The following is a 57,320-nucleotide window of genomic DNA, read 5'->3' on the forward strand; positions in this document are numbered from 1 at the left end:
TTTTAGATCCTAAAAGGTTAGGGTTGACATATCCTATATATTCATCTTTTAAAGGAGAACGCTTATAAAGGTTTGGTACATATTCATAGTCGCCTTCATAGTCGCCTTGTTCCGCTTTTCCTCCCTCAGCCGCGATCCCACTCCCTGTTTGTGTCTGCCGCTTTGCTCGCTGTTTTATCTTCTCGTGGATTGCTGGATAATTCATTAGCTTGCTGATGAGCTTTGTGATGGACGATGCTAATATTCCATACAATCTATTCAGTGTTGCCACATCTTGTTCTAAGTCTTCTAGGGTTGTACGTTGCTTGTCGCTGGCCTTGAATTCGATAATTTTTTGCTCAATCTCAGAATTGTGTGCCAATGTCCCGGTTTCATCAAACAACGCTTCTTTAAGATTTCTAACCTCTGTTACCATATTCAGGAGATATCGATAGCTCTTCCAGAACGTATAAATGTCTTCATATAGCGTTTGGGTCTGCGCGATCAGCGCCTCTTTGATAGATTTTTTATCTTTGCTCACGATCACTTTGCGAGATGTAATAGGTGGGTTCCAAAGAGCGGAGTTGTGAATTCCTATCCCTTTCGTCACGAATTTGTCAATGTCTTCCCTTAGCTCTGATATACTGAATAGGTCTCTTTGGAGACAGTTTATCTCCAAACACATCATCTTCAGATATTTGACAAGGTAATTCGTCTCGTCTGTTAACTGTTTCAATCTTTCGAGATCAGTCTTGCTGCCTTTACACTGTATAGTTCGCCCCTTAGCGGTATGAGATGTGGGTTGACCTCTTTGCCCTAGATGAAGAAACCAAGTACTTGCTGCACCGACCACCTGCACTTGTTCTCCTTGCAATGCTTTTGCTCCCATCATGTCAGCTTCATGTTCCAAACCTTTATCATCATTAATTTGTATTCCCTTCATCTGTATCGTTGGTTTTACCCTTCCCTGCTTCTGCTGCACAATGTGCCATGCTTCATGGGGTAAATGCGTTTCCTGCCCCGGCGCTACATGAATATCTGTCCCTTGAGTGTATGCTAATGCTTGTAACTGGGAGGGTTTAGAGGAATTGTAGTGAACCCTCACATCATCCATCGCTAGCCCAGAAAAGTTTTCTATTCCAGCTTTGAGTCGATCTGGTAGTCCAGTTTTATTTTCTGGTTGTACTTCAGACACGCTGGTACTATCAGCTTGCTTTGCTGGTTTAGCTTGTAGTGGACTAGGCGATTCTCTTTCAGAGACGCTTCGCGATCGCAATTCACTAGACAAACCCCGAAACATCGGTTTAGTTTGTACAGTCGGTTGATTTGTCAGCAGTTGGTTTACTGCGCGATTGCCGATCGCACTTTGCAATTCTTCAATCGGGTGAGTAGAATTTCGAGCGATACCTTCTCTTCGAGACGCTACGCGAACGGTAAGCTGCGCTAACGCACTTTCTCTATTACTCGAAGCGATAACATTTTTAGTTTGCCTCAGATTTTGTTGTTTCATAATATTGACCTTTTGTCAAGATCCAAAAATGGATTCTTAGCGCGATCGCATTTTGGGTTTCGCTCCATCAGCGATCACTTTACAGGGTTGTAAATTGCGAGCGCGTTTTTGGTTTGGTGAGGGTCAGCGATCGCTCTACCTGGGTTGAAATTGCGAGCGCGTTTTTGGGTTTTGCGAGGGTCAGCGATCGCTCTACAGGGTTGTAAATTGCGAGCGCGTTTTTAGTTTTGCGAGGGCAGCAGTGTTTAGATTTAGCGAGCGCTGTACAGGGTGGGAAATAGTTATAAGCTTGTATTTCCTGCTGTTGTGACAACTTCCGCGCTGACATTTTCGGGCGGATGGCTATTATTACCGTTAGTTTCTGAGGCTTCGTTTAATACCTCTTCGAGTACCTGAATTGCGCCACTAATCCGGAGTAATGTATCTCGCAGATTGCTTTGTTTTGCTTCTAAATCCGCTAGCATTTTTTTACCTGCTTCAAATTCAGATTTGAGGGATTGGAGGCGGTATCTTATTTTTTCATTCATGATTTCTTTAAAGCAAAATTTAGTAGGCTGAACTCTTTCGCTATGATCTGTCGCGCATTCAAGTTACATTTTTTGAGGGAGTCAGGAGCGTTCTGTATTCTGACTTCTGGCTTTTGGCTCCCCAAGCCCCCCCAGCAATGCAATGAAGGATACACATTAGCTCATACGCTTTTAAATTAAGTTCCAAAAATTAAGACACGAAGAACACGATTTTGCCAGTCGTCTATCTGAGTATTGCTTGTCAGAGAACTCGCATCGGTTCTAATCTCAACCGTAATTGAATGTTTTCCTGACGATAATTCACCAAACCATAAATCAGTGTTTTTTGTGTAGGTTGTGTTTGTGCAAATTGTTCGAGTGACGATTTTATCGTTTATCTTCAATCGGGTGACGATATAAGTTCCATATCTTCCGCTAGGAATGCTTATGTTATAAAACACAAGAATTGTAGCTGTTGCTGAAAGTGTAATTTCTTGCTTGAGATCGGGAAAAGGTTGCCAAACTGATGTATTAGAATCTTCCCCTTGTTTTGTTGGTTTCCAGCCTTGAGGCTGTTTATAAATGTCTTTTGTTTGCAAGTTTCTTAAAGCATCTTCATCTTTTCCTCCAGCTATCTGTGTTGTTACCTGATACGCTTTAGCTTTAATGATTCCTGTAACTTCCAGTTTTTCCGTCGGAGTTGCTGTACCGATACCGACATTGCCTCGATCAAATGCCAGGACATTTGAATGAGTAGTCGTAAGATTCTTTTGATCGAAAACCCAACGAACAACGCCATCCGTCACATTCGTGTTCAAGTTTAAATAGTAGAGAGAGGGTTGTTGCTTGGCTTCAAACCTGATTGTATTTCCACTGTACAAATCTGGTGTCTGTATTGTTAGCCTGGCACTTGGACTTGTAGTGCCGATACCAACCTTGCCAGTTAATGTGGCATCAGTAGCAGAGATATTGCCATTAACCTTTAAATTACCACCACTAATTTCTAGCTTTTCTGTCGGACTTGTTGTACCGACACCGACTTTGCCAGTAACACTTAAACTACCTCGAACACTTAAATCACCACTGAGAACAGCCAAATTACTAGCATTGTCGCCCCCAGAACGTAGCGTTGGCGCGTTAGTTTGGTTGGTACTAGGCAAGCGCAAACCAGAATACTGACGGATATTTTTATCTGCATTATCAATTGTGACTGTCTTGCCATCAATTGATAGTTTTGCCAAGGCTATGAAGTCTTCAGGCAGTGGTTGTCCATCAGGTACTAATTTAAAGTTGGGCAACTCATACCACCGCGTGTATCCGTCTGTGGTTCCCTCCTGTAATGAATTGCTGAGTTCCTTTTCAAAGTACTCTATTAACAAGATGTATTTGCCGTTGGCGATCGCATTGTTATTGTTAACATCCTGCAATTTCACAGGCTCATTTTCCATATCAGCAGACCAGACGATCATCTGTCCGTTCTTGTCTATAGCAGTGCCAGCCGATATTTTAACTGTCAAATCGCCTTCAGGTTTCACGTTCAGTCCATCAGCGATGCCGGAAACATGAAGCAAACGGTTATGGCGACGTTGGCGATCGATATGATAACTCTGTTCTAGTTCAAAGTCGTCTTCTAGCAGATATTGACCTGCAAAATAATTGGGTCGCTTGTCACAATCTTTCTGTGCCATTGTCAATTCCCTTTCTAATAAAAGTTTCTATGTTGGCAATTCTGGTGTTGGTTCAGGCTTTCTAGTTTCTGTTCCCAGTACCGTATTTCCATTGGGAGGTTTTCCTATCTTTAACCCTGACTCTAGAGTAAATTTCTCATCCTTATACGGTTGCTCCGAAGAATTAGCGGCATAGGTGAAGGTAACGGTAAATTTTCCTGTAACCTGATTTGAACTCAAGTTAGCAATCGCTAAATGCCACTTTTCACCCAGCTTGAATTGCTCCGGTGTTACCGTGTAACTCACAGTCAGTGGGGAATTTTTACCTGCTTGCTTTGCGTAGGGTTCTGCCTGTCCTGATCCCTTGATATTGAGTATTAGATTGTTACCCGGATTGTCTACATTCACAGTAACAGCGATCGTACCAGGTTGCTTGAGCGCGATCGGGTAATAATTACCCGTGAGCCGCATTGTTGGCACCAGGATTTTTAAAGCATAAAACGTGTGAACTGGCTTTTCTTGGTCAATAATTGCCAAGGCAATTTTGGCTGTACGCCAATACAGATCCAGATTTTGATTGGGTAGGGTCAGTTGAACTTGAAAGTAATGGGGCAGATTGTCGAACTCAAAAATCTCCACCTTCTCAGGAAAACCATAGCTTCTTAGATAAAGCTTCAGGATGTTCTCCAGACCAGTTTTAGTGCCACGCAGACGATACAATGGCACAATTTCTCTGATAAACTGACGCTTGGTTTCCTCCGCCCAGTCATCCCGCAAGCTCAAAGCTACCCAACCCGCCAGCCAAGGCAAAAATTCAGCCGGAGTTTTAGTGTTATCGGATTTTTCTGAACCTGGGTTGAAGTAAGTAGAAATGCGCTCAATGTATTCTTCTAGTGCAGGAGATGGCTGATCGGGAGGGTCAGAACTGCTCAAAATTCGCTCAAAAGCTAGCAAGAAACGTCCCAAAAACGGATCGGCTTGCAAGCTACTGGGAAGATATTGCAAATAGCTACTGGACTGGCTAGACTGATTGCCATTCATTGCCCCTGCGCTCCATAATTGTGAAACTTGTTTGGTCTACTTCCACAGCCACCAGTTGAGAATTTTCGAGAGGAATATCAGTCAGATTTTCGTTATCGTTTAGTCTGACGTTCTCGACATAATCCACCCCAGGAATTTGAGCCAGCAATTGGTATAGTTCCGAACGGTAGACGTTTCGACCAAAAGGCCAACCCTTACCATCCCAGTAGCGTTCCGAATACAGGGGGTGAAAGAACGCTAGCACCTCCTGCGTCGCGCTTTTTCTGACATTCTGGGAATCAGCACCATCTTCTAGGTATAATTGCGCTCGGATTTTCAGCGACACATATTCTGGTTCAACGATGTGAAGGCGGGTTGTCAGAAGTCGCCTTTTATCCAGATATTCCCACAAGGCTTGTTTTAGAGCTTCAGTGGGTTGAGGTTTTGGCGCTGAGCTTTCTGGCAGCACAACTAAGCTAATATGTCCAGGAGCCTCATTTTTTCTGCTAGTGGAGTCTGTTAGCGTGAGATTCCGATTGGGGATGCAACGCGATCGCTTTACCACACCCAATTCACCCAATTTTTTAGCTTCTGGTGTTTCTTTCCAATCTTCAAAATCTTTAAATACTAGCTGTTCAAAATCCTCAACAGTAACGGCTCGGTAACGCTTCCGCAGGTCTAAAACTGTTTCCTGAATTGCTTGTTTAAGAAATATATTCTGTTGATCTGAAGATAAATTATCTGGGAACTGCCACTTTTCACCCTTCAGCAGACTTAAGAAAGTAGCAAAATTTTTATCCGGCACTTGATTGACTCGGTATAACACCATCTCGGTCAGCCAAGCCAGCAATTCAATTAAAATAATTCCCGTATCGCTGGGGTTATGGTCAGTCCATTCCGGATATTCAATCGGAATTAAAGCACGCGCCTCTTCCACTAAATCAGCATAGGTACGGTCATCTAGATTAGGTAAGGGTAATGACATGTTTAAACTCACTCCTCTAGCAAAGTAATAGTGTGGCTACTGGAATAAACTAACTGCTTGGGGGATAATGGCTCTACCTTGAGTTCCGTAAGCTCGTGAATGTGGTCTACCCCTGGAACCCCTTCGATAACCGCATATAAATCTGACATTTGTGGCTGGCGACCGAAAGCCCAGCCCTGTCCCTGTTTCCCCCCAGTTAAGGGATGTAGAAATTCTTCCAAGCGCTTAATTACCGCTTCTGTTACCGCATCCGCCACGTCTGGAGATACAGGCACCACCACAGCCGTGACCGAAACCTGCTGCCAATCTGGTGCAGTCACTATGAGGTTAATGGTGGGGTGACAACGCGCCCGGATGTAAGTTTCCACGCGCTCAATTAGCGCCAAACTGGGTACAGGTTGCCGCGCCGAACTTTTGGGTACAATCAACAATGTGACTTGACCTGGGTTGATGTCAGGTTTTAGATGGATTTCGGAAGAATTTTTTGTTAGATATCTGTTAGTTTCCAACCAACTATCATCGGCGAGAGGATCAAAAATAGGCGCGATCACTTTTGCCCTAGCTACATCAGGTGATGCTTCGTAAGCCAAGTCCTCAAAGTCTTGGGCAGTCACAGCACGATTGCGATGGCGAATAAATTTTGGACCCCGTTCTTTAACCCGTTCGATTGGTTCTCGATCAGCACCACTGCCAGCAGGTTCCAAGTTAGTGACGCTATTGATAAAAGGAATCGATGTTTTTAACTGGGTAATGGTTTGAGCAGGCTTGTTACCCTTCACGCCGCCATCGGTTTTATACCGCGTCATGCGAATGTTGTTGCGACCTAGGGGCGGTATCATTCCTTGCTGTCCGTCGCCAAACTTAATTTCTCCGGTTAAACGGTTGATAGTGTAGTGGCGATCGCGCATTCCCGACTGATAAAAATCCGAAACTTCATGCCATCGCACCCACACAGTTTCTACATCTCCTTTCTCATCTCTAATAATACTAATTGCACCTTTTCCTTCTAATTTTTTAATGGCAATTTGTTCTTCTGAAGATGGAATTTTTTGTTCTTGGAACTCCAATTGCTGACCGGGTAAAATTGGCGATTTTAGAGTACGAAATATTTGATTGGGGTTGCCATCGCTGAAACCTAAAATTTCATTTTGCAGTGTTGTGGTTTGGCTTGCCCAAATCGTATTTGTCAGGATGCGACGCAAGCGTGGTTGCACTCGGAAGTGGCCTTTTTCCCAACAAACTCGCAACCAATAAAGGGTTTGATTAAACTCCTGAGTTGCGGTCAAGTCAGATGGCCCGATAAATTTAATTAATCCGCGCTCCCTCAAAGCAGCCGTTTCATCAATAACGCTCAATTTTGTCCAAATCTTGCCGTTAAAATATTCCCAAACTAAGCTGGGTTTTTCAGCATTGGTAGTTGCTGTCGCTAATTCTTGTGCGGTTGGAGATTCGACTTGGAAATAAAGCGCGATCGCTCGATTGGGAAATGGGCGATCAAAACCTAAATATAAGTATCGTTTAGTATCAGTTAAACTAGTAAAAGGTGAGAATCCAATATTATTTTGAATAACCTGTTTCACATACTTAAAATTATTGTAAGTTACGAAAGTGAAATTAGAAATGTTATTGCTTATTTCATATGTATAGTCGAGTTTGAGAGAGAGAACTGATGGTGGTGCAAAACTAGCAGTTGAGTTCAATATCACTGTTGTTCCTATTTCTAAGCTTTGGTCAATATTTTTTGTCAAAATGAGCTTTTTTTCAGCTAAATTAATATCTTTAATTGAACCTATTTGGGAGATGTTATCAGTTATGATTGAAACAGTATCGCCCAGCATAAAACCTCTCACATTTTTAACATTTAGCGTGTCTGTGTCTTTTGCTTTTTCACTTAAGTAAGTCAAAGTAACAAGTTGACCTAACGCAGTTCCACTCCCATAATTTCCTTTGACAATCCGAATACGAAGCCAGTAATTAGTCTCGCCATTCACTGAAATTTGAGATTGGGTTTCAGAGAGTTTAAATTCTACCTTGCCACTTGCTGTAAATTTGATTGGTGAAAGCTTTAAATCTGTAATTTGTTGTTCATCAAAGTTTTTAGCAGTGAGTTGCAATGGTTCCCAACTGGTTCCATTCCAAGCCTCCCAAACTACCTCCACATCACCGCCATTCGGATTAATAGGTAAATTTTTACTCAACGTCACTGTTACCGTTACTGTGGCATTTTTTAGGGACATGGCTTGGCTGGCAATATAGAAAGTGTCATTAAAACGGGGTTGTTCGCCAAAGGGATAAAAATCTTTACTCAAATCAATAGGAATAGTGTTGAAAAAGCATCGTTCGGGAGCTAAATTATTTCGTTCGATGTTAACGGTAGCAGTAATACTATTAATTTGGGGTGATGCGTTGAATGATGAAGGCAATTTAGCGCGCAACCAAGGAGCATTTAAACCGTCAATTGTATAGTGAGTAATAGCGGGAAATTTGGAAATTATGTCCGGATTTCTTGAAGTCGGACTTAATAATTGCCAATCATTTCCATCCCAATAAGACCAATCGAGAGATAAGTTATTCCCATCTTGTGCATTCGAGGATTGAACAGTTAGCGTGACTGTTTTCGGGGCGGGTAATGTGAATAGTTCGCTAGCTAAGTAAAAACTATGTTCGATCGCGGTATCTGCTTCAAAAGCAAAGAAAGCATCATTACCACCTGTTGCTTGTAAGGTGCGATCGCTATATTTATCTGTCTCTAAATTGCGAACAAATACTGCTTGCAATTGCACCGATGTTATCAGCACATCGCTTTCTGTCTCAAAGACAACTTCTTCCTCTTCTCCCTCAGTAGGTGGTGCGGAGATTTGCGTGTAAGCGGGAACCAAAGCTGTTGTATTTTCAGGTAGGCCAGATGCCAGAGAAAAAGTTAAGGGAACTCGCGCAGGCTGGGGTGGTAAAATTTGCGTACCGAGCAAATCTAGAAAAACGAGAAAGTTTTTCTCTGGCACTCGATTGAGGCGATCGCTTACTGTTGCTGCCATGCGCCCAAAAATGCGAATTAGCGCCAAACCTGCGTCAGGCTTGTCAGGTTTCCACCAGCCTTTGAGCTTAACATTAATTTTTTCTAATCCCTTGACTTTGGCGATCGCATCTGCTATGGTTACGTCGATTAACGTACCTGATTTGATGATATTGCCTTCAGTATTTGTGATATCCTCAGCGAGAATGCGATCGCGCAAAAATTCGGCTTTATTATCGACTAATTCGCTACTTTCCTGAGCAGTATAATATTGTACTAACTTTACTGTTTGTTCGACTATCTCTTCATAGGTACGTTGGTCAATTTTTGGCGGGTGAATCGACATAAAAATTAGCTCAAATAGAATGGATAAACCAAATTAAAGCGATTATTGGTCGTGCGAACTTGATAATTAATCTGAATCAGCAATCTGTTTAGTTGGTTGGGAGCGGGACTTGCATCTACATCCAACACATCGATGCGTGGTTCCCATTGAATTAACGCTTGACGCACTTCATCAATTGCCGTGCCAATCGTGCCAGCACTATTGTTAGCAAACACCAAATCGTGAATTCCACAACCAAAATCTGGACGCATTAACCGTTCTCCTCTGGCGGTACTTAATATCATCCAAATTGATTGGCGAACGCACTCTTCGTACTGCGCCATGACAATTTGATTGTTTTTTAAAATGACTGGGGATGTCCAACCGACACCAAGAAAATTGGTATTCATAGTTCAACAGTTGACAGTTCCTTTAAATTCCTTTGATGCGCGTTTGAGTTACCGCAACAATTAATGGTGTCTGTGTAGGCAGACAAATTGCTTTACTATCCTGCAATAAAACGGGTTGTCCCATAACTTTGACTCTGGTAGCGGGGTTAGTCCACTGGGCTTAGGTGCAAGAGACTAAATTGTTAGGGGGTTGGGAATTTGTACCAGGGTGAACGCATAAGTAGAAGCTTGAGTCACTACAGGATTACCCATTACTTTCACCCTTGGATCTACAGAAGTTGGCTGCGCTTGTCCTTGATGAGCGCAATTTACCGTTGCACCGATGTGCAATAAAGTTCCTGGCATTATGTCACCTCCAACGCACCGTCATTGATTTTTACTACACCTTTCAAACATTTAATTCCTATTCCAGCGCTAGCCTCAAGATTGCAGTTAGCGTCGGCTTTAATTTCGCAATTTTGTTTTGCTTGAATATTGAGGTTGTTGCACTCAATAGCTAGATCGCCACCGCTCGTTTTTAGACTAATTTTTCCTTTGGCTTCAATCGTTAAGTCTTTTTCTACTTTGAGCATCATGGCATTGTTTTTAGAATCGATAACTATCTCGTTTTTACCAGTCGCATCCTGAATGATAATTTTTTCGGCATCTTTCGTATCGTCCAAAATAATTTGGTGACCACTGCGAGATTTAATCAATCTCTGGTTATTTTTGCCATCCTCATTCTTTGCTGGTGGTTTATCTTTACCATTCCATAAACTACCTAAAATGTACGGGAAATTAATATCCCCTTGGTCAAAAGCTACCAGCACTTCATCATCAGATTCTGGCAAAAAATAGATGCCTGCTGCTTTTCCTGTCATGGGAGTCAATATTCTCGCCCAATAACTCTCATCCGTATCGGATATCCGAGGCAATTGCACTTTAACTCGCCCCAGTCCTTCTTCATCTTGATTATTGGTAACTATACCGATCGTCACGCCATAAAAGCGATCGCTATCTTCTGATTGACCAATTAAATCGAGTATTTTACCAGTCATTTATGACTTCCTATATATGTGATAGAAACAGGAAAATAGAACATCAACTCGCATTCCTTTTTACTGAAAATTGAGTGAGATAACCTTGTGTTTTTCTGTAGGAATGAGTGACAGAGTTAACATAATAAGACCCACTAAAGCGCTTACTAATGCCAGTGATTTCTATCGTTGTACCGGGGTGTAAATCTGTACGACCCAAACAACTGGCATCACCAGTGATATAGTTCAATGCCATGTCGTTGAACAGTTTTAAGGCAATTTGATTTGCTTCTGCTTGACTAGAAACCATGACATTGGAGATCGTATAACTCGTCTTACCAAATTCTTGGTTAGCGACCTTCGGCCCGCTAATAGAACCTTTCATTTTAGTAGTTTCATTACCAATACCTGCCTTGCTAATAAACAACTCTTTTTTTTCTGGGTCCCAACCCCGAACTTCTACTTGTCCGACCTGAGTCATGGTACTGAGCCGAGCGGAGAAGTCTAGCAAATCGTCGGCGCAATTTAGTTTTAGCACCTGACTGCTGGCATTTTGTGGCGGACGAAAATATAGTGTTTTGTTTTTAACTAACACCTCATACCCAATCCGTTTCGCCCGATCTTGCAAAAAGCCCCAATCCGTTTTATTAGATTGCAAAACGTGATTTAATTTTTCTTTACTATCCTCAACTTTGGCATCTAATCCCCGTTCACTAGCAATTTGACTTGCAATTTCGCTGTCTTTCATTGCCAAAAAACTGCGCCTTTGGGTTCCCCGCATTAAACGATGGCTGAGATCGTGACCTCTTACAGTCAATGTAGGTGCAGAATCTTGGGAAAAGCTAGGTTCTAATCCCGTAATATCCCCAATAATTAGCGTTTCTAATTTTGCATAACCCATTTGAATTTCTACAGTATTGCCGCAGTCAAATAAGTTGTTATCTACCCATGTCAGTTCGCCTTTTACCAAATCCCAAGTCTTTAATTGCAGGGTAAACATCCCCGCGCCTTCTAGGTCTTCCACGACGGTTACGCTTGACAAATCGGCGATCGCTTGAGGTGGGAGTGGTTTACCCGCGATCATAATTTTGACCTGAGGGGTGAGGATTTCAGTACCTTTAGGTTGAGACATTTCTATTTTGAACAATCAAAGTGGTGGTACAGTGAGGCGCTGACCAGGAGCAATTTGGCGCGGATTATCGAGGCGATTAGCAACAGCAATGACTCTCCAAAGTGCAGGATCGTTGTATTCTTCTGCTGCAATACTGGTCAATGTTTCTCCACGCCGCACAATCCGAATTGGGTCATCGATTGGGTTTTGCTCTTTTTGTTTGATTTCTGGCGATATCCATTCTTCAAACGTGCAATTTAGCTTTGCCCGAACTGGGGTTCCATTTGCCAGAAAACGAGTAAATGTTTTAGTTAACTGCTTGAGAACTCCTTGAAATAAAACTGTATTGTGTCCCCATTTAAGTTTGCAAATAGGAGGTCTGGGTATCGCACCTAAACCGCTCTTTTTTTCAGTCAGATAATAAATTTTTTTAGTGTAGTCTCGAACATCTTTTAGTCGGCTGCTACCTGACAGATTCAGTCCAATAACACTACCGATATCGATCATACTTTGTTTGGCATTTAACAGGCTAGTATCAAAAAACAACTCGACCGTTAAAGTTGCTGACTCCTCCGATGGCTGGAGGCTATTCCCTTGCCCCTGCCATCCTGTCTTAGAAATTGAAATTTGCTGAGGATTAAAAAGAGCGATAATCGGTTGAGCCTCATCGAAAGTTGGAAATTTCTTTTCAACTAAAATTTTGAGTTTTTCTAACTCCATGTTGTCCTTCCTCGGCGTTCGCTTTCTATAATCAATCGCTGCATGAGGTTGCGTTCTACTTTATCTGTTAATGCCTCTAAATCGATTGGTGTTGGGATGTTAGAGCTATCTTGTCTATTGGGTTGTTGTATATTGGATTCTTGATGGGACTGTAGATTTAAAGAAACCTCTCTCGATAATCCCGGAGTTTGGGTTACGGCTTGAGTTCGCGATATTCCTGTAATACCTGGGTTTGGTAATCCCAATTCTGCCTGCACTGATTCTGGATTAACACCGGGATAAGATAATACAAGAGGAATTTCTAATCCCGACCAAACGATAGGATTTGGGATTCGAGATATGGGAGCCGCTACGTTGCGGATCTGCTGTGTTACTCTGCTTTCCTCCGTTTTAACGACTGGTTTCGAGTTAAGAAGATTGTAGGAAGTGGGGTAATTTTGGCTTGTTTCTCTAGATAAATTTGGCAGTACGGTGATGGCATCGAATGCGATCGCTTTCCCTTTCAACTCCTGAACACTAGGCAAGTTTTCTCCAAGAGAAATCCTGCGATCGCTAGTGGGTAATGGTTGCAATCGCGCCTGCACAATGGGTATTGGATTTTGGCTTGTTTCTCTAGATAAATCCTCTACTTGCCGATTAATATCTATTGTCTGTGTTTCCAACAATAAATTTGAGGAATTAAGACTTAAACTTTGCTCGTGCGGCGGTTTCGCAATTGGTAACGTTGCACTGATAGGAGTTGGTTTGGGCGGCAAAAAACTGCTATCTGTTACACTCACAAATTTCGCTTGTACTACCGTTGGCTGACTGCTAGGAAAGTTTTCTCCCCTGGGGTTTGGTGCCAAAAACTCTTGTGAGTTAGGTGTCTGGTCTGCCTTTGGGTTAGTTGTTTGCACAAGTTTATGAGCGCGATCGCTTCCTGTGACAAATTTCGCCTGCACCACTGTTCGCTGACTGCTAGGAGACTGACCTAATTCTGCTGAAATAGAGCTGCTTGTAGGAGCATCTTGGGGTTGTGCTTGAGCATAAACAATGGGGATTTTCTCTCCCTGAAAACCTATTTTGGGATTCCATCTTTGGCTGAGATCAAAAACCAAAGGTAAGCGATTAGTAAATTGTTGCGAGCGCGCCACAATATCCCATCCCATTCTGCTACCAATCACACCTGGGGTTTCGATGGGACGCAGCAATTGCCGGAGTAATTTTGGATCGGTAGCTGCAACTAAATCTTGTGACATTTCTGTATATCTTTTTTATTTGTCTTTTGATAGCGATTAATCTTTTCCATGAGTAAATTTGGAAGATGAAACCTATTTAGAGAGCGGTAAAAATTCAAAATTGCCGACTTCAAAAACTAGGAATGGGAAATTTATAATCCAGCAATTTGAGCGCCAGCACGAGCAGCTGCAAATCCACGAGCGATCGCAGATTTAGAAATCCCTTGATGCACCAATTCAACTCGTTCGATCGCCACTTGAGAATCATTGGCTGCATTAAACTGAGGCCCAGACCACTTCACGGGATAGGCATTTTTAAAATTCCACCACATCACGGGAAGCCGCTTGCGGTCTAACAACATAATTGTGCCATTTTTGAACTTAATCTTCCCATCTACTCCACTTTGATACCAATTCCATAATGTATCGATATCTGTTACTCCATGATTCAAAATCAAAGGAGGATAAACAACCCGCGTGGGGAATTTATAGGTATATTCATTCACACCGCCTTCTTGGTATTCTTCGGTTTGAATCTCACTTTCTAAACCTGTTACTTCTGAAAAATTCCCAGTCAGTAAGCCATCAATTTCGATGACAAAGTTGTAAGCCATGTAAGGGTCATATCTCAACCCCGATAAATTAGCCCCCGCCGCAAATGCAGCATTCAACCCTAATTTTTTAACCATTCTGCTCACTCGTGTTCTATTACTCACTCGTGTTCTATTACTTACTACCCATTACCCCTTACTTAGTTCCTGATTAATTTGAGAAATTTGTGCTACCCACTGTTGGCGATCGCGGTGTTCCATCTCCATAATTTTCTCAGGAGACCAGTGAAAATGATAAGCAATATATGCTATCTCTGCCATCAGCCTCTCTGAGGGGTAGCAAACTACTCCCCCATAGGAGAAGTCTCCACTTCAAACTCACCTTGACAGTGAGGACAGGTAACTAAAAGACGGGTGTGATTGTTTTGGTTGATGCGTTGATATAAATCTTGCAGATAAACTAGATCCCCGGAAAAAAGACCTTCAATCAACTTGGGATTAATTTGCTGAAGCGTTCCCAAATGGGTAATCACTCTCGACAATAAAATAATCACCAAATATCCAGGATTCGCCTGTACTCGCGGGTCACGCAACGGCATAATTTCGTCATAGGCTGTAGACAATCGCATGGTTCCTTCACGGTGGATGTTCCCTTCTGGATCTACATAACCTTGAGGCAATACAAAAGGAAATTCTGTCTGTAGCATCATTAAGAATTGTGGATTTTGGAGCGAGATTTTGCTGGTGGCAAAGTTAATCAATTTTAGATTTTGGATTTTAGATTCACATTGGAAAAACAGATATTTTAAAAAACCCACTCTGACTGTTCTGCCCCCGGCTGTGCTTGTACGAAAAACAATCTAAAATCCGTCTTGAAAAGTTTAGAATCTCCTGCGGAGATGCTGCGCGAACGGAGGAAACATCCGCTCTAACTTTTCGCAAAATTTAAAATCTAAAATTCTGAGGATTAAATAGCCCTACCTAAAAAAGCTATGCGTTACCCACATCTTTCTTTACAATCTTAAAACCCTTGTTCTATAACCATTTTAGAGACTAAGAGCTTAGGGTAATTTGACAAATTTGCGTTGATTATTCTCACTAAAACTGTGTTCTTATTGAGAATGAACAACAACCGAATCATGGTTCTAGAGACGTGAGTTAATGCTCTCGAAATGTTAAGAAAGATGTTTATAATGAATAGCCTAAAAAAGGGGGAGCTTAAGCTTTAAGTCCACTTATCTACTTTTATGCCTTCATGAGCTAATTCCAAAGTTTCTATTGCCAGTTCATCAGAGGTGGCATTGAAGTCGGCTCCCGACCAAGTGGTAGGCCAACAATTTGTCAGATTCCAGCGGATTTTTTCTGCTCCTGTATGGTCGAGAATGACAATGGAAATTTCTCGGCGATCAACATTCCCGATCATCAAGTTTTGCCTCCATTTCCAAAGTTCGTCATTATTAGTGATCCCCCGTTTCAGGGTGATATTACCATAGTTATTTAATCCAGGGATTTTGCGTTTAGTCTGGGGATCGGTTCCCTCACGATATTCTGTTGCAGTTTGAGAAGAATTTAGTCCCATACATTCTCTAAAGCCAGCGTGAATGATGCCATTCCATTCGACGTAAAAGTTATAGCTGGCATAGGGATCTGGTTTATGAGGAGGTTTGATGTCAGGCATGAAGGTATCTCCGGAATAAAAGCAATAGACAAGATTTAGCTGTAAGGTGGGTAACGCCTTTGATCGGCTTGTTTGTTAGTGTTTGGTGTTTGGGTCAGCGTTGCCCGTTCCTGATGAGAATCAGGTTTTGTACTCTGTTGTTAGCTGGTTAAACTAACTCCAGTGGTGCCATGAATTAAACGCACGATAATAAACTCGTTGGGAATGGTGGGTGCTAGACCTATTTCTGTCACGACCATGCCAGTGTCCTGGACTTCTGGTGGGTTTGTGTTGGCATCGCACTTGACATAAAATGCTTCTTGTGAAGTTTCTCCCTTGAGCGCTCCTTGTTGTAACAAAGACTCGCAGTAAGCGGTTAATTCGCGTTCGATGCCAACCCACAATTTGAAGTCATTCGGTTCAAAAGCGACATTGGCTAGGTTGCGATCGCACCAACGACAAACGGTTAAGAATAACCGCCGCACGTTGATGTAACACCAGGAGGGGTCTTGGCTCAATGTGCGAGTTCCCCAGATACGAATGCCACGACCTGGTAAAGCACGCAAGCAATTGACACTTGCAACTGCGTCTTGCGGATAGAGACGGGCAATATCACCCTCGGTCAGGTCGGTGTTGAGATCCAGCACCCCTTCTAAGACGTAGTTGGCAGGAGATTGAGGAATGCCAGCAGCGCGATCGCTACGAGCATAAACTCCAGCAATATGACCGCAAGGAGGAACATCTAATAAATCTGTGCCCTCAAAAGGCGGAACTTTGAGCCAGGGGGCATACAAAGCACCGTTGATACTGGATAGATGCTGCTGTTGCTGCTGGATTTCTCCTACCGCAGAGGCTTTTTGCCCATCGAGAATAGCAAAGCGATCACCCAAAAGTTCGCAATGGTCTAAAACCGCTCTCTGCATGACTTGGATATCTGCATTTTGGCTTGCCTGCATGATATCCGGCGCGCAAACGAGGTCTATGGTGTCTAAGGATGCGATCGCATCCAGTCCCGCTTGCAAAGCACTCAAAGCCGCTTCTTTGATGGGGACGACATAACACAGACGACCTTCATTTTCAAAAAAGCCCCGCACCGCATAACCCAAGTAACTGTTAGAGAGTGGCTGACCGAAGTGCTCCTCAAACTGAGGCCAAAGTGTCAACTGTTGCGGAGTATTAAAAGATTCAGTAGCCGCCAAACCGAGGAATGCTGGCACACCTGTCATTAGTGCAGGTGCGGGTGCAGGAAAAACTTCCTCTCGGTAAACACTGGGTATCTGATACTTAGTCGCCATTATTTGCTACCTGAACCTGCCCACTGACTGAGTTGAAAGATAACGAATTCAGCAGGTTTGACCACAGCTACCCCAATCTCAGTTACGACCATACCCCGATCTCGATATTCCGGGGGATTGGTTTCTTCGTCACACTTGACGTAAAAAGCTTGCTCTGGCGTATCGCCGAACAAAGCCCCACTACGCCAAACTGTTAGTAAGAAGGCATTCACATTGCGTCGAATTCTTGCCCAAAGGTCGGGTGAATTCGGCTCAAATACTGTCCATTGGTTTCCTTCGTCAATGGACTCGCGCAGATAGTTAAATAAGCGACGCACATTAATGTATTTGAACTCTCCATTGTCATCACCCCCAATGGTTCTTGCGCCCCACACCCGGATATTACCGTTGAGATAGCGGATGCAGTTGATACCATGAGAATTCAGTCCAGCCTGTTGGTTTTTGCTGATGTTGTACTTCAAACCTGCTACTCCCACCAAAACTTCATTAGCAGGTGCTTTGTAAACGCCCCGCTGCGTGTCCACGCGAGCATACACTCCAGCAATATGGCCGCTGGGTGGTATATCTATCAGTCCGTCCCCTGATGGATTTTGTAGTTTAGTGATGGGGTCGAAAACCTTAATCCAGGGGAAATAGAAAGCAGCGTAATCTGAATTGTCAGGCAGGATATTTGTGCTGTTGGGGTTAGAGCGATCAAGTTTGGTTATATCCAAGTTGTTATTTGTTTCCAACTCACGAGGGCTATCTAAGATAGCAACGCGGTCTTGGACTGACTTGCAGTGAGAGGCGATCGCATCGAGTACAGTTTTGTCTGTAATACCAGGAGCTGCAATAATAGCAATTTCATCAATCGCCTCGAATTTTTCCAGGGCAGCTTCGACCGAGGTTTTGTCTTCATTCTTCACCCGCACAACATAGCAGCGTGTACCCCCGTTTCTAAAAAAGCCGTACACAGCTTGAGCTAAAATGTTTTGACCTTTGTCAATTGAGAAGTCGCCAAAAGATTTCTTAAATTCGCTGAAATTAGTGCATAAAATGACTTCGTTAGCTGCAACCTGTAAAGATTGAGTCAGATAGGGCAGGTTAAAAGGCTCGACTGGAACCTGCAAATCTTTGAAGTTGTTGACAATTTTCTCTGCTAGTTCCTGAGTAATATTTGTACCTGCTTTGATAGTCTCGCTCTTTGTAGAGTCGAAAGGCTCAGCGAGGCTCCAGTTACTTAGGTCATTATCAGAGGTTGTGGAGGATACGCTTACAGTCTTTTGAACCTTAATATTTCTATTTAGGGCTTTAATTGAGGTTACCTCTTGCTGAGTTAATTTTGTGCCTTTTTTCAGATATAGGTTGTTTGTTGTATCTTGAATATCTTCGCCCAAGATGTCCTCTAGCGATAAATTTGCTGAACCAATAGATTTGATCAGTTTTACCTGACCCCCCTTGGCTTTAATTGCCTGAATCTGGTCAGATGTCAGAGGCGTATCACTTGGATGAAGTACGCTGCCTGTAGTCCAGGTAATATCCTGACTTAATTTCTTGTCCTTGAGCTTTGCGAAACTTTTATCTTCCTGGTTAAAAATTATTGGTTTTTTTGGGTCAAATTTAGGATTGGGATTACCAGCAATTAAGGCGTGATCTTCGATGACTCCAATGAACCCAGCGGTGCTGGTACCCACACCAGCAATGGGGGCTGACCCAGATGGTACTTCTTGGACGTAAACTCCTGGAGCGTTTTGAGACGCATTAAACACTACTGGCATTGTTTTTACTCCTGAATAAAGTTGAATATTTGTTTGAAATCCAAAAAACTACATTAGACATCTCCAGAAATGGGGTATCAACACTGACTACACAAGGCTTTCACCTTCTTTTTCGCAGATGTCCATTTGCCTGTTTATCAAGATGTAGGTTTTGGGTCTGTCTTGTTTAATGGAAAATCTTTCTGTGTAACTTCTCCTAAACCAAACTCTACCTTTCCCCCTCCTCGCTGATAGCCTGGGGCAAAGACAGATACGTTTACAGTCCGCTTTTTGTTTTTGTCTTTAGGTGCCTCTAAGCCACTAAGTAGATACTTTCCTTCATCGTTACTGAAGGTATATTCGCCGCTTCCCTGTATTTGGACTTTGGCTCTGCGGACAGAATGACCTTCTGGGTCTTTGATTTGACCTTTGATTCCAGACGGTGGTAGATCGATATTGGCAGCAAACTTAGGCTTACCATCGCTATCGACGGAGGGTACAATGACCGTGGTCTGGGCAGAGTCGTAACGAGTGTTAGTTCCCGGCAATTTTCCCGTCAAGGTATAATTGCCATCGGGCAAGTTGACAAAATAAAAGTACCCATCAACTGCTGTTCTGGTGCGGTCGGGACGTTCAGGAAAAGTCTCCCAATCAGATCCGTACTGTAAGGCTTTCAGCGCCAGCTTGGCTTTGAATGGCTCTGGCATCTGAGTGATTTCAACTATAGCTCCGTAAATAGCCTGACCCGTTTTTCTATCGCAAACTTGTCCCGCGATCGCGACTTGATGGCGAAGAGAATTCAACTTAATCCACTTTGACATTGTTTGCCCTATTTTTCATCATTGCCAATTTGCCGAGAGACTACCAGGGACACAAACTCTCCAGTCTCATCCACTGGTACTGTGATCGTCAGGGTATAGTTCAGTGCTGCTTTAGGCTTTCCTCCGATAGCCTGCCAAAATTCACCTAAACTATTTAACAAGCTAGGACGCAAACCAACTGAGCGGATGGGAGGCTCCTGATTCTGCAAACTTCCTTCGAGTATTACTGAGGGCAGTTTGGGGTAGCGTAGCAGTACTTTCATCACTTGACCGAGTAACATATGTTCGGTCTTCGCCTCCATCTTGGGATCGGCGCTAGGCCAAGCCGTGATAAAGTAAGAGCAATCGACTCTAGCTGGTGGGCGCTTTTTCACTCCTCTACCGTCACTGCTGCGCTCTAACAACCACTCATTACTACGTAAATCCAGATTTTCTCGAATATCGTAAAGAAAAAGACCGATCGCGGGGAGTTTCACGTTTTTGCTGAACTCACTGTCGGGTGCAGCAAAGCTAATTTCCACTTGCGATGACAAACTGGGTGGTAGTTCATTCCTCAGCAGTGTTTCTAGAGTGCGATCCAAGTCGTCAAGCATAGTTTTTTACCCAAAACTTAAATACCTGGCTACGGGATTTTCCCAGGTAGCATTTTGCCCGTTAGCAGGACAGGGCGATTTTATCTACAGGAAATATAATGCTCAAGCCTTACAGCTAAACTAGGTTTTAATTTCATTAAAATAGCGGTTTAAAAAAAACATTTCAGTAAGTAGTCACATTTAGTAACAAAAGTTGTAACTGCTAACCGCAACTACTTTGCGAGATCACAAATAACGCTACATCTAAGAATAAAGTAAAATACTATTTTATTTTAGGATATGTAGCAACACTCTTTACTTTTTAGTACTAAATGTTACATTTGCACACATTGCTCAAATTTTGGTGCAGGGTTAGCGCGTCTCAAAGCCTATTGACAGGAGGATTATGGGATAGGGTCTGAGTTTGAGAGAGCGGCAGCCAACACAGAAAGCATGTAGCGATCATTCATAGCTGCTCGTCGTGATTTTTGGCGAATACTGCGACGAAAAGACGATTCTTGCTCTAAAGCATTGAGGGCAATGCGACGTAGTAAAGCAAAGTTTTGTGGGCTGTGCAGCGAGCGAATTCGGGACTGATCCTCCTGTCAATAGGCTTTGAGACGCGCTAGCCCTGCTAACTTCCCAACCATTTTGTATTAGTAGTAATAAAATTTCCTGTGCCGGAATATTGTGGCGTAGCATCGGGTGTAGGAGATTCTCCTGGTGCAGAGGGGGGCTTTTTAGCTGGATTTTGTACCTCAAATTTTGCTGTAAATGTGCTTCCTTTTAGTAATACAGCTTTACCTGCACTATTTGTTTTTTTTGCTTTTTGATCTCCTGCTAAAGCAGCTATTTTTAATGTTCCTGTTCCGGGAATTGAGTATACAGGTGTAGTATATACGCAAGAGAGAACTGATACGCTTTTTTCATCACCATCAATACATACTTTTTTACCTTGTAAAGTCGATTGACCACTTGCTTTTAAATCACCTGGTCGGACGACAACGGTTGCAAGTCCAAAAGCTGGATTAAAAATTGCTTTGTCGCCATCTATGAGAATAAAGTCAGACATATAGATTTGATGATGGGCGTATGTTCAACAATCAATAAAGTCGTTTGTTTTAACGACTCTTCAGACGCAAACGCTTGGTTTCAGATTTGATCTTAATCCGCATAGCTTTAGCGGGTTCAAATTCGGGACTGATTTCTAAAGTTTGGTTAATCCAGTGCAACGCCTGATCTAACTGGCGCAAACGGTAGTAACACATGGCCATATTGTAGAGGGTGTTGGGGTCATCCCCATAAAGTTGCCGCGACTGTTGCAGATATTCCAAAGCTTTGGGGAAATACTCCATAACACTCCTTTCCTAAATTACAGTTAATTTGGGCGGATGCTGGATATGCAGGAAAACTAGTTGATTGGGTCAGATATTTTATTGGTTGTGCGATTGAGATCATCAAACGTTCTGATGACACTAGCGGTTTTAAAGTTTTGCCTCGACGTTGGGTTGTAGAACGTACTTTTGCATGGTTGGGTCGTTATCGCCGCTTGAGTAAGGATTATGAATACCACCCCGAAACCAGTGAAACCATGATATACGCTGCTATGACGCATCTGATGTTGTGTAGATTAGCTCGTAATCGCAGGTGTTCATCCGCTTAATATTTATTTTATAAACAACCTCTTAGACTTTACAAGTATCTGCGCGAGAGAAGAAGATGTAACCCAATTCCTCCGTCCCCGACACATACCCTTGCAAGTTTGCTGATGCCACATTATCCCGCACGATTCGTGACCGCAGCACCTGGATGCCATGTGACCGCACGATTCGTGACTGCATACCAATAACGCCTGTGTCGTAACGCCTCACGCCTGGGTACGTCTTGGTATAATAAATTGGGCGGAATTGTGGAAAGCTGCCTCGTATTTTTGGGTTATTTTTTATACGTTCTAGTAGCTCCCCGTAATTACTCACCCATTCGCCTTTTTTCGTTGAGCCTTGTACTGCTTTTTTCGCATCATACCATCCAACTGTCTTGGCAAACCGAAGATAATTGTCCATATTTGTATTTGCGAAGTCTTCTAATTTTAGCCCCAGTTTATTATTAGTGCGAATCCATATCTCCTTTTGCACACTGAAGCCAAAACGTTTGTCAGAATTGCTGACCCAAAGCTGATTTATTTTCTGTATATCTGGACAAGAAAAATTCTTAATGTTATCAAAATCTAAATTTCCTTCTTCTTCACTTTTAGCAATATTAATCATAAGCCTGTATGTTAGTTCATCAGCCGATTCCCAATTTTTTGCTTTCAGAAAATATCCAAGTTGAGCATATAAATGTTGTGTCAGGGAGTCTTCAATCTGTTTTTTCAATTCTTTATTTTGAGGGTTTAGTTTAATTAAACTCCGATGAACTGATTCAATGTTTTCGCCTGTAAGCAACTGATTTTCTTTAGTAAAGTCAGTTTGATTTGGATGATCCTTTAAAATAATAAATGCTTTTCTATAAGGTTCCATAGCTTTTGAGTTTTCGTTATTCTTAACTTGTAAATCCCCTTGACTTTTGTAGAATAATACTTGAACTTGTAATCCCTGAATTGAACTTAGAGCTTTCTTATCAGCTTCATCTAAAAGTTTCTGACTTTGGTTATTTTCTTGTTTTGCGTTTTTTAATTTTTTTAGCTGTTGATAAGCTTGTGACCTAGTAGACAATACTAATGCTTGTTTAAGCTGATGATTATTAATATTAAAAGATAAAGCAGATAATCTTAAAGCTTCATTTGAACTAAAGGTAAGCTCTTCTGAACTAGAATTATCGTAATTCTGTAATTCTCCAGCTAGTTTATTTAATTTCTGAACAGCTTCAACTTCTTTTTTAGTTTCATTAACTTGTTTATATACCGAGGCACCTAAAACCGCTGCTCCCAAAACTGTGGCAACCAAAACAAAAATTCCAATACCAATCCTTCGTTGAGCCTTCTTATTTGCCTCACTGAGCAATTGATTTCTGTCCTCTGCTGCCTCCCTATCCTTTTTCTCCCGTTTCAAAGCAGCTTCTTGTTCTTTAGCGGCGATTTCTTCTTGAATCTCCTTCTCTTTACTCGCTGCTAAAAACTGTTTATCCTGATAAATTATATTTTTATCCCTCGCCCATTCTTCTGCTGATTCTAATGCCTTCCCCCGCAGTAAGCGTGATTCATCAGCACCTCCAGAAGCCACCCAAAAGCGAAAATTCTCTGAATATGGGCGCAGATTATTTAATTGGTTTTCTATCCAACTGGAATCAAATATTTCACGATAAATCTGATTATAAATCCTTAATTTACCTTGTTGCCTAACAACCAATCCTGAAAGCTGTAACTCGCTCTGTTCTAAAGTATCATCTGCTATGAAGAGTGATCGCTCCTCAGCCAATCTCACTTGGTGATACAGTTCTAGTAAGTACCCTGCCCGTTGTTCATCCCGCAAAATCCTAGCTTGAATGGTTCGCAGATGTTCAGGCTCATCCTGTGATTCCCAACTTTCGATAATCCGTGACCTGACAACTTGCTCTACTGAACGAGGGTTTTCTTGTTCAGATTCCTCAACCATGAACTGACAGAGTTTTTGAGTCAGAAACGGCTGTCCCCCTGTCCACTGCAATATTTCTTGTATTACTGCTTGAGGATTATTAAACTTTCCCTGCAAACCCTTCTCTAATGGTTCAGCCTCATGCAGTTGAAAGCCTTTAAGAGAGATAGCCTTACCAATGTTAAACGGAGTGCGCTGTTTATCTTGTATTAAACTAGTTGGTGATACAACCCCTAGTAAACAGAAAGTGAGGCGATTGTATTGTGGGTTATCAACTCGCTCATTATAACAATATCTAATAAAAGCAAAAAAGTCATCTGTAGGAAAATTCAAACTTAGAACACTATCAATTTCATCAATAAAAATTACAATATTCTCACTAATTTCAGATAGAAGGATCTTTGTTAGAAAATTACCAAATCTTAGTAATGGTGAATTTAATTGATTCTGCTCCCACCAGCTTTTAAAGTCTACATCTAAAACAAAACTATCTATCAGCTTAATAATCAAATCTGCATACCAGTTCTCTTGAGTTGCTGTCTGAATACTAATAGATGACAAATCAATAGCTGCACACTCTATACCAGCTTCACCCAAGCGGCTCATTGTTCTGACACGCAAGCTGGATTTTCCACTCTGCCTAGAATTTAATACATAACAAAACTTACCCTGTATTAATGCCTCATATAATTCATCATCTGCTTCTCGTTTAACATAAGTGCTGGCATTGTCAGGTAAGCTTCCAGAAAAAATGTACTGGTCGTGCATATATTACCCCAATCTTGCCGAGAAATACTGACGGTACAAATCGCAACTAGCAATACAATCATTGCGTATTATTTTTACTAGACCCAGACTATGTAACTTAAAGGTAATCTCAGGACTAAGCTGCACTGGCTCACTTGCCTCTATCACTTTTTTATAATCAGATTGTAGCTGAGAATTATCTTGTAAACACTCCAGTTGTTGCCGTAGATGGTGACGGAATATCCCTTGTTCTGTTGCTGCTAGTGTTAATAATTCCTGTAGCGACATTTCCTGTCCCTTGAGATTAGCAATTGCCTCCTGTACTAAGTAAGGATGTCCACCTACTACACTAATTAGCTGGCGCAGTCCTTCTTCTGGCAAAAGGTTATCTAGTGCATACAGCTTGATCATTTCTTTTATCTGCTGCTGATTGAACTCCGGCAACTCAATCGCTAATCCCACATTAAACGGTGAACGATTGATGTCTAATGTGGGATAAGCTTCTGTGGAATTAACTACTATTAAACGTAGTTTCTTCCAAATTTTACCCATTCTATCCCCTTGCTTGGCTGTTTCATACCAACTTCGCAATAGTAGACAGAATTCTGAAAAGATATTGTCATGCTCAAACAATCTTTCAAAATTATCTATAGCGAAAATTAAACAAGTATTAACATTGGACAACAAATATCTTTGGAAATAACGAGTACAACCTGTATTAATTCCTAAATTATCTTGCCAATATTCATCGGTTTTATTTTCCAGGTTCAGAGTATCAGAAACATTGACACACAACCAATGCAAGAATGTTTTTAAGTCAGTTAAGGTAGAATTATCAGCTAGTTTTAAGTCTAGTTTTACCGTCTCGTAACCTTGCCCTCTTGAATAATCTAGTATTTTCTCTAACAGAAGTGTTTTACCCATTTTTTGGGGAGCTTTGATACGGATTAACGCCCCAGGCTGCACGATTGCTTTATAACATTTCTGCTCAATGGGTGGTCGTTCAATATATATATTTGTGTCTGCTTCTACCTCAAAATTATCAGCCGCTTGCAACTGTTGTTCAATTGCATCCAATTTATCACCAAGTTCCTTCAAGGTGCGTTCTTCTGACTGAAGCTGTTGTTCGTATTGAAACTTGCGCGAGGGGTCTGTCTCAATCACCCATGCGTTTCTTATTCTGTCAACTCTTTGGCTTTGCAGTGTGTAGGCTTTCTCAAGTGAATTTTTTTGGGAGAGCGATCGCTGCTGTTGGTTAGGCGATGGAGTTGGATTGTCTACTGTAGATTGCTGACTTAGATAAATATTATAGATGTCACCGCCTATACGCTCTGCCTTTACAGACTCAGCATTAATCAACCCACCACCAAACTGAGAATTGGGTGAGTTGTTATTGGTGACTTGCTTTGGTTTCTGGGAGTCCTGCATGGGTCGGTTTTGGCAGACTTAAGCGTTGTTATTGTAAATACTATCACCTTTGCTTTTTAGGTCAACGGGTACTACATTGAATGTTTACTGCCAAAACCAACAGTAAACCCCACGCCATAACCGACGCAATCATTCAAAAGTCACGGCAAAGAACTACAGGCGTTACCGGTTAGGAAAGATGCTTAATAGCATTGTTGCAAAGCTGCACATAAGCATCAAGTCCCATAAACTGAAATAGTTTGTGTGCATTGCGGTAAGCAACTATGGCATCTGATTTTTGATTGAGATCATTTAATAATGAACCTAAATTAAACCAGACATTTGCTTCTCCTCGAATATCGTGTATTTCTCTAAATATCTCCAAAGCCTGCTGGAAGAAATCTATTGCCTGTTGGTACTGCTTCATGGATAAATAACTACTTCCCAAACCTATTATGGAAGAACCTTCGACCTTCAGATCACCAATATTTTTAGCTATTTCCAAAGACTGCTGGAAGAAATCTATTGCTTGTTGGTACTGTTTCAGAGATAAATAATTATTTCCCAAATTATTTAAGCAATTACCTTGTCCTTTGCGATTGTCAATCTCTCTGTATATTTCCAAAGACTGCTGAAAGAAATCTATTGCTTGTTGGTACTGTTTTAAGGCACGATAAATAATGCCTAAATTATTTAAAGAATTACTTTCAGCATTGCGATCACCTATTTCTTTTGAAATTACTAAAGACTGCTTGTAAAACGCAATTGCTGGGTAGTGTTGTCCTATTGAACTATAAGTGTTGCCCAAATTTCCCAAGGAATTACATTCACCATTGCGATCGCCTATTTTTTTCATGATTTCTAAAGCTTGCTGATGTAAATCAATCGCTTTTGAGTATTGTCCCAGAGAAAAGTAAGTATTACCCAAGTTGCTTAAGGAATTACCTTCACCCTTGTGATTACCTATTTCTCTATATATTTCTAAAGCTTGCTGATGTAAATCAATCGCTTTTAAATATTGTCCTAGTGAACGGTAAGCATTACCCAGATTATTTAAAGAAGTACCTTCACCTTGACGATCACCTATTTCTTTAAATATTTCTAGAGACTGCTGATGGAGATTAATCGACTTTGTATATTGTCCTAGATAAAAATAAGCATTGCCTAATGATGTTAAACAAGCTAGATAATTCTTGTTTTTTATATTAATAATTTCTTGCCATTTACTTACCAACTGCTTATATAATTCTACTTGATCTGTATAATAACCTCGCAAGGTCAAAAACTTATCACAAGCTTGAATACTATCAAAAGCAAAATTATAATCTTGTAACTGATAATAATGATAAAAAATTTCTAAGTATTCTTTAATATCATCTTTCGTTTTCCAAGGTGGTTGTTTAAGTATTGAGCGATAGTAATCAATAGCTTGTCGATGAGCCTCAGCCTGATCACCAGCTATGTAGCGCACATATTCCAAAACTACCGGCTGAAACTCAAAGCATCGCTTACCATTGATTTTTTCTAGCAGCAAAGAACGCTTCACCAAATTTCTCAATTCTCTCTCAATTTCTCGTTCTGAAATTCCTGGTAAAACTGCTATTGCTGCTGCACTGTCAATCTCACCACGATAAACACTAATATTCAGTAATAACGCCTTTTGTAAGTCATTTAACCTATTAAAACTAGCATCCAATACCAAAACCATCCCCACATTTTCCCGGCGATGAATGCCTACCACTTGAGGATCTGTCAGCAACTGCCACAAATTCCCCAAGCCTAAATCTGCTAGTCTGTTTAAATTTGGATCTTGTGAATATTCTTCTTTTAGTAAATCTGCTACCAATCTCAACAGTAGAGGATGCCCGTCTACTAATTCAACAAACTCTGCTAAATCTCCTCGAATACCCAATGCTTTTAGCAGTGTGACCCCTTCATCTACTTGTAAACCTTTTAGGGCTAACCATTGAAAGCCTTTTAACTCTGGTCTTTCTCTACTGGTGACTAACACTTTGCTATTCGCACTAGACTCAATCCATGCTTGAAAAAAGTCTCCGTACAATAGACTTGCCCACTGTCTATCAGGTTGTAATATGCTTTCCAAGTTGTCAATAATCAGCAAAAATTGACCAGAACGTAAACACTTAACCAGTGCATCTACTAACTGCACTTCTTTTTCTGGAAGCCGAAAGCCAAATTCTATTAATACTTCTCTCGCTAAATCGCTGAAGCTTGCTCCATTACTAACATCAGCCCAAAATCGCTTCGGAAACCCTGCTATTTCATCAAAAATTTTAGCTGCCAGCATTGATTTACCACTGCCACCAATGCCTTCTATGCCAATTAGAAAGATATTTTCATCAACTAACCATTGCTGTATTTGTGCAATTTCTGATTCTCTTCCTTGCCAGTAAGCCAAGCTTTTACCAGGATTCCCAGCTTTAACTACCCCTGGTGATTCTGGTTGATGAATTTCTTGAAGCCGTTCTAATATTGGTTCTATTCGGCCAACAATATTTTTGACTTCTACTGGTGTTTGCTGCCTAATATCAATATTGATATTATTGTAGACATCGCCGCCAATCTGCCCAGCAATCACCTTGTCAGCATTAACAAAGCCTCCACCAAACTGGGCATTGCGTAAGTCATTGTTATTGATTTGCTTCGGGTCTTCTGCGTCCGGCATAGTTAGTTTGGGCAGGTTTAAGCATTGTTGTTATGAATATTACCACCTATTTCATCTGTGTTAACTGTCTCGGCATTAATCAGGCTTCCACCAAACTGAGAATTTCTCAAGTCATAAGTAGCTCTGCCTGCCAAGAGTTTTACAATCTCAGTTAGATCAGCACTTTGTTTGCGGTAAATTTCTATCTGCTCATCTTTACCTTGTAGCTGAATTTGGTATTTTGCTTCTAACGCTGCAACTGCTAATTCATACTCTCTTTTTAGATACTTCTCAATTTCAGCTTTATTAGCATCGGCAGGAACATTTACCCGAATTACAAAAGCACCATCATTTTTATTTTCAATAGCTTGGATGCTTAACTCTTCACCACCCCATTCAACCTGTAGTTTTTGAAATGAAATCAGGAATGCTTGCCAATCAATGCCATTAATAAATAATAAATCAACTGTCTGTTGGATTTTCTGAAAGATTTTAGTAAATTCTCCAGGTACAAATTTTCTGTTGCTGTCATTGGGGCGACGCTCTAAATATTCATAACCTATATTGTCATCATGTGATGAGCCTGTTTCTAAATAAATAAAATCACAAATTACTTTAGTAAAATTAGTATTGCTATTGATATTCCAATCTTTTATACAAGCTCCAGTCAAATTGGCTGCTGTAAAATTTGTTTCTAAAGCTTGAACTCTACTTAAGTTTGCGGAAATCAAATCGGCGGAATATAGGTCTGCCAAGCTGAAGTTTGCTGAAGAGAGTTCTGCAAAACTAAGGTCTGCCAAATGGAGAAATGCCGAGGTAAATTTAGCCTCTTCTAAGTATGCACCATGCAAGTTAGCCATGTAGAGATTAGCCGAACTCAAGTCAGCCCTATAAAGATTAGCACGATTAAAGTTTGCTTCTATAAGATCCGGTTTTATAAGAGGATTTTCTTTTCTCCACTCATTCCAAACCTCCACCCCCTGTCTCAGTATCGCCAAATGCTCATCATTCGCCATTACCAGCTAACTCCTCTGCTTATCTGCCGCTAACTAACTACTCCACCTCCTGCCACCCGTCGATTGATGCCAGCAGTATGTTAATCAAAGGATTATCGATTAATTCCTTGAATGCTTCCGTTCCCCCTGCCTTCAACGCACCAATTACCCGTGCTTTCAATGTTGGATTACTCTCAATTTCATCCACGGCCTTAGCCACAACTGTCATCTTCTCCGATGTGGTAGTCGTGGGGTATGTTTGGCTTAATTGGTTGAGAAGTTGCTGAATATCGGCTGCTGCTTGAGCTAGGTTCTGCTTTTGTTCAGGGTTGTAGTTGGTAATGTTGCCGCCGATGTGCTGGGCGTTTACTGTGTCGGCGTTGACTAGACCACCTGCGAATTGAGCATTTTGTAGGTTGTTGTTGAATACTTGTTTTGAGCTATCTGGCATTATGGTATCTCCTTGATTATTATAATTTTCGGCGTAAAAGCTAGGACGCTCTAGTGTCGTAGTGATCATAGTTTCTAATCTATTGATCTGATATTCTTTCTCGGCTATTAATGCTTTAAAATCTTGCTCTGCCAGTGCTTTTAGTTGATTGTAATTGATAAAATACTCTTTACTTAATTCAGATTTATTAGCTGTGCTTACAGTTTTAGCACGGAGCAATATTTTACCCTCGCCGCGTCTTTCTATTGCTACAATCTCAAGCTCGGCATTTAGGTTGTTTTCAGCTAATTCTTTAAAGGCGATCGCTATGGCACGGGGATCAACTCCTTGGTTATGGTAGAGGTCGAGGGTATCGAAGATTGGCTTGATGAAATCACCAAATTCTCCGTCTGCAAAAACTTCCTGGCGATTGTCTGGTTTACGGTGTGGGTCAGGGTTATCAGGCGTGGGCAGGCGCATATATACATATTCACAGCGTACTCCGTCAAACTTGGTGTCGGTGGTAATGTTCCAGTCTTCGATGTATGCTCCGGTGAGAGTTGCACTTGTAAAGTCAGTGCCGTCTAGTTGGGTTTGTACTAGCTTGGCTCTGGTTAAATCTGCATCTTGCAGGTTGGCTTCACTCAGGTTTGCACCGATGAAGCTGGAATCTGTTAGGTTTGCTCCTTTTAAGTTGACTCCACGTAGATTTTGATGGTCAAAGCTTTTATTTTGTCCTTGCCCTGTCGTAACTAATTTTCGTACTGGTGGCTGTTCCAGATAAGTATTTTCAAAACGAGCAATATCAAACTTTTTGACATTAAACCAGCAAGTACGAGTTATATTAGCTTTCAACAGATTGATACTCCCAAGCGTTGCCTCAGCAAAATTCGCCTCTGTTAAGTCACTCTTTTGAAAATGAGTTCCATCGCCGATTCCGAATATGATTGCAAAAGTCCGAACAAGGGAATATTTTTGCTCTCCTGCTAAAGCTTGTCGGCTAATATAATCTGATAATGCAACCTTTGCTATGGTCATCATCATAACTACAGTTAATAATTCTGGTTGCGTCTTCCTAGATACTACAGTTATATATACAGTTGTATATAAAGCTGCAATTGCTGATGTTGCCAATGTTATGTTTACAGCTTTTTTACCCACAGTCGCAGCTATAGTTACTGCTAAAGTTAAAACTAAAACAGATACCATGCTAGTTGCCAAAGGCGTTACGCCACTAAAAGTTGCTGACAAAGCTATAACAGATGAGGCAATCAATAAACCTTGATGCATAAACAAGTAACTAAAGGAAAATCCTAATATTACCAATACCAACACTTTAATTAGGTCAATTAAGTCTTTTTTAGTAGTAAGTAAAGATATAGTATCGAAAGCGAAGTAAGGTAAAAATAAACCAGCTAATATTGCGAAAAACAATGCAGTAGTTAATAAAATAATTAATTCACTCCACATCAGTCCAGCTGTAGCATGACTGAAGTTTGCCCCAGTTAGATTAGCTCCACTAAAATCTGCTCCTCTAATATCTGCATAACTAAAGTTAGCCCCAGCCAAGTCTTGACCTTTAAATGAACGACCTCTGAGATTCTGATGAGAGAAGTCTTGGGGCATGATGAAGCTAGTGAAGGCGAGGGTTTACACTGGGTACAGCTTGAGTATGCGCTTTTACGGACTGTAGCACAAGATTTTGTCTGAAGGGTAAACAAACGGGAGTTCCTGTCGCTCAGGTGAGTTTTTGCGCTTGGGCGATCACTGAGAACAATAAGTTCTTAAAATTATTTTAAGGTTTTCTGTATGGTTTTTTAACCTATTGTCAGTAGTGTAAAAATTCTGGTATTTCAACCTGCTTTGTTAACTAATATCTGAGAGGACAGGTATTTCGTTAGGTTTTTCTAAAAACTCTACTCTTAATCAAAGTATTAAACCCTCAAATAAAATCCAAAGTCACCATGAACAAACTATCATTTAAGTACAAGTACCCAATTATTCCCCTATTAAGTGCTTTAATTGTAAGCAAGGGATTTTTCTCCACAGTATCCGCTCAAAACATTTCTGCTCCACAGGCTACTGATTCTGTTGCAGTCACTCTTAAGAATCAAGAGTTTCCACAGTGGGGATATTACACGGTACGGAGAGATTTTCGCAAATGTGTTTCTCCTATATGCGGGGGATATTTCATCAAGCAGGTCAACTTGAAAGCCACTCCTTGCGTCGATGGTGTTTTTCGTGAGGAATGCTATGTGTCTGCAATTGATTGGAGTTCCCTGAAAGTATCAGCTTACGAACTGGCCAAAATCCAAAATGAGGATGGTAGCCGTGTGATCCTCAGAGGTAACATAGTTCCAGTAACATTTCCTGGATTCGGTGAGTTTGGGAATTTGAGAGTAAAAGAAGCCTTCTATGCTGCGACAAATGCCCCAGCAAAAGGTACTTTTGTGGCACTAAAAGACAATGGCATTCGTTGCATCACAACTCCTTGCTTCTCCATAGATAATCTGGTTCTAAATAAGCCGAAGATTTCTCAAGTTTCGTCAATCGATTTGAGTCAAACAGGTGCAACACAAGAACAAATTGAAGTCGCAACTAGAGAAATTTTCAGTCAAGGGTTGATTACTGTGGGTAGAACGGAGGTAATAAGCAACTCAAATCCGACCAAGAGAGATATTAAGTTTGTCGCTACACAGTTTTATTTGAGAGTAGAACCGAAGTGAAGGAATCAAATCCACTGGTATTACAGCAGCTACGAGAAATACCTTGTACTCCCCAGTTTCGGCTCAATGCAGAGATTCATCTTAGGAGGTGGTAATTAGGGCTACAATGCAGACATGATAAGCCTCATAGCCCATATTGAAAAACAATAGCTAATTCGATGGTCGTAACTCGGCTTGAATTTGTTGACCGATTCTGATAGCTTCACGCCGAATTTGCTCTGTATTAACCGTGAATACCTTACGCCCAGACATAAGAACCTGACCATCTACAATTACAGTATCAACATCTTGGGCTTTCGCTGCATAAACAAGATGAGAAATTACATCGTAAAGAGGAGTCAGGTGTGCAGATGTCAGGTCTACTTGAATTAAGTCTGCTTGAAGCCCCACCTTAATTGCACCAATTTTATCTGCTAGACCGAGAGCTTCTGCACCTCCCAAGGTTGCCATCCGTAAAACTGTCTTAGCCGGTAAAGTAGTGGGGTTGAGGGTTGTGCCTTTATGGATAAGAGCAGTAAGACGAATTGCTTCCCACATATCTAAATCATTATTCGATGCAGCACCATCCGTACCCAGACCAACTTGAATTCCCGCCCGCACCATTGCCGGAACTGGTGCAAAGCCAGAAGCCAGCTTTAAATTTGATTCAGGATTATGAATCACACCAACACCACGTTTTGCCATTAGTGCAATTTCACTTTCGTTAGGCCAGACTACATGAGCAGCAAAAACGCGGGGTTCCAGGAAACCTATATTTTCTAAATGTTTTACTGGGGTGGCATTATAGCGTTGTTGAATGTCTTGGACTTCGGTTTGTGTCTCTGCCAGATGAATTGTCAATGGCACATCATATTGACGTGCCGCCTGTATAGCCTGTGTTAGATGCTCTGGCGAGACAGTATAAGGCGCGTGTGGTGCTAGGGCTGGAATAATTCGTGAGTTTCGTCCTTTCCAACTTTTCACGAAATCTACTGCCGCAGCAAACGCATCATCCCAACCGCGAAAACCAGGGCTGGGGAAATCTATAGATGAAGGTGCAATTACAGCCCGCAAGCCACATCGCTCAACTACTCTAGCTGCAACATCCGGTTTGAAGTACATATCAACAAACGTTGTAGTGCCACCACTAATCATTTCCCAACAAGCTAGTTCTTCACCAACACGAATGAAATTTTCATTAACGAAGCGTCCTTCTGCGGGAAATATGTAATTTTGTAGCCAATCTTGTAAGCTTAAATCGTCCGCTAAACCGCGAAACAAAACCATTGCTGTATGAGAGTGTCCGTTGACCAGCCCCGGCATCAGTACCATACCTTCGCCGGGTAATCTTTTAGATGCTTTGTAAGATGCTTGAATTTTGTCAAGTGTATCTACAGCAACAATTTTGCCGCCCTTGAGCGCAACTGCACCGTTTTTAATTACGGGTTGTGCGTCATTCATCGTGACCACAAAATCACCACCGACAATCAGTTCTACTTGTTGTCTATCTTGATTGCCCCAACGATAATTATATTGGGCGAGTGCTACTTGCCCTGTAAAGGCAATAAACACCGTACAGGCAAATAAAATAAGTAGCCTATAGTATTTTGGAGACTGGCGTTTCACACTATTTTTCCTTCTAATTTTTATTTGTCGTGGGAGAATAGGTCTAATTCTTAACCTAGAATTAAACAGTAATTTTACTGGCACTAATCAATATACAAATAACCTTAAATATTTCTCATAAATATTTATAACAGGAGTAGTTTTTTCAAATCTCCAAGCACATCAAGCGTAATAATAGACGATAGTTTTGGAAAACGCTCAAGGATTGGGAGGTAACTCTGCCTTTCCTCAAAATTTCTGCAATCAGACGAGCGATGGCGCAAGCTCCCACCGTAGACGATCGCCAACTTGAGAGATAATTTCAAGTTGATTGATGTCAAGTCGGAGGCGAAGGATTGGTTTGAATGAGCAAGGCGGCAGAGGATTATAATTGCGCTGTCTGGGGAAACTGTGTACACGCCCCAAGATGAGGCAGTGGAATTGCTCTGGATGATGCGACGGTATCCGATGTGCGCGAGACTCCTGCTTTTTCAACGATTACAAAGCATCCGTGCGATGTATGGATTCAATCAACTCCTCAACTTCTTCTTCGTCCAGACATTGTTTCATTTGGGTGCTGAACCAATTAAATTCTTCCAGTTCTGTATCCTGGATTCGGTAGACCAGTAATGTTCCTGCAACGCGGGCAAGAGTAAGAGGTGACGGGGAAAGATGGCTCAGTAGATCGCAGGCATTCTGGTATATTTCCATGACTGATAATTCATCCAAAGGAGATCCCAACTGAGCAGAAAGCTGTTTTAGATTCTCCTGAATAGATGAATGGAAGCTCGGCTCTTCGGGATGGGAAAGAGGTTTACTCATAATTGTTGTTCAAATGCCATTGGATTGGGACTCTAAGTGTGTTGAAGTAAGTTACTCTTTTGGGTTAACTCGTAGACATCGTTTCCATCTGGCTGTTCATTTGACTGTCAGCGTTGCTGCTGTTTGCGCTTTGGCAACTCCAAGGGAACATAAACGTTCATTTCAAAACCTTGTTTTGTTGCTTTGCGTCTAAGTTTTGTAGCCTCCTGATGACTTTCTAGCATTGTGACACAAACTTCACGCCAGTAAATGCTTTGAGATTGCTTTAAGATTTAAAAACTGACGACTTGGAAACTCAGCAACGAGACGATTACCTGCATCGTACCTCCACAATTTAGCTGCGGCATTCCACCACCTTTGTCCAGGTGACTCCAACAGGGGCAGTTCCAGATAGTCATCTTTCCATGCCTTTGGCTTCCATTGTTCTTGCAGCGCACTAATCAAAATGGCATTAGGGAAAACCTGTTTTTCATTCTTTTGCAACCAAAGTACATAGTCGATTATGCTTCTAAAGGCATCTTCTAGCCCATAAGTGCAGACTTCCAATGTTTCTTGGACTTGCTCAAAAGAAAAGTTAACCACGATAGTGACTAATGCTCGTTCGTCTTGCTTGAATATCTCGTATTCAACCTAATCTTGTTCCCAAAATCACACCTTTAGTGAATCTCCTTGACAATATGATGAGCAGTTTCAATTAAAAATAATATTAAATATTCTATGAATTTTTAGATGATTATATCCTTACCAATCTACTTAATTACATGGCTAAAATAATGATTTGAAACAATTAGGCTTTTCAACAAATGCTTTTTTTAAGTCAGGTTACATTTGGAGTCAGAACATCTGCGTTTATTGAGGCTAGACTAATAGGAATTATTTATTTAGTTTTAGCAATTGTTTATTTGATTTTAATGATAGGGTGGATAATTTCAAGGAAAAATACGTTAAATAACGCTGTTTTACTTATTTACATCCTTCAAGGGGTATTATCCCCAGTGTTGTTGCTAGTATCTGGCATAATCTTAATACTGCAAGGCTGGCGTTTAGATCCACTTCTTCAATTTCAACAATTTTTGCTATTATTGTTAATAATTTATCTCAGTTTTAAAGATATTATGATTAACATAATTCAAAGAATTAGATAATTATTCCTCAGATTTGCTTGTAGCCCCCGAATTGTATTTGAGGGCTTTACGCATCACCACTTATAATCGAATGGCACTACATTTTTTTGCTTCAAAATCCAAGGCAACAGTTTGGCAATATTTCTAGCATCATCAATGCCACGATGATGCGTCCCTTCCAATTCTATGCTTACCAGTTGTAATGCTTGTGCCATACCGTATCGTTTGGGTAAGCCTTGGGCATCACTAAACTGTTGTTTAAGATTAACATGAGGATAAGCAATAGGAAAAGGAATGTTATGAAAATTGCTATCTTGTTTAAACTGGTTTCGATCATAGTCTCCCCACGAACCAAACACAGCATTCGGATATTTAGACAGCCATTGTTTGAGCATAGCGATCGCCTCCACATATCCAGGAGCATGATCTACTTGTGTCTGATTAATCGAGGTCAATAATTTACAGAAATCCGTGAGGACAGGATAGCGAACAGGTTTGATAAAAGTTTGAAACTCATCGATTACCATCAGAGTTTGCGCTTCAACCATGATAGATCCAATTTCGATGATTTCCATCTCCTGTCGTTTGATGCTTCCTTTGTCACAACAAGTTGCTTCCAAATCGAGGACTAGAAAATAGTCATATTGATTCAAGTTCATCATGCCAAATAAAAGTTGTGAATAATTTGAGTTTTAATGATATAAGCAAAATACCACCAAGCCAATCAATAGCTTGGTGATAATTCTTAAAAATGCCGCCAGAAATTCTTGCTAATAGATTTCAGACTAACGGTTTTTGGTTCAGATTTATCCATCACGGTAGTCTGCGGAACAGCTACAAGCAAAGAACTAAGCAATTCTCGTTGATGATCCACATCTTCCACACTCCGGTAAACCCTGCAAGGATCAATTTGCATTCCGAGGGGAGTCGGAACAATTTTCAGATAATCGTTGATTAATTGAATGTAGCCAGCATTGAAATTTCGATTGGCGACGTAAGGACGCAACAAATCGAGTAGTTGTATCGCTCTTCTGATTTCTGAAATATTACGGCTGTCTATCTGAGGTTGGCTCTCTTGATAACCCTTATTCTTCTTCTCAGCTACCAAAGTTTGATATTTGTAAATGGCTTTTTGAGGCGTAGATAGAGAATGTATTTTCTGTTGGGAATTGTACCCAACTCTTCCCCACTCAACAGTTAACTGGTTGCCTTCGACTTTGGCACTCCAGAATTTATTGCTGTTGCGAAGTGCATCAACAAAAACAAGATATATTTCCATAATTTTTGAGGATTTAAATTCTATGGAGGTGAACATTTTAAAACTCCTAGTTCACCTCTTTACTTACTAATTCATAATTTTTTGGGCATTGCCCCAGTGAAGCTGATATTGTAAAGCATCTAAAATTGATTCGGCTTCGTCTACAGTTAGACCCTCTAATTGAATGCAAATATCATTCAAATCTTGTGAATTAGATTCGGGAATTATCAAAGTGCAATCTTCTAATGTTTTTGTAATCGAATATTCAACTAACTCGCACTTAAATACATATGTCGATAAAATTATACGAAGCAACAGTTTTATTTCTGCATTGAGTTTTTCCAGATATGCACCGTATTTTTCAACCAGTTGATCAATCCGTGCAGTTTGTCCGTAGTAGCTCACTAAATCTTTCGACATTTGATTGCTCCTTGATTTATTGCTTATTCAAAACTGACCAGACAGCATTTTCTTATCTGTTTCACTAAGATTTGAGTCGTTTAAAATTTCTACAATTTTGTTTCCAGCTTCGACTGCTTCTGGGGTGTAATTAACTGGCGGAGTGAATGTATAGTGAGAATGATTTTTATCACTTCGGTCTTCACTAAATGACATAATTGTCTTCTTGAGTTATTCCAAAAACTATCCGCGAAGCGTTCGTCTTTGACGTTGGCACAGCCATCGCCTCCACCTGAAATACAGAAGCGATCGCCTAATTAATCAATTCAAATTAAAACGAGAAGTCCGCAGAGATTTGGTAGGTCTTTCTGCGATCACACTAGAAGCCGGTCGCGCCACCTTCGCCCAATCCCGCATTCGCTCTATGGCAGCAGCATCCTGGACAGCAAGCGGCGTGATGGTTTGACGACAAGCCTCTAAATCTGCAAGTGTTACCTTCTGTGGTCGTCCTTCATCAAATGCTAATAGTGCGGCTTCAGATGCTAGGGTTTCGAGTTCTGCACCGGAGAACTTGGCGGTGTTGGCGGCGATCGCTTCTAAATACTCCTGTTGAACGAAAATACCAAAACGCTCCAGGTGAATCTTCAGGATTTGCGCTCTCTCAGGCTCAGAGGGCAAGTCAACAAAGAAATTCTCGTCAAATCTGCCTTTGCGCTTCAGTTCAGAAGGCAATGCTGACGGGTCGTTACAGGTGGCCACAACGAATACCCCAGCCGTACATTCACTCATGAACGTGAGGATATTACCGAGTATTCGCTGGGAAACTCCAGAACTATCACCCTGACCAGACAAGGCTTTCTCGATTTCGTCAACCCACAAAACGCACGGTGCGATCGCTTCGGCAGTTTTCAAAGCCCTACGGACATTGCCCTCAGATTCCCCAACCAAAGAACCAAGCATCGAGGCGATGTCAAGTTGTAGTAGTGGTAAATTGAGGATATTGGCGATGTTCTTGGCACAGTGCGACTTACCCGTTCCGGGCGGCCCTGCCAGTAGCACACCTTTGGGTTGTGGTAGATGCAGTGATCGCGCTTCTTGTGTGAACAACCGCCGCCGCCGAGTTAACCACTCGCGTAGTAAATCGAGTCCTCCAAAGGGAATTGTGGCAGGTTTACCTAACTCAATCCCCATTTGCGACAGTAGCCGAGTTTTGTACTGAACCACCCTCTCGGTCAAGTGCTGATCAATCACGACTCCCTTGGTAGGATTCCAGATTTGTTTGACGCTCAATCTCAGAAAATCGCTAATTTCTTCCAGAGTTAACCCCAAAGCAGCGCGTGCTAAAGATTCTGTTTCTTCACCAGTTAACTCAATGGTGAAGTTTTGTTCTTGTTCTTGTGCTACTTGTTCTAAGTAGGAAAGATAGCTTTCTAGGTGGTCTTGAATTTGATCAACAGTAGGCAAAGGCACTTCAAAATGTGGAATTAACCGCACTAAAGACTCGTGCAGTTCGATATTTTGACCCAGAAAGATGATCCGTTTGTCGGTGGGTTTGAGCCTGTGATAAAGGTTCTTCACCCTCGTGAGAATCTCCCAGGATAACTGCGGTGAGTTCTTTCCAATGAATGGATGGACATCACCCAAAATGAATACCCCTGCACCATCGAAACTGTTGATATACTCGAAAATGTACAGCAACGGGTCAGCGTGAGCAGGACGCTTGTACTCTGGTACTGGTTTGAAAACCAATCCACCATCTGATGCAATTTCGCATAGTTCCAGCCCCGATACTCCCAGATTCCAGAAGTACAAGGGACTGTCTAGTTTTTCTCGCGCCTGAGAGGATAGCCATTGAACAATTGTGGCTTCTTCTGGGGACATGACATCTAAAGCCACAATTGGGATTTGAGAATCAATTGTTCTCAAGAGATTAATTAAGTTCATTGTTCTTGTTTATACGGTAATGGTGCGAGTTCTTCGTGAGTTCTTATCAGTTTCACGATCACCTCATGAAGTTCGGCTTTGCCGTCGAAAATCTCCGCAGTTCCATCACTGAAAGCAATCGCTGAAACCAAAGCATTAATCAGCACACACAAGCCTTCAGCATTTCCTTTGATCACGATTCGTTCTCTTGCGTTAATCGTGGTATAAATATGAACCATCGCGTATTCTTTGGGTAATTCGCTCATAATTTTTTGTGCTGGGGGAAGTGTTTAATTTCCCCCGTTAGTTTTATTGCCGTAGCCGTGTTTGGTGATTAGAATTAGTCCGAAGCTGCTGGGTTTGAGCTTCCGGCTTAAATTCTCGTTCGCCTTCCACAACTCCCAATGCTTCTTCAAACGGCTGGGTCGCTTCCAGGCAAGAAAGCCCTTCAAATCCCTCGGCTTCTACTCGCACTTGACCAGTTTTGCTGTCAAAATGTATCAGTATTGAGCGTTCCATTTTTATCTCCGTGCGAATTGTTTAACTTCCTGATGCCCTGCAAAAGTCAATCGCATAGTTTGCACTGACCCATTGGTGGTTTCTTCTATGGAACATTCGCCAAACTTTTCACGTAATTCTTCAGTTTTGGCTAAAACCATCCGTCGCCCGTAAGTCTGCATTAACTTGTGGCTGAAGAAATTTTCACCAAGCCGGGGAGATGTTTCATATTCGTCATGAATCACGTCATACACACCAGATGTAGAGTTCCACCGAAAACCAATGTCTGCACGGGCGTTGATTGTGCGACTACTGACGATGATTTCCGCACTCTGCCCTTCCTCATCTCCGTAGTACGCCCTGAGTGGCTGTGCTGTTTCGTGGACTTGGGGTTGGAGTTTTAGATCCTCCAGTGCCAGGACTAAGCACTTACCGTTGGTTAATTTGGTTTTGACTGTTGAAAAATGCGACATATTATCTCCTAACTGCTTGAGTAACTAATGAAACACGAACAGTAGTCACCGAATCTTTCATTACGGTTTCCACTACTTCACCGCCTAATTGCATAGCAAGTTTCGGAAGATACAAGTTGATGTACTCTTGTTGCAGCTTGGGCAAGAAATTTGCACCAAGTCCTTGTCCTGCTTTTGCTATTCCTGCGCCTTGGTCATATTCGCTGATTAAGCACTCGTACTCAGTCCCATTCCAGAAAAAGCCCAAGTCATTGCTGAGGCTGGAGATTTGGTTTCGGGGTACAACGATGTGAGCTACCTGTTCTCTCTTGTCCCCATGCCATCCTTATAGATTCACCGGCTTGTCGTGAAACATGGGAAAGAAACCGAATCTCTGCAATGCTTCGACCAGACAGGATTGGTCTTTAAATTTGACTGCAATTTTGGAAAAATGTGACATGATGAAACCTGAAATACTAGCTTTGGTGCAATGCTCATGAGTAAGACTCACAAGCACTGCACTTTTTGTCAACGGAACTTGAGCGACTTAACAGTGGCTTGAGTTAACCCAACATCGTTGCTTGCTAACTGTTGCAGATTGCGCTGCTCGTCTACGAGTTTGGAGTAAATGGAATCAATCTTCTGCTGCAACTGAGTGCGCCCATCCACACCCAAATTCTTTAGAGCGATCGCTGGGTCATTAACGATGGAATCCAGATGCTCCATCATTTCTTGCAGACTACCGCCAGCTTCAGGACTAGCATTCGCCAGCAGCACTCGCACTTTCTGAAGATGTTTCTCCATCTTCTTCTTAAACAAAACTGGCTTGCGTCCCGGTTGCCAGTCAGCCAACTCTTCCAACAACTGTGCGGCTAGTTGTTCACCACCGGCTACTGCTGCTTCCTTGAGTCGTTGTTCTAGATTTTGGTCGTATTGGTGAATGAACTGGGTGATTTGTTGCAAGCATCTAGCCTGCTCAGAGTTGAGTTGTTCAGACAACGCTGGGATAATCACCGGACGACCGATGACTACTTGCAAATAGTCTTCTAACTCAGGCAAAGTCGGGAATGCCTTGATCAGATTCGCCTTCACTTCTTCTTGCTTATTTTGGGGTAGTTCCCATACATTCAGCGAGATGAAGCTTTTGATACGCTCTTGATAATCAGCCAAGCCTTGCGCGTAATCGTCCTTCAGTCCAGCCCGTAAAGTTGGTGCGATCGCATCTCTAATATTGATCAACTGACTCCAAACCAGAGGTGCAAGGTCAATCGGACAAATCCAATCACCGTTGTCGCTGGTCATCCACTCCTGAACTGAGGCTATTTCTTGCCTCAACTGGCTAGCAGCTTCATCCAAAGCTTTAAATACTTTGATTCCTCGCAAACCTACTTCGGAAGACTTCACCTTCAGCAAGTCTGATTCTTCGCCTTCAGCATTCAATACATCCGTCCAGCGAGGCGAATTGCTTTTCGTGGTTTTCTTCAGCTTAATTGTTAACCGAATCCGAGTTTTATTTAATTTTGAAAAGTTGTATTGTTCGACTACTGCATCTTGTAAAAATGCTTGACTGTTAGCAATTGCTTGTACCATTATTCAGTACCTCACTATTTTCACTTTTTTTTAGCGAAGCTATTCCAAGTTTCGTAAGGAGTAAGGAGTCAGAATACAGGATTCAGAATAATTCAAATTCTCATATTTGATGAGTACGCTAATATTCCTAAACCATGATTAATTCTGACTTCTGACTTCTGACTTCTTACCAAGTTTCTACAAAACAATCCAATAAATCCCTTCTTTACGAACCATTCGAGATTGATTGTTGATTGTTGCTGTTCCTAACTGTTGACTATTTTTGAGTTGCTGAATATTTTTGATTGTTCGGTAGACTATCTTGTGGGAAGTACCTCTTTGCCATTTGATAGGATATTTCACCACTGGAGGTTTAGGTTTACTCATTTTTTCGTCTCTACTTCCAAATAAAATCCTGTCCCTGTGTTAATAATTTCGGCAAAATTTTGACTTACTAAACTTGGAATCACATAATGGCTGAAGGTAAGTCTAGATAACTTAACTCGTCCACCCATGTTCTTTAAAAACCTCAAACAAGCATGGGTATCATTCATAAAAGTTTTCATTTTTTTCTCCAAAATTTTAAGTTTTCTACTGCATCCCAATTGCAGTAAGTCACTCGAAATAATGCTGTATCAATTAGGAATTTTGTTGATATTCCGGTTAACAAAACTCCTAATATCAAACCAATTAGAAACTTGTTCATGGAAATTTGCTCCAATAACTCACACAAGTTCCGCGTAGCGATTGCTTACTCCACAATTGTCAGCGATGGAGCTTTACGTTTGAGATTACCGTTACCGTCATCTCCATTTGTAGCGATTGTTGAAAATTGGGAGCATTCTGATGTCTTACAAAGAAATTGCCAATGGTTGATTTGTTGCCTTATCCGATGTTCCACCAAAACAATTTGATTTTTGTACTTTGGGTCTTTTCCACTGATTAAATATGCATCACCCAAAGTGTAAAACCCAGTCGCAACATAATACCTTTTATCAATACTCAGTAGAGCATTCCAGGCTTCTTGTAACAAAATTTAGGGGTTTAAGTCCCCGGCTTCTATCAAGCCGCAAGTGTTGTGGCTCTTTCTAAATCCCCGTTACAACACGGAAAAAGCGAATTGCGAATTGCGTTAGCGGAGCGGGGCGGGAGCATCGTTGCGAATTGATTTTATCCCCAACCCCGTGGAATTGTGATTGTTACTTGCATGGTAGTTTTCCTGTCAAGTAGTCTTAATTTTCTAGAACATCTAAAGCTTGAGCTAATGCCTGAATGACATCAGCAAGTGTTAATTCGCTACCATTTTCATTTATGAATTTGAAAACCTGGGGGTTTTCCTCTTTGAAATCTATCAGCGCACTCCAGATGTTTTCTAGTTGTTCATGCACTGCTTCTAACTTTTGATTATCGGTAGCCAAGGCTTTCTCTAATGTCTGTTCGCACATGATGTTTACCTCATATAAAAAGCGGTCTGCTGTTAACAAACCGCTTGCATTTTTGATGTGTTGTGGTGGTTTAATGCGAAAATCTGGCTAACAGTTCTTCACGCGATAATTGCAGACACATGGGCGTAAATTCTTCTGCCGATAACTGTAATAAACTATCGACTACTTTTGATAGTTCCTCATCCACTTCCCCAAATCGAAATCTCAACAAATTTTCTACTACTTGGCGTTGTCCTTGTTGTACTCCCTCTTGTACAGCAGCAGTCCTGGCTTCTTCGTATGCTTGAGTTAAATTCATGATCAACTCCTGGTCATCTTGGGTTAATTCTGTTTGTGTCATCACACTGATACGCCATCTGTAAACTATTTCTAAAACGTTCTTACGTAGTCGGCTTTCTCTTGGCAGTGCTACCAGTTCGCTTACCGCTTGTCTTTGAACTGCCCCACGTCCCAAAAGTCTGAACCAGAGAGTTTCTTCTGTTACTGGTAGCTCGTTAACAACTACTATCGCTCCCCTGAAACAGTTTTGAAAAAAGTACAATCCACTTGGCCAATTATCTGAGTCTAGTTTAACCTCTAAATCCGCCAACAGAGTTTTTGAAAGGCTGGGTGATATAATCCACAGTCTCGCTAAACTGTCTTCTGGAATAGTTGTGTCTTCTCTGTTGGCTTTGCGCTGCGCGTCTGCAATCACTGTGAACAATTTTAGGAAACAGTTCCTTACCTCTGTTCTACTCGGTTGATTGCTAAATGGTTCTAGCAATGCCGTATTCATTAAAGCGATTCTGCCTAACAATCCTAAATTCGTGGCTTGGGCTTGGGGTGCAGGTGAAAATAATACATCTACAAATCTGGCTGCGTCTGCTACTTCTTTGTTGACTTTCACTTCCCCTAACGGAGCAAGCAACTCCTCTAAAAACTGCTTTGCAAATTTGTCGTGCGGTTGTTGAGTCATTTTCAATCGGCGAATCTCTTGTCTATACTAAGCTGCAATCCCTTCCTCCAATTCCTGCGGCTGCCTTCTGACAATCCCCGCTACGCGCATAAAATCCTCCAACCCCACAGCAGCCTCCAATGCTTCACCATATTTGATTCGATCTACTGCATTCGACCAGTGCGTTGAATGCTCAAACAGCAATCCCAGCATTGAAATTCTCTTGTAGCATCGCCATGTCTTCGGCATTCCTCCAACCAACACCAGCCTATATCCCGAAATCTGCAATACCTCTTCTGTTGAGGACAAGAGAATTGCACTCGATTTGTCTATCCAAGTTTGTGTCATGATTGATACAAAGATTTTTGAAGTGGGGCGATCGCTTCTCTTGATGGAAGTTTTCAAAGAGGAAACGCAATTGATTGCTACTTGACCGTAATTTTCTTTTGAGGAAGTGGAAGCCAAGATTTTGGACTGTGACCAGGAAAAGGTTTGCCAAACCCTAGAACCAGAGATACCCCAAATCTCCCACTTAGTTAATGAACAAAGGTTAGTTGGGGATATTAGCTGATTTTGTTAAATTCAGTGTAATTGAAAATATTGTAGAGTCAAGAAAAGTCCTAAGTATTGCCCTACGCAACTTACACTATGACAATCGCACCCTTAAGCTGGCAAGAACTAGAAACCCTCACGGATTATCAAATAGATCCCGTTAATGGTCTCACCAACGCTAAAGCCCGGTTGCGCTTGTTTGGTCAGCCCGAATCGGATGTACGGGTAACGCTGTACCGTGATAACCACGCCTGGTGTCCTTACTGTCAAAAAGTTTGGTTATGGCTAGAGGAAAAACAGATTCCCTACCGCATCGAAAAAGTGACAATGTTCTGCTATGGGGAGAAAGAAAGTTGGTACAAACGTAAAGTACCATCAGGAATGCTCCCCGCGATTGAGCTAGATGGACGGATTATTAAGGAAAGTGATGACATTTTGATCGCTTTGGAAAAGGTTTTTGAGCCATTGAGCCAAGGTATGGAAGACCGCAGGGTGCTTCCTCTACGTCAATTAGAACGACTTTTATTTAGAGCCTGGTGCGCTTGGCTGTGCTATCCAACAATTTCTTCTCAACAAGAAAAACGCAACCGAGAACAATTTATCGGAGTGGTGGCTAAGGTCGAAGAAGCTCTGGGTCGCACCCCAAGCCCTTATTTTCTAGATAGCTTCGGCATCGTTGATGTCATTTTTACGCCTTATGTAGAACGAATGAATGCCAGCCTTTTCTACTACAAGGGCTACTCACTGCGGGAGGAAAACCCTCGCTTGAGCGCATGGTTTGCGGCAATGGAAAGCCGACCGACCTACTGCGGCACTCAGAGTGACTTTCATACCCACGTACATGATTTGCCGCCCCAGATGGGGGGCTGTTGGGAAAACGGCGAAACCCAGATGCTTCTCAATAAAGCGCGAGTAGATAACGGCCCCTGGTTTGGGCTACCAGATGTTACTTATCCAGAACCCGAAAACTCCCGCATGGAAGCTCTTCAACGAACTATCGAACACCGCATCAATATTATCCGAGTCAACCCCTTAGATGATAAATTGTTTGATCAAGCCCTACGTTGTGCTTTAACACATATGATGACAGGTCAAGACTGTGTACCTCCATCTGGATCTGATGCAGCTCTAAGATATTTACGCGATCGCATTAATGTACCTAGAGATATGTCTATCTATGCAGCCAAGCGATTGAGGACATCCCTGGAGAAAACCGCAGCTCTTGCAGGTGATGGGCAACCAGACCCTATTCCCACTAAGCATCGACGAGATCAAGACCCGTCTAACTTTGTCAGAAAGTAAAAAGTCAAAAATCAAAAGTCCTATATCTTAAGGCTTTGAACGATTGAGAATGGTCTGTTTATTTACGCCTTGCGGTACTAGGGGGTTGAATTTGTGATTTATAGTACAGGAACAAGGAGAAAAAATGGAAACCTTAGAAAGTTATAAAAACTGAATCTAATTGAGAATGGTAAAAATTGGCATAATGCTATAGTTCTTGCTGAAACTGATATTTAAAATTCACTTACTTAACCTGAGTTCGGGTGGAACGTGATTTTGTGAGGTGCTGAAACCTTGGACGTATATAGCTATGAAAAATCAATAGTTTTGAGGATTTCTTATCCCGAACTTAGGTTAACGCCACAAAAAATCAAATATCTGCAAGAGCCTTAATAGCTGGCCCGTTAATAACTTTACCTTGGGCATCAAAACGAGAACCGTGACAGGGACAATCCCATGTTTGCTCTGAAGAATTCCAACTCACAATACAATTGAGATGGGTACAAACTGCGGAATGTTGGTGTAGTGTACCACTTTCATCACGATAGGCAGCGATTTTAGTTAAACCATTCCTCACCACTGCGGCTGTCCCTGGGGCAATTTTTTCTACGGAATCTACTTCTCCTGGTGTTACCCAATCTAAATATTGAGAAGCAACGTTGATATTTTCCGATATAAAATCACCAACTGCACCGACTCTAGCCCGTGATGGATCGTAAACTTCTGCCCATCTGTTTTTGATCCCCAAAATCATATCTGATAACAGAATGCCGGCGATTGTACCGTGGGTCATCCCTAAACCAGAATCACCTGTAGTGATATAGATATTGTCTGCATCGAAAGGATTTTTACCTATATAAGCAATCCCATCATCAGCATTCATGACCTGACCTGACCAATGAAATAAAATTTCTGCCGCCATTGGGAAGCGTTCTTGTGTCCATTTTTGGAGATTGGCATAACGTGCATCAGCATCATTAGCTTGGCCTGTTTTATGGTCTTCACCACCGACAATTAAAACATCATGTTGCTCATCTAAATTTTGCAGGCGCACATAATGATAAGGATCAAGAGTATCCCAATATAATGCTTGAGTAACAGAACCACGAGGCACTTTTGCACCAATGACAAAGGTGATATAAGCAGCCTGCTTGAAGTGCATTGTAGCCACGTTACTAATAGGAGAGTTGGTTGCTACGACTACAGCATCGGCAGTTACTACTTGACCATTGCTTGTTTCTACACGGGCTGTTGCACCACCCTCGATTTTTTCAACATGGGTATTACTATAAATTCTGCCGCCACGACGTTCTATAACTGCAACCAATCCCGTGAGATATTTGAGTGGGTCAAATTGCCCTTGTTGGGGAAAACGTAGACAGGCACCTGTATCCAAACCTTCTAGCGGTGCTTGTTTCACGAGTTCGACATTACTAAGTCCAGCACGATGTACAGCTGCTAATTCTCTCTCCATCTCATCTAAAGACTGAAGGTCAGGTGGAAAAAGATAGCCATCTAGTCGAACAAAGTCACAGTCTATATTTTCTTGCATGGCGATCGCTTCTATAGTATTAATTGCTGTAGTATGACTTTCAGCAATCAATTTGGCACGTTCTTCACCGTGCATTTGCTCTAGTTCATAGTAGCGATAACTCAAAACGTTTGATAAATGGGCTGTTGTGCGTTCTGTTTGACCTCCACCTACAGGTCCATCATCTAGCACTACTACAGATTTACCCGCACCAGATAGCATATAGGCAGTTGACATCCCTGCAATACCCGCGCCGACAATACACACATCTGCATGGGTGTTTTCTACCAGCGCAGGTTGGACTGGTACTGTTGCCGTAGTCATCCAAATAGAAATAGTTTTTCCCGAATCACTTTGCATATTTTTATTCCTAAATTCCCTACTAGGAATGCTCAAATTTTTCGCCTTTCTGCATCTACACTCGCAACTTAATACTATTTAGCTACTGCAAATTTTAGACGGTTACTCTTATTGAATTTATCTACAGTCAGATAGAATTAAAAAATCTACCTTAATCAAGATAAAATATCCGTAAATATTCCTAATATTAATTCTCTACTTGCTGATTGTGCAAAGGTAAAATGACTAAAAATATTGATTATTTTCGGTCAATTTGCCTGAAAATAATCAATATTGTCAAATGCCGCAGCGTCATTGGACTAAAGTATTGTAAGATTTGGCTGTGCAAAAAATGGATTATTCAGACGCAATTCAAACACTTAAAAATTCAGATCCAATATTGGCAACGCTAATAGAAATAGTTGGAGATTGCAAACTCTCTCAAGTGCAACATACTGGAGACTTGCTGTTTTCGCTTTCACGCTCAATCATTTACCAGCAACTATCCGGTAAGGCTGCTGCTGCTATCCACAATAGATTTTTGCTACTTTATCCTCATAGCCCTTACCCAACAGCTTCACAGATTCTCAATACTCCAGATGATGTTTTACGAGGTGCAGGTATTTCCCGTTCAAAAATTTTGTATCTCAAAGATTTAGCTCAAAAAATAGATGGATTGCCTACTCTGGAAGAATTGCAGACAATGGATGATGAAGAAATCATCAATACTTTAACACCAATCAAAGGCATCGGACGTTGGACAGTTCAGATGTTATTGATGTTTACCCTACATCGCCTAGATGTTCTACCTGTCGATGACTTAGGTATTCGTGCAGGGATTCGCAAGCTGTATGGTTTAGCAGAACTACCGAAGAAAAAAAATGTAGAAGATTTAGGACAAATGTGGAAACCCTACCGGACGATTGCTTGTTGGTATCTGTGGCGGAGTTTAGAATTGTCCTAGCTATCTTCGTGCAATAAATATACACCTAATTCAGAGTTTTAGACCCAAATTTTTGATAACTGTTTTCCAACAGTGACACAAGCTGGTTAAGTACCAACATTCTTAGTTGAGTCTACAACTTGCGGTAAGTTATACATTGAAGAAAGTTCCTGAACAGGAGGTTGCACCAACTCCTCCAAATCACTTGAATACAACCGATTGATGCGATCAGCGAAGCTGGGCGTTCCGCCATCGCCAGGGCGTAGGCTGTACGCCATCGCAGCTCACCTGCACGTTCATATTTTATAACTTGTTTGCCGTTATATCGAACTTAATATTCTTTTAATTTTCTCAATCGTTAATCAACTACCTTGCAACATTAATTCTGTATTTTCGTTAAATAGGAAATTATGAATCGTCAAAAACTTCAAAATAAATCTTTTAAATTCATGGTAGCTTTTTTAATTTCGGCTACAGTAATGATGATTTATATTGAACCAACCTTGGCTAAGGACAAAGTTAAAATTAAAGACTCAGAATATGGCGGTAACGGTTGCCCTCAAGGATCTGCTAGTGTCAGCATTAGTCCTGACGGACAAGAGTTAAGTATTTTATTCGATAAATTTGTCGCTTTAGGAAATCAAGCAACAGAATCACGCAAAAGCTGTACCTTTAGTATTCCAATTCAAGTTCCTCAAGGTTTTCAAATTTCTATCTATGATGTTGATTATCGAGGATATGTTGCACCTAAAACAATAGGAAGACTAAGAGTAGAGTATTTTTTTGCTGGTCAGCGTGGCTCTGTTTTTTCTAGAACATTTAGAGGCGAAACTGACTACAACGTTCGAGATAAATTAGTAAGTATGCGTGGTGCATGGTCAGCTTGTGGCAATAATGTAAATATGCAGTTGAATGCTGCAATGGTCGCCAGTGGTCAGGGAATAGCAACTGTTGACTCATTTGATCTTGCTTCCCGTGGTTTGGTTTATTACATCAAATATCGTCAATGTAAAAAGTAAAATAAGAAAATGAACATCAACAGATTGCAAGAACTCAAGCAAAAACTGACTTCTGAAGCAGATTTATCCAAAATCTGGTCATTTTATATGGATAATTTTGCGGATCATCTGGAATTTACTGAACTGGGTGAGCCTTCAGATAATGAATATCTATATACTGTCATCCACAAAACTTGTGAGCAAATATTTGGCAAGGCAGTAAAGATTACTGACTTTTTGCCAATCTACATTACCGAGTATGGTTTTTTTCATGCCCCTTTCCAAGCTGAACGGCGTATTGGGGGCGTGATTTATTTCGAGGATATCAAAATTGGATTAATTGCTGTATCTGCGGATTATCCTCCTACCGATGAAGTTAAGTATTCGCGTTTTTCTGAGGTACTTCAATTGCCAACACTTAATCGCAACGACCTCAATTGAAATAATCAAATTTTAGATTGTTTCGGACAATAACCCTGACATATCTAATACTCGTTCTGACCAAGCACTAGCTTGCTCAGACATATTTTTGCGTTCGCTCTCATTAGACCAGAGGCTAGTGAATTTTAATTTCCACCTAGCTAGCTGGACTTGAATATTAACCAATTCTTCGGCATATTCCGGTTCAATTTCTGAAGCTGTCCACTCAATAAAACACATGGTTTCATCTGCCACACTTTCAACTGCTTCAGGATAAGCAGTGTTACAAAAAGTTCTCAGCCTAGCTAAATTGGAAGCTATGTGTCCTAACCGATTTGATGTATTTTCACTTTGAAAACTTACTTGTTTTTTATCTAATTTCTGGTTCATTCCATGAGTGCATAACTTTAGATTGGACAATTATGCGATCGCATGACAGTAGAGCGCAAGCACATCGCATATTTCTCTTCTAACCAACAACTGATTGGAGCAGCATAAGTCCATTGCATACCGATGATTAAAAGTAGAAGGAGAAATATCATTCTTATTGACAGCCAAAATGGAGCAGGAGGTTAGAGGTAGTTTAAACTAAGGGCAGGAAAATTAGTATTTTTGAGCAGATGACAGTTAATAATGGATTAATTTTGACGCTGTTTATTCTAATTGCAACAAGCCTATCTCTTGGCTATGGGTTTGGCGTGAAAGCTCGACGTTTACCTTTTACTACAGAAATTGGGTTCACTCAGAAGCAATGGCAATTTCTGCGATGGTGGGTCAAGTTAGCCTTGGTTACTGGAGTTTTGTTACCTATTTGCTTGTTAGCTCTAGATTGGAGACAAACACCTTCATGGGTATTCTGGGGAAGTTACCTATTGGTAGTAACTGTGCAACTCATATCTGAAAGCGTTTTTAGTAAGTGGTTAGTGCCAAGTGTTGTTGTACCTATTGGTTTTTTCTACACAGCTTTTCGCTTGTGGCAACTGCTAAACGGATTCACGCAATTAACATTTTCCTATTTGACATTATTGGGCTTTGGCATTGTTGTGTTGTTCTGGTTTGCTAACTTAATCATGTTGATGGTGATGGCGATTCCAACCATCTTTATGGGTTCGCAGTCATTTTCACAATCTTAACTTTTGTGAAAAGTTTTTACTACATCACCGAAAGCCCTGTTTTACCAAAATCACCGTTCACAACCAATTCCATCTCTATCCCTGTCGAACCTATGCGGATCTGGTTGATTCACTCTAAATCTGCGGTAAGAAATATCACGGCAATCCAAATCTGGCGAGTTCGGCGGAATACAAAAATCTGGATAGGAGCGATCGCATGATTTCACTTGAGTCTGAGTAGTTGCAGGCTGAGTATTTTTCTTACCTCACCGGAAATCCCAAGGCATCACGGGCTGGGATTGATTCCAAAAGCCCAGCTTTTGACTTTTGGCATTAGCCTCAGCTTGCAGAAATTGGTCTTTGGTACTGGCACAAGCTTTGAAATACTGCCGATACGCCACATTTTGACCTCGTGGTTTTACGTCAATCCCAAATTTTTCATCGCCTTCCACAAATTAGATCGTCGCTTGTGCTGGACTTTCCATTGGGATAACAAGCTCTGATAATTCTCTGGTGCTAACTCTTTCAAGGCAGACATCCATTGTGCATTTTTCGTATAATCTGAGTTTTGGGATGCTTCTGGTAATGGTACGAAATTGTGTAAGTTTGCTTTCCAATAAGCCATTACTCTTTCCCACAAATCGGGGGGTGCATATTCTTGGAGATACATTCTCCTAGAAATATCATCCGGTGTCGATAGTTGATTAGATTGAATCACAACTTCATAAAATTTAGGTAATGGGGATTTTCCCTGGTACTTTATTTGGGTCAAATCTCTTGTTAACAAATGTATTACATTGTACTCCCTACCTAGTTGTGCCGGATCTCCAGGTAAATTCTCTAACCACTCGATAATTTGTTGCCTAAACCAAGTATGTCCTTTTTCTTCAGTCGTAATACTATCGAGTAACCAATGTAACCACCAGGTATCTACGGCTTTTGTATTTGTATAAAAATCCGAGTATCTGTAAGGTGTACCACGTTTAATTATCGATTCACGCCAATAAGTAAATAAGGCTTGCTGAGTATTTTTACTAACTGGTATCTCGGCAAAAGCTTTGAACATTCTCGACCAGTCGTAACAACATTCAAAAGCAATCTGCTGAATTTCTAGAGCATTTGCCCGTTCTATTTCTCCCAATTCTCGAACAGCTTGCTGGTAATAGCGAAGTAAAGTTTTTTGCTTTTCACCATTTCCAGGATCGTAAGAAAATCCGCCCAATGTCACAAATAGCAGCGAATTTTCTGGTGTCCAGGGATTTTTATCTTGCTTGTTTTTTAATAACGCATCCAATGTCTCTTGAATTACTATCAGACTTTCTCGATATTCCTGTTTAGTCAACAAATCCTCAATTACAGGTAAACCATTTTGCCATTGCTGGGAAATAGTAGCCCGAAGATTGCTCAAATATACCTCTGGCGTGGCAAATTGCTGCATTAATTCCATGTAGAGTATATGCCAATAAGAGTAAGTATTCTCTAGGTCATACTTCCACCCTTTACTTTCCCGATTAGCTGTCATCCCATCTAAAACTAATTTTTTTTGCACATCCGGTAAATTAGAGAAGAAATCGATTACAGCATCATCATCTAAACTGGTATCAGTAAATTTTTCTTCCCACTCCCTAATTTTTTGAGCTAATTTGAACCCATCTTGTCTTTGTGACTGCACTAACAACCATTCCCACTCCAACAAGCAGCTTGTTGTAGCTCCTTCCACATGAATACCATTAGCAATTTCCATCCAGTCGGGTATTCCATTAGATATTTCGCTTTCTGCTGACAACAAACTGGCTGCAAAACCATCATCATTACTAAAGCCATTCTCAAAAGCTATTTTTACCAATGGCTTCATCTTTTGTGCAACTGCTTCTAAATCTTCGACGAAAGTACAATCATCAAAATAAGGTTCTTCCCAGCTTACTTCTTGGACTATATATTTCCCTTCTTCCTGGGATGCTTGCCAAATAATTTGATTCCATTCTCCCCATAATTCCGACCAACTTTGAGCTAATTTCGCTAAAGAAGCTGGTTGTGCTTTGCTTATATTCTTCTGGTCTACTGTTTGCGGTGGAGCAATAATTTGATTTAAAGTCTCTTGAGTATCCCCTGGCAGTTGATCAAAGGCACTTTCTCTCTGTTCTCTGGATAAAACATTAAATAATTCATCAAATAACTGAGCGATCTCCGCTTCTGTAAGTGCTTCTAAGATGCGCGAACCAACAGGGATTTGTGATGTGACTTGACCCTGAGTTTTACTTTGGCTCTTTTTTGGCATCTTAGTAAATTTCCTTAGCACTATATCAATAGGCTATTTCAACTAGAGGTAACGTTGACGATAGCCAAACATTATTTAATAATAAGCGTTAATTTATCATTTCCGATTCTCAAAAATTCAGCAATTTATCTTCCAAAGCCGCCAAATATTCCAATTGAACTTTTCCCCATAGTCTCTAAAGAATTCTGCACAGCTTCCTCAAACCTACTGTAGTAGATCCGTGATATGAGATCAGCTACCTTGGCGATCGCAATCTGTTTTTCATGCTCTCGAATGTAGTCCTCTAGTTTTTTGCGGTACTGGTAAGGGCTAAAACCAGTCTGTCTTGTGGGTACGCCAGTCTTAAGGATTTAGTATTAGCCCATTGGAATTTTACAAATCTAAATTGTAGTTGAAACAGTGGAACTTGCAAACTAATAGGAGTTAAACAGTGATTAACACCAGTTCTTTTAGGGTAGCAGCATGGGGAAGGTGGATGCTGTCAACAGTAATTGGTTTTATCGTTGGTGGATTTGTCGGGACTGGAGCAGCATTTGTATCTGTCCTTTTAATAAGTATATTAATCCCTCTGCTACCCTTACCAGGAGCTAATACTCAAGGGGCAATCGGCTATATACTGCTAGGCTGTGCGATCGCTGGTGCTATGACTACAACTACTAAAATATGTATTTTGTTTCCAAATCTGTAACTCAATCCTGATTCTTAGTATTCATTGGCTAACTTGAGATTACAAGATTTACTGATATTTCTCAATCAATATTCTATGCTGGAACACTTTTCCCACCAAGCCTTAGTCAAATCAACTATTATCGGATGTCTGCTTTTTTCTAGTTCCCTAATTCCCTTACAATCTATCGTTGCTAATCCGCAAATTTTGACTACACCACAAGCAAAGACGATCACTCAACAAGTGCTTCAAGATGCGATCGCCAAAGATAAACTTGATAATACTGCAAAAGTCGTTCAAGTTGCTCGAATTGGTAAGGACGATACCTGGATGTACAATCCTGTACCTTACTGGAAAATTGCGATCGCCGATCAGCACCAAAATTTAGTTTATTTCACCACTGATAATGGTAACTTTAGAGTCTTAATGCAAAGGAACGGGCAGAAGACCCATTCTCTGGGAAAACCTGCCCAAGAAATTCCACCACCACAAATGATCTCAAAAGCAATTCGCTTGGCGCGAGAATGGGGCTATCCTGGACAACCATTATTAAAAAATATTTCATCTGAAAAGACAACTTGGGCAAGCGGTTGTGAAAATATTTCCTTCCCCTATCCCTGCGATCCTGTTGTTCGTCAAGGCTGGAAAATTACCATTCCCCACCAACGCCAGCGTTGGGTGTTTCAAGGTGAAACAGCCGATGATTTACAATTGATTACACGTAGTAATCCTGTTATGGAACGCGGCTTACCGATTTCGTTAACCAACGAAATCAAGCGCATCGCCAGTAAACACTTGCAAATTTTACCCTCAGTTGTTTTGATTACTAAAATCGAGCCTCAAACTTTTACTGATAGCTGTTTAGGATTAGGGAATTTGGCCCAATCCTGCGCTCAACAAAGAATTCGGGGCTATAGGGTGACGGTAGAAGGAAAGTCTCAAGCACAGCAAATATATCGCATTAGCAGTGATAAAGTTTATCTTCGTACCGAAGCGATCGCTGGACTTCCCACCCGCACTGATGAGCTACCAACTGCGATCGCTCGTACAATATTCAACGCTGCCCAATCAGACTTGAAAAAACCCATTACCAATCTCAGCATTACCCAAGTTTCACCAAGATTCAATTGTTTCCGCAGTCCTACGGCTGCACCCAATGAACCTTGCATCCCAACGCAGAACCTTGACGGTTGGAATATCACGGTGACAAATTTTCAGAAATTACTGACTTACACGGTTAATCTTAATGGAAATATTCTTAGCAAGCTATAAGTAGATCAGCGTAAATAATTATTGTTGGAATAAGGCAGGAAGCAGGGGGAGAAAGACTTTGAGCCTTATTTACTTTTCTTCATATAGTTTGGTTTTATTGCACCGACTTACTTAAACCTACAAATCTAATAGTTATCGTTCGCAACCAATTCCATCCCTATCTCTGTCGAACCCATGCGGATCTGGTTGATTGACTCTAAATCTGCGGTAAGGGATATCGCGGCAATCTAAATCTGGCGAGTTCGGCGGAATGCAAAAATCTGGGTAGGAGCGATCGCACTGCTGCACTTGTGTTTGCGTGGTTGCAGGCTGAGTATTTTTCTTACCTCGCCGGAAATCCCACGGCATCACGGGCTGGGATTGATTCCAAAATCCTAGCTTTTGACTTTTGGCATCAGCCTCAGACTGGAGAAATTGGTCTTTGGTGTTGGCGCATCCTTTGAGATATTGCCGATAAACTACAGCTTGTCCCTCTTGCACCATTCTCAGGTTGACAGAGCGGTTGTTCACAAATATCTCAGCTACCAGTCTTTTATATTTATCACGCTCAATTGAACGTACTTGCACAGCCTGACCAACTGGTAACAATTGCTGGAGTCGAGCTTTCGATTTTTGTCCCCAAGGGGTTTGCTTGAGTTCGGGTGCATCCACACAGCCCAGGCGGATAGTAACTGGCTGCCCCTGCTGATTGCGAACTCGTAGCGTATCACCATCACCTACGCTTACCACTTTCATGCTGGGTAAGCTGCTTTGGGCTACAGTTGGTATTCCAGAGAGCAACAAAAGGGTTGCTGCAATGATGCCTGCTTTGTTCATTGGTTTATGTAGGTTTTGCTGCTTTTTGTATCAAATATAACTTGTATTTTCCTTTCGGGCTGTGATTTGGATCAGGTTTAAGGTTTTAATCAAGGGATCAGCTACGCTCTTGCGTTACGCCATCGCTCTTGGCTCAAAATCTCAATTTGCTTTTGATTTTTCCTCAACAGTCAAAGAACGAATTAACTCACGAATAATATCTGTTGCTACTCGTCCTGTTGTTGAACAATATTTTTCTAATTTTTCTACTTCGCTTGAGGTGAGATTGATTGTTATTCGTTTAACAGCCCATTTTTTATTCACAAATTGAAACCTTATTTAAAGTTTCTGATTACCAGAGTATACTGATATTAAATGATACCTAACTAAGTAGTCAATCTGATAGATAAATGCTCCTGCAATTAACCATAAAATTCCAAATATCACTATTATTTGACGTTCAAATTGTGT

At 41.3% G+C, this 57,320-nt stretch carries 62 protein-coding genes and 3 pseudogenes (1 of these 65 only partly in view); 11 read left to right on the forward strand and 54 right to left on the reverse strand.

The window, feature by feature from the left end; genetic code table 11:
- From VB693_RS20295 to VB693_RS20405, 23 genes and pseudogenes are all read right to left on the reverse strand, one after another.
- Positions 1-1,489: DUF4157 domain-containing protein (locus VB693_RS20295; RefSeq protein WP_323267827.1), on the reverse strand; the 1,489-nt coding region annotated here is incomplete at its 3' end.
- A gap of 281 nt (positions 1,490-1,770) precedes the next feature.
- Positions 1,771-2,016, reverse strand: a complete 246-nt coding sequence (locus VB693_RS20300; protein WP_323267828.1) for a hypothetical protein — start codon at positions 2,014-2,016, stop codon at positions 1,771-1,773.
- Between the two features lie 176 nt (positions 2,017-2,192).
- Entirely contained in the window at positions 2,193-3,683 is a 1,491-nt protein-coding gene (locus VB693_RS20305; protein WP_323267829.1) for a hypothetical protein, read from the reverse strand.
- Positions 3,684-3,710: 27 nt separating this feature from the next.
- Positions 3,711-4,703, reverse strand: a complete 993-nt coding sequence (locus VB693_RS20310; RefSeq protein ID WP_323267830.1) for a phage tail protein — start codon at positions 4,701-4,703, stop codon at positions 3,711-3,713.
- Complete coding sequence (locus VB693_RS20315) at positions 4,684-5,667, reverse strand: baseplate J/gp47 family protein (RefSeq protein ID WP_323267831.1); 984 nt, start codon at positions 5,665-5,667, stop codon at positions 4,684-4,686. Before VB693_RS20315 ends, VB693_RS20310 begins: the two co-directional genes overlap by 20 nt.
- An 8-nt stretch (positions 5,668-5,675) precedes the next feature.
- Positions 5,676-9,026, reverse strand: a complete 3,351-nt coding sequence (locus VB693_RS20320; RefSeq protein WP_323267832.1) for a putative baseplate assembly protein — start codon at positions 9,024-9,026, stop codon at positions 5,676-5,678.
- Between the two features lie 5 nt (positions 9,027-9,031).
- Positions 9,032-9,415: a GPW/gp25 family protein gene (locus tag VB693_RS20325; protein ID WP_323267833.1), complete on the reverse strand. Its 384-nt coding sequence runs from the start codon at positions 9,413-9,415 to the stop codon at positions 9,032-9,034.
- Between the two features lie 174 nt (positions 9,416-9,589).
- Positions 9,590-9,760: a hypothetical protein gene (locus tag VB693_RS20330; RefSeq protein ID WP_323267834.1), complete on the reverse strand. Its 171-nt coding sequence runs from the start codon at positions 9,758-9,760 to the stop codon at positions 9,590-9,592.
- Positions 9,760-10,452, reverse strand: coding sequence for a phage baseplate assembly protein V (locus VB693_RS20335; RefSeq protein ID WP_323267835.1), 693 nt, complete (start codon positions 10,450-10,452; stop codon positions 9,760-9,762). The genes VB693_RS20330 and VB693_RS20335 overlap by 1 nt, the downstream gene beginning before the upstream one ends.
- 43 nt (positions 10,453-10,495) lie before the next feature.
- Positions 10,496-11,563 (reverse strand): hypothetical protein, encoded by a 1,068-nt coding sequence (locus VB693_RS20340; protein WP_323267836.1) that lies wholly within the window; start codon positions 11,561-11,563, stop codon positions 10,496-10,498.
- Between the two features lie 15 nt (positions 11,564-11,578).
- The gene (locus tag VB693_RS20345) at positions 11,579-12,262 is read right to left on the reverse strand and encodes a CIS tube protein (RefSeq protein ID WP_323267837.1); all 684 of its coding nucleotides are present in this window, start codon (positions 12,260-12,262) and stop codon (positions 11,579-11,581) included.
- Complete coding sequence (locus VB693_RS20350) at positions 12,253-13,500, reverse strand: hypothetical protein (protein WP_323267838.1); 1,248 nt, start codon at positions 13,498-13,500, stop codon at positions 12,253-12,255. The genes VB693_RS20345 and VB693_RS20350 overlap by 10 nt, the downstream gene beginning before the upstream one ends.
- A gap of 131 nt (positions 13,501-13,631) precedes the next feature.
- Positions 13,632-14,168: a phage tail protein gene (locus tag VB693_RS20355; RefSeq protein ID WP_323267839.1), complete on the reverse strand. Its 537-nt coding sequence runs from the start codon at positions 14,166-14,168 to the stop codon at positions 13,632-13,634.
- 51 nt (positions 14,169-14,219) lie between these two features.
- Positions 14,220-14,357: pseudogene (locus tag VB693_RS20360) on the reverse strand (DUF6760 family protein); the annotation flags it as partial.
- A gap of 17 nt (positions 14,358-14,374) precedes the next feature.
- Positions 14,375-14,737: a phage tail assembly protein gene (locus tag VB693_RS20365; protein WP_323267889.1), complete on the reverse strand. Its 363-nt coding sequence runs from the start codon at positions 14,735-14,737 to the stop codon at positions 14,375-14,377.
- A 518-nt stretch (positions 14,738-15,255) separates the two neighbouring features.
- A complete protein-coding gene (locus VB693_RS20370; RefSeq protein WP_323267840.1) occupies positions 15,256-15,708 on the reverse strand; it encodes a phage tail protein in 453 nt (150 codons plus the stop codon).
- 140 nt (positions 15,709-15,848) lie between these two features.
- A complete protein-coding gene (locus VB693_RS20375) occupies positions 15,849-16,982 on the reverse strand; it encodes a phage tail sheath family protein (protein ID WP_323267841.1) in 1,134 nt (377 codons plus the stop codon).
- A complete protein-coding gene (locus VB693_RS20380) occupies positions 16,982-18,739 on the reverse strand; it encodes a phage tail sheath family protein (protein ID WP_323267842.1) in 1,758 nt (585 codons plus the stop codon). The genes VB693_RS20375 and VB693_RS20380 overlap by 1 nt, the downstream gene beginning before the upstream one ends.
- 137 nt (positions 18,740-18,876) lie before the next feature.
- Complete coding sequence (locus VB693_RS20385; RefSeq protein WP_323267843.1) at positions 18,877-19,539, reverse strand: carboxypeptidase-like regulatory domain-containing protein; 663 nt, start codon at positions 19,537-19,539, stop codon at positions 18,877-18,879.
- 8 nt (positions 19,540-19,547) lie between these two features.
- A complete protein-coding gene (locus VB693_RS20390; RefSeq protein WP_323267844.1) occupies positions 19,548-20,132 on the reverse strand; it encodes a DUF4255 domain-containing protein in 585 nt (194 codons plus the stop codon).
- Positions 20,133-20,515: 383 nt separating this feature from the next.
- A pseudogene (locus VB693_RS20395) lies at positions 20,516-20,713 on the reverse strand (transposase); the annotation flags it as partial.
- 32 nt (positions 20,714-20,745) lie between these two features.
- Entirely contained in the window at positions 20,746-21,183 is a 438-nt protein-coding gene (locus VB693_RS20400; protein ID WP_323267845.1) for a hypothetical protein, read from the reverse strand.
- 49 nt (positions 21,184-21,232) lie between these two features.
- The gene (locus VB693_RS20405; RefSeq protein ID WP_323267846.1) at positions 21,233-21,466 is read right to left on the reverse strand and encodes a tetratricopeptide repeat protein; all 234 of its coding nucleotides are present in this window, start codon (positions 21,464-21,466) and stop codon (positions 21,233-21,235) included.
- 5 nt (positions 21,467-21,471) lie between these two features.
- Here VB693_RS20405 and VB693_RS20410 point away from each other — a divergent pair.
- Positions 21,472-21,774: pseudogene (locus VB693_RS20410) on the forward strand (transposase); the annotation flags it as partial.
- Positions 21,775-21,796: 22 nt separating this feature from the next.
- On the opposite strand, the gene VB693_RS20415 reads toward VB693_RS20410, so the two are convergent.
- From VB693_RS20415 to VB693_RS20435, 5 genes are all read right to left on the reverse strand, one after another.
- Complete coding sequence (locus VB693_RS20415; RefSeq protein ID WP_323267847.1) at positions 21,797-24,451, reverse strand: AAA-like domain-containing protein; 2,655 nt, start codon at positions 24,449-24,451, stop codon at positions 21,797-21,799.
- 3 nt (positions 24,452-24,454) lie between these two features.
- Positions 24,455-25,858: an AAA-like domain-containing protein gene (locus tag VB693_RS20420; RefSeq protein WP_323267848.1), complete on the reverse strand. Its 1,404-nt coding sequence runs from the start codon at positions 25,856-25,858 to the stop codon at positions 24,455-24,457.
- A 169-nt stretch (positions 25,859-26,027) separates the two neighbouring features.
- On the reverse strand, positions 26,028-28,523 hold the full coding sequence (locus VB693_RS20425) for a tetratricopeptide repeat protein (protein ID WP_323267849.1): 2,496 nt from the start codon (positions 28,521-28,523) through the stop codon (positions 26,028-26,030).
- A 17-nt stretch (positions 28,524-28,540) separates the two neighbouring features.
- The gene (locus VB693_RS20430) at positions 28,541-29,518 is read right to left on the reverse strand and encodes a pentapeptide repeat-containing protein (RefSeq protein WP_323267850.1); all 978 of its coding nucleotides are present in this window, start codon (positions 29,516-29,518) and stop codon (positions 28,541-28,543) included.
- 37 nt (positions 29,519-29,555) lie between these two features.
- Positions 29,556-31,553 carry a pentapeptide repeat-containing protein gene (locus VB693_RS20435; RefSeq protein WP_323267851.1) on the reverse strand — a complete coding sequence of 666 codons (1,998 nt, stop codon included), beginning with the start codon at positions 31,551-31,553 and terminating at the stop codon, positions 29,556-29,558.
- A gap of 338 nt (positions 31,554-31,891) precedes the next feature.
- Between VB693_RS20435 and VB693_RS20440 the strand changes: the two genes are divergently transcribed.
- Positions 31,892-32,653 (forward strand): DUF6748 domain-containing protein, encoded by a 762-nt coding sequence (locus VB693_RS20440; protein WP_323267852.1) that lies wholly within the window; start codon positions 31,892-31,894, stop codon positions 32,651-32,653.
- A gap of 150 nt (positions 32,654-32,803) precedes the next feature.
- Here the strand turns inward: VB693_RS20440 and VB693_RS20445 are convergent, their stop codons facing one another.
- The 3 genes from VB693_RS20445 to VB693_RS20455 all read right to left on the reverse strand — a co-directional run bounded on the left by VB693_RS20445 (position 32,804) and on the right by VB693_RS20455 (position 35,641).
- Complete coding sequence (locus VB693_RS20445; protein ID WP_323267853.1) at positions 32,804-34,258, reverse strand: amidohydrolase; 1,455 nt, start codon at positions 34,256-34,258, stop codon at positions 32,804-32,806.
- Positions 34,259-34,735: 477 nt separating this feature from the next.
- Positions 34,736-35,059 (reverse strand): hypothetical protein, encoded by a 324-nt coding sequence (locus VB693_RS20450; protein WP_323267854.1) that lies wholly within the window; start codon positions 35,057-35,059, stop codon positions 34,736-34,738.
- A 237-nt stretch (positions 35,060-35,296) separates the two neighbouring features.
- Positions 35,297-35,641: a hypothetical protein gene (locus VB693_RS20455; protein ID WP_323267855.1), complete on the reverse strand. Its 345-nt coding sequence runs from the start codon at positions 35,639-35,641 to the stop codon at positions 35,297-35,299.
- 329 nt (positions 35,642-35,970) lie between these two features.
- On the opposite strand from VB693_RS20455, the gene VB693_RS29075 reads away from it, so the two are divergent.
- Positions 35,971-36,204 (forward strand): Ycf66 family protein, encoded by a 234-nt coding sequence (locus VB693_RS29075; RefSeq protein WP_416233408.1) that lies wholly within the window; start codon positions 35,971-35,973, stop codon positions 36,202-36,204.
- Between the two features lie 53 nt (positions 36,205-36,257).
- Here the strand turns inward: VB693_RS29075 and VB693_RS20460 are convergent, their stop codons facing one another.
- The 15 genes from VB693_RS20460 to VB693_RS20530 form a co-directional block, all read right to left on the reverse strand.
- Positions 36,258-36,845, reverse strand: a complete 588-nt coding sequence (locus VB693_RS20460) for a 3'-5' exonuclease (RefSeq protein WP_323267856.1) — start codon at positions 36,843-36,845, stop codon at positions 36,258-36,260.
- A gap of 83 nt (positions 36,846-36,928) precedes the next feature.
- On the reverse strand, positions 36,929-37,462 hold the full coding sequence (locus VB693_RS20465; protein WP_323267891.1) for a WGR domain-containing protein: 534 nt from the start codon (positions 37,460-37,462) through the stop codon (positions 36,929-36,931).
- Positions 37,463-37,528: 66 nt separating this feature from the next.
- Positions 37,529-37,861 (reverse strand): hypothetical protein, encoded by a 333-nt coding sequence (locus VB693_RS20470; protein WP_323267857.1) that lies wholly within the window; start codon positions 37,859-37,861, stop codon positions 37,529-37,531.
- Positions 37,862-37,888: 27 nt separating this feature from the next.
- The gene (locus tag VB693_RS20475; protein ID WP_323267858.1) at positions 37,889-38,056 is read right to left on the reverse strand and encodes a hypothetical protein; all 168 of its coding nucleotides are present in this window, start codon (positions 38,054-38,056) and stop codon (positions 37,889-37,891) included.
- 105 nt (positions 38,057-38,161) lie between these two features.
- A complete protein-coding gene (locus VB693_RS20480) occupies positions 38,162-39,784 on the reverse strand; it encodes an AAA family ATPase (RefSeq protein ID WP_323267859.1) in 1,623 nt (540 codons plus the stop codon).
- Positions 39,781-40,029, reverse strand: a complete 249-nt coding sequence (locus tag VB693_RS20485; protein WP_323267860.1) for a hypothetical protein — start codon at positions 40,027-40,029, stop codon at positions 39,781-39,783. Before VB693_RS20485 ends, VB693_RS20480 begins: the two co-directional genes overlap by 4 nt.
- 43 nt (positions 40,030-40,072) lie before the next feature.
- Entirely contained in the window at positions 40,073-40,282 is a 210-nt protein-coding gene (locus VB693_RS20490) for a DUF2997 domain-containing protein (RefSeq protein ID WP_323267861.1), read from the reverse strand.
- Between the two features lie 2 nt (positions 40,283-40,284).
- Positions 40,285-40,734: a DUF1257 domain-containing protein gene (locus VB693_RS20495; protein WP_323267862.1), complete on the reverse strand. Its 450-nt coding sequence runs from the start codon at positions 40,732-40,734 to the stop codon at positions 40,285-40,287.
- A gap of 1 nt (position 40,735) precedes the next feature.
- Positions 40,736-40,981, reverse strand: a complete 246-nt coding sequence (locus VB693_RS20500) for a hypothetical protein (RefSeq protein WP_323267863.1) — start codon at positions 40,979-40,981, stop codon at positions 40,736-40,738.
- A gap of 260 nt (positions 40,982-41,241) precedes the next feature.
- On the reverse strand, positions 41,242-42,303 hold the full coding sequence (locus VB693_RS20505; RefSeq protein WP_323267864.1) for a hypothetical protein: 1,062 nt from the start codon (positions 42,301-42,303) through the stop codon (positions 41,242-41,244).
- 177 nt (positions 42,304-42,480) lie between these two features.
- Positions 42,481-42,669 carry a hypothetical protein gene (locus tag VB693_RS20510; protein ID WP_323267865.1) on the reverse strand — a complete coding sequence of 63 codons (189 nt, stop codon included), beginning with the start codon at positions 42,667-42,669 and terminating at the stop codon, positions 42,481-42,483.
- Entirely contained in the window at positions 42,666-42,836 is a 171-nt protein-coding gene (locus VB693_RS20515; RefSeq protein ID WP_323267866.1) for a hypothetical protein, read from the reverse strand. The genes VB693_RS20510 and VB693_RS20515 overlap by 4 nt, the downstream gene beginning before the upstream one ends.
- Before the next feature lie 678 nt (positions 42,837-43,514).
- The gene (locus tag VB693_RS20520) at positions 43,515-43,727 is read right to left on the reverse strand and encodes a hypothetical protein (RefSeq protein WP_323267867.1); all 213 of its coding nucleotides are present in this window, start codon (positions 43,725-43,727) and stop codon (positions 43,515-43,517) included.
- Positions 43,728-43,797: 70 nt separating this feature from the next.
- The gene (locus tag VB693_RS20525; protein ID WP_323267868.1) at positions 43,798-44,682 is read right to left on the reverse strand and encodes a hypothetical protein; all 885 of its coding nucleotides are present in this window, start codon (positions 44,680-44,682) and stop codon (positions 43,798-43,800) included.
- A gap of 27 nt (positions 44,683-44,709) precedes the next feature.
- A complete protein-coding gene (locus VB693_RS20530) occupies positions 44,710-45,126 on the reverse strand; it encodes a hypothetical protein (RefSeq protein ID WP_323267869.1) in 417 nt (138 codons plus the stop codon).
- A gap of 183 nt (positions 45,127-45,309) precedes the next feature.
- On the opposite strand from VB693_RS20530, the gene VB693_RS20535 reads away from it, so the two are divergent.
- Positions 45,310-46,515, forward strand: coding sequence for a glutathione S-transferase family protein (locus tag VB693_RS20535; protein WP_323267870.1), 1,206 nt, complete (start codon positions 45,310-45,312; stop codon positions 46,513-46,515).
- Between the two features lie 349 nt (positions 46,516-46,864).
- Here the strand turns inward: VB693_RS20535 and VB693_RS20540 are convergent, their stop codons facing one another.
- Positions 46,865-48,385, reverse strand: a complete 1,521-nt coding sequence (locus VB693_RS20540; RefSeq protein WP_323267871.1) for an FAD-dependent oxidoreductase — start codon at positions 48,383-48,385, stop codon at positions 46,865-46,867.
- A 331-nt stretch (positions 48,386-48,716) separates the two neighbouring features.
- Here VB693_RS20540 and VB693_RS20545 point away from each other — a divergent pair, with 331 nt between their 5' ends.
- Positions 48,717-49,328: a DNA-3-methyladenine glycosylase gene (locus VB693_RS20545; RefSeq protein WP_323267872.1), complete on the forward strand. Its 612-nt coding sequence runs from the start codon at positions 48,717-48,719 to the stop codon at positions 49,326-49,328.
- A gap of 86 nt (positions 49,329-49,414) precedes the next feature.
- On the opposite strand, the gene VB693_RS20550 is transcribed toward VB693_RS20545, so the two are convergent.
- Entirely contained in the window at positions 49,415-49,585 is a 171-nt protein-coding gene (locus VB693_RS20550; RefSeq protein WP_323267873.1) for a hypothetical protein, read from the reverse strand.
- A 132-nt stretch (positions 49,586-49,717) separates the two neighbouring features.
- Between VB693_RS20550 and VB693_RS20555 the strand changes: the two genes are divergently transcribed.
- Positions 49,718-50,326 carry a DUF4360 domain-containing protein gene (locus tag VB693_RS20555; RefSeq protein WP_323267874.1) on the forward strand — a complete coding sequence of 203 codons (609 nt, stop codon included), beginning with the start codon at positions 49,718-49,720 and terminating at the stop codon, positions 50,324-50,326.
- Between the two features lie 9 nt (positions 50,327-50,335).
- Positions 50,336-50,746 carry a hypothetical protein gene (locus VB693_RS20560; RefSeq protein ID WP_323267875.1) on the forward strand — a complete coding sequence of 137 codons (411 nt, stop codon included), beginning with the start codon at positions 50,336-50,338 and terminating at the stop codon, positions 50,744-50,746.
- A gap of 12 nt (positions 50,747-50,758) precedes the next feature.
- On the opposite strand, the gene VB693_RS20565 is transcribed toward VB693_RS20560, so the two are convergent.
- A complete protein-coding gene (locus VB693_RS20565; RefSeq protein ID WP_323267876.1) occupies positions 50,759-51,115 on the reverse strand; it encodes a hypothetical protein in 357 nt (118 codons plus the stop codon).
- A 230-nt stretch (positions 51,116-51,345) separates the two neighbouring features.
- On the opposite strand from VB693_RS20565, the gene VB693_RS20570 reads away from it, so the two are divergent.
- On the forward strand, positions 51,346-51,858 hold the full coding sequence (locus VB693_RS20570) for a hypothetical protein (RefSeq protein ID WP_323267877.1): 513 nt from the start codon (positions 51,346-51,348) through the stop codon (positions 51,856-51,858).
- Positions 51,859-51,863: 5 nt separating this feature from the next.
- The gene (locus VB693_RS20575) at positions 51,864-52,058 is read left to right on the forward strand and encodes a hypothetical protein (RefSeq protein ID WP_323267878.1); all 195 of its coding nucleotides are present in this window, start codon (positions 51,864-51,866) and stop codon (positions 52,056-52,058) included.
- Positions 52,059-52,103: 45 nt separating this feature from the next.
- On the opposite strand, the gene VB693_RS20580 is transcribed toward VB693_RS20575, so the two are convergent.
- Positions 52,104-52,289: a thermonuclease family protein gene (locus VB693_RS20580; protein ID WP_323267879.1), complete on the reverse strand. Its 186-nt coding sequence runs from the start codon at positions 52,287-52,289 to the stop codon at positions 52,104-52,106.
- Positions 52,256-54,115: a hypothetical protein gene (locus tag VB693_RS20585; protein WP_323267880.1), complete on the reverse strand. Its 1,860-nt coding sequence runs from the start codon at positions 54,113-54,115 to the stop codon at positions 52,256-52,258. The genes VB693_RS20580 and VB693_RS20585 overlap by 34 nt, the downstream gene beginning before the upstream one ends.
- A 475-nt stretch (positions 54,116-54,590) precedes the next feature.
- Here VB693_RS20585 and VB693_RS20590 point away from each other — a divergent pair, with 475 nt between their 5' ends.
- Complete coding sequence (locus VB693_RS20590; RefSeq protein ID WP_323267881.1) at positions 54,591-54,803, forward strand: hypothetical protein; 213 nt, start codon at positions 54,591-54,593, stop codon at positions 54,801-54,803.
- Positions 54,804-54,878: 75 nt separating this feature from the next.
- The gene (locus VB693_RS20595; RefSeq protein WP_323267882.1) at positions 54,879-56,054 is read left to right on the forward strand and encodes a hypothetical protein; all 1,176 of its coding nucleotides are present in this window, start codon (positions 54,879-54,881) and stop codon (positions 56,052-56,054) included.
- Positions 56,055-56,186: 132 nt separating this feature from the next.
- Here VB693_RS20595 and VB693_RS20600 read toward each other — a convergent pair whose 3' ends face one another.
- The 3 genes from VB693_RS20600 to VB693_RS20610 all read right to left on the reverse strand — a co-directional run.
- Positions 56,187-56,870, reverse strand: coding sequence for a thermonuclease family protein (locus VB693_RS20600; RefSeq protein ID WP_323267883.1), 684 nt, complete (start codon positions 56,868-56,870; stop codon positions 56,187-56,189).
- 141 nt (positions 56,871-57,011) lie between these two features.
- Complete coding sequence (locus VB693_RS20605) at positions 57,012-57,173, reverse strand: CopG family transcriptional regulator (protein WP_323267884.1); 162 nt, start codon at positions 57,171-57,173, stop codon at positions 57,012-57,014.
- 15 nt (positions 57,174-57,188) lie between these two features.
- On the reverse strand, positions 57,189-57,320 hold the 3' portion of the coding sequence (locus tag VB693_RS20610) for a hypothetical protein (protein WP_323267885.1). Its footprint extends 468 nt past the window's final position; only the last 132 of its 600 coding nucleotides appear in the window; the start codon falls outside the window, past its right edge — the gene reads right to left on this strand; it ends in the stop codon at positions 57,189-57,191.

This window comes from Anabaena sp. UHCC 0399 (assembly GCF_034931465.1).
In the GTDB taxonomy this organism is placed as follows: domain Bacteria; phylum Cyanobacteriota; class Cyanobacteriia; order Cyanobacteriales; family Nostocaceae; genus Trichormus; species Trichormus minutissimus.

Excerpts from the sequence above, each read along its gene's own strand:
- VB693_RS20380 (WP_323267842.1), bottom strand. The coding sequence starts at position 18,739 with ATGCCAGTAGTGTTTAATGCGTCTCAAAACGCTCCAGGAGTTTACGTC.
- VB693_RS29075 (WP_416233408.1), top strand. The coding sequence starts at position 35,971 with ATGATAGGGTGGATAATTTCAAGGAAAAATACGTTAAATAACGCTGTT.
- VB693_RS20385 (WP_323267843.1), bottom strand. The coding sequence starts at position 19,539 with ATGTCAAAGTGGATTAAGTTGAATTCTCTTCGCCATCAAGTCGCGATC.
- VB693_RS20505 (WP_323267864.1), bottom strand. The coding sequence starts at position 42,303 with ATGGTACAAGCAATTGCTAACAGTCAAGCATTTTTACAAGATGCAGTA.
- VB693_RS20495 (WP_323267862.1), bottom strand. The coding sequence starts at position 40,734 with ATGTCGCATTTTTCAACAGTCAAAACCAAATTAACCAACGGTAAGTGC.
- VB693_RS20305 (WP_323267829.1), bottom strand. The coding sequence starts at position 3,683 with ATGGCACAGAAAGATTGTGACAAGCGACCCAATTATTTTGCAGGTCAA.
- VB693_RS20555 (WP_323267874.1), top strand. The coding sequence starts at position 49,718 with ATGAATCGTCAAAAACTTCAAAATAAATCTTTTAAATTCATGGTAGCT.
- VB693_RS20440 (WP_323267852.1), top strand. The coding sequence starts at position 31,892 with ATGAACAAACTATCATTTAAGTACAAGTACCCAATTATTCCCCTATTA.
- VB693_RS20585 (WP_323267880.1), bottom strand. The coding sequence starts at position 54,115 with ATGCCAAAAAAGAGCCAAAGTAAAACTCAGGGTCAAGTCACATCACAA.
- VB693_RS20375 (WP_323267841.1), bottom strand. The coding sequence starts at position 16,982 with ATGGCGACTAAGTATCAGATACCCAGTGTTTACCGAGAGGAAGTTTTT.
- VB693_RS20320 (WP_323267832.1), bottom strand. The coding sequence starts at position 9,026 with ATGTCGATTCACCCGCCAAAAATTGACCAACGTACCTATGAAGAGATA.
- VB693_RS20590 (WP_323267881.1), top strand. The coding sequence starts at position 54,591 with ATGCTGTCAACAGTAATTGGTTTTATCGTTGGTGGATTTGTCGGGACT.
- VB693_RS20570 (WP_323267877.1), top strand. The coding sequence starts at position 51,346 with ATGACAGTTAATAATGGATTAATTTTGACGCTGTTTATTCTAATTGCA.
- VB693_RS20355 (WP_323267839.1), bottom strand. The coding sequence starts at position 14,168 with ATGGTTAAAAAATTAGGGTTGAATGCTGCATTTGCGGCGGGGGCTAAT.
- VB693_RS20325 (WP_323267833.1), bottom strand. The coding sequence starts at position 9,415 with ATGAATACCAATTTTCTTGGTGTCGGTTGGACATCCCCAGTCATTTTA.
- VB693_RS20475 (WP_323267858.1), bottom strand. The coding sequence starts at position 38,056 with ATGTCATTTAGTGAAGACCGAAGTGATAAAAATCATTCTCACTATACA.
- VB693_RS20340 (WP_323267836.1), bottom strand. The coding sequence starts at position 11,563 with ATGTCTCAACCTAAAGGTACTGAAATCCTCACCCCTCAGGTCAAAATT.
- VB693_RS20405 (WP_323267846.1), bottom strand. The coding sequence starts at position 21,466 with ATGGAGTATTTCCCCAAAGCTTTGGAATATCTGCAACAGTCGCGGCAA.
- VB693_RS20525 (WP_323267868.1), bottom strand. The coding sequence starts at position 44,682 with ATGACTCAACAACCGCACGACAAATTTGCAAAGCAGTTTTTAGAGGAG.
- VB693_RS20335 (WP_323267835.1), bottom strand. The coding sequence starts at position 10,452 with ATGACTGGTAAAATACTCGATTTAATTGGTCAATCAGAAGATAGCGAT.
- VB693_RS20460 (WP_323267856.1), bottom strand. The coding sequence starts at position 36,845 with ATGATGAACTTGAATCAATATGACTATTTTCTAGTCCTCGATTTGGAA.
- VB693_RS20550 (WP_323267873.1), bottom strand. The coding sequence starts at position 49,585 with ATGGCGTACAGCCTACGCCCTGGCGATGGCGGAACGCCCAGCTTCGCT.
- VB693_RS20470 (WP_323267857.1), bottom strand. The coding sequence starts at position 37,861 with ATGTCGAAAGATTTAGTGAGCTACTACGGACAAACTGCACGGATTGAT.
- VB693_RS20350 (WP_323267838.1), bottom strand. The coding sequence starts at position 13,500 with ATGTCACAAGATTTAGTTGCAGCTACCGATCCAAAATTACTCCGGCAA.
- VB693_RS20300 (WP_323267828.1), bottom strand. The coding sequence starts at position 2,016 with ATGAATGAAAAAATAAGATACCGCCTCCAATCCCTCAAATCTGAATTT.
- VB693_RS20415 (WP_323267847.1), bottom strand. The coding sequence starts at position 24,451 with ATGCACGACCAGTACATTTTTTCTGGAAGCTTACCTGACAATGCCAGC.
- VB693_RS20565 (WP_323267876.1), bottom strand. The coding sequence starts at position 51,115 with ATGAACCAGAAATTAGATAAAAAACAAGTAAGTTTTCAAAGTGAAAAT.
- VB693_RS20520 (WP_323267867.1), bottom strand. The coding sequence starts at position 43,727 with ATGTGCGAACAGACATTAGAGAAAGCCTTGGCTACCGATAATCAAAAG.
- VB693_RS20485 (WP_323267860.1), bottom strand. The coding sequence starts at position 40,029 with ATGAGCGAATTACCCAAAGAATACGCGATGGTTCATATTTATACCACG.
- VB693_RS20430 (WP_323267850.1), bottom strand. The coding sequence starts at position 29,518 with ATGGCGAATGATGAGCATTTGGCGATACTGAGACAGGGGGTGGAGGTT.
- VB693_RS20545 (WP_323267872.1), top strand. The coding sequence starts at position 48,717 with ATGGATTATTCAGACGCAATTCAAACACTTAAAAATTCAGATCCAATA.
- VB693_RS20310 (WP_323267830.1), bottom strand. The coding sequence starts at position 4,703 with ATGAATGGCAATCAGTCTAGCCAGTCCAGTAGCTATTTGCAATATCTT.
- VB693_RS20345 (WP_323267837.1), bottom strand. The coding sequence starts at position 12,262 with ATGGAGTTAGAAAAACTCAAAATTTTAGTTGAAAAGAAATTTCCAACT.
- VB693_RS20315 (WP_323267831.1), bottom strand. The coding sequence starts at position 5,667 with ATGTCATTACCCTTACCTAATCTAGATGACCGTACCTATGCTGATTTA.
- VB693_RS20450 (WP_323267854.1), bottom strand. The coding sequence starts at position 35,059 with ATGAGTAAACCTCTTTCCCATCCCGAAGAGCCGAGCTTCCATTCATCT.
- VB693_RS20510 (WP_323267865.1), bottom strand. The coding sequence starts at position 42,669 with ATGAGTAAACCTAAACCTCCAGTGGTGAAATATCCTATCAAATGGCAA.
- VB693_RS20600 (WP_323267883.1), bottom strand. The coding sequence starts at position 56,870 with ATGAACAAAGCAGGCATCATTGCAGCAACCCTTTTGTTGCTCTCTGGA.
- VB693_RS20465 (WP_323267891.1), bottom strand. The coding sequence starts at position 37,462 with ATGGAAATATATCTTGTTTTTGTTGATGCACTTCGCAACAGCAATAAA.
- VB693_RS20480 (WP_323267859.1), bottom strand. The coding sequence starts at position 39,784 with ATGAACTTAATTAATCTCTTGAGAACAATTGATTCTCAAATCCCAATT.
- VB693_RS20560 (WP_323267875.1), top strand. The coding sequence starts at position 50,336 with ATGAACATCAACAGATTGCAAGAACTCAAGCAAAAACTGACTTCTGAA.
- VB693_RS20490 (WP_323267861.1), bottom strand. The coding sequence starts at position 40,282 with ATGGAACGCTCAATACTGATACATTTTGACAGCAAAACTGGTCAAGTG.
- VB693_RS20540 (WP_323267871.1), bottom strand. The coding sequence starts at position 48,385 with ATGCAAAGTGATTCGGGAAAAACTATTTCTATTTGGATGACTACGGCA.
- VB693_RS20420 (WP_323267848.1), bottom strand. The coding sequence starts at position 25,858 with ATGCAGGACTCCCAGAAACCAAAGCAAGTCACCAATAACAACTCACCC.
- VB693_RS20515 (WP_323267866.1), bottom strand. The coding sequence starts at position 42,836 with ATGAATGATACCCATGCTTGTTTGAGGTTTTTAAAGAACATGGGTGGA.
- VB693_RS20330 (WP_323267834.1), bottom strand. The coding sequence starts at position 9,760 with ATGCCAGGAACTTTATTGCACATCGGTGCAACGGTAAATTGCGCTCAT.
- VB693_RS20390 (WP_323267844.1), bottom strand. The coding sequence starts at position 20,132 with ATGCTTGACGACTTGGATCGCACTCTAGAAACACTGCTGAGGAATGAA.
- VB693_RS20535 (WP_323267870.1), top strand. The coding sequence starts at position 45,310 with ATGACAATCGCACCCTTAAGCTGGCAAGAACTAGAAACCCTCACGGAT.
- VB693_RS20435 (WP_323267851.1), bottom strand. The coding sequence starts at position 31,553 with ATGCCCCAAGACTTCTCTCATCAGAATCTCAGAGGTCGTTCATTTAAA.
- VB693_RS20365 (WP_323267889.1), bottom strand. The coding sequence starts at position 14,737 with ATGCTACAGACAGAATTTCCTTTTGTATTGCCTCAAGGTTATGTAGAT.
- VB693_RS20370 (WP_323267840.1), bottom strand. The coding sequence starts at position 15,708 with ATGCCTGACATCAAACCTCCTCATAAACCAGATCCCTATGCCAGCTAT.
- VB693_RS20425 (WP_323267849.1), bottom strand. The coding sequence starts at position 28,523 with ATGCCGGACGCAGAAGACCCGAAGCAAATCAATAACAATGACTTACGC.
- VB693_RS20400 (WP_323267845.1), bottom strand. The coding sequence starts at position 21,183 with ATGTCTGACTTTATTCTCATAGATGGCGACAAAGCAATTTTTAATCCA.
- VB693_RS20595 (WP_323267882.1), top strand. The coding sequence starts at position 54,879 with ATGCTGGAACACTTTTCCCACCAAGCCTTAGTCAAATCAACTATTATC.